This is a genomic window from Pseudonocardia sp. CA-107938 (assembly GCF_050936315.1).
GTDB lineage: Bacteria > Actinomycetota > Actinomycetes > Mycobacteriales > Pseudonocardiaceae > Pseudonocardia.
Genome location: NZ_JBNJNA010000001.1, coordinates 5,267,734 through 5,323,852 on the forward strand (window position 1 = coordinate 5,267,734; position 56,119 = coordinate 5,323,852).

General features: G+C 73.8%; 52 protein-coding genes, 1 pseudogene and 1 riboswitch (2 of these 54 running past the window's edge). Of the genes and pseudogenes, 27 read left to right on the forward strand and 26 right to left on the reverse strand.

Translation table 11 applies throughout. The annotated features are described in order from the left end of the window. From ACQEVB_RS25985 to ACQEVB_RS26000, 4 genes are all read right to left on the reverse strand, one after another. Positions 1-688, reverse strand: partial view of an ATP-binding protein gene (locus ACQEVB_RS25985; protein ID WP_432976215.1) — the 5' portion only. It extends 281 nt beyond the left edge of the window; 688 of the gene's 969 nt are visible here — the first part of the coding sequence; the start codon lies at positions 686-688; its stop codon lies off the left edge, out of view. After that, entirely contained in the window at positions 685-1,605 is a 921-nt protein-coding gene (locus ACQEVB_RS25990) for an MEDS domain-containing protein (RefSeq protein ID WP_432976218.1), read from the reverse strand. Before ACQEVB_RS25990 ends, ACQEVB_RS25985 begins: the two co-directional genes overlap by 4 nt. Before the next feature lie 301 nt (positions 1,606-1,906). Then, positions 1,907-3,469 (reverse strand): acetolactate synthase large subunit, encoded by a 1,563-nt coding sequence (locus ACQEVB_RS25995; protein ID WP_432976221.1) that lies wholly within the window; start codon positions 3,467-3,469, stop codon positions 1,907-1,909. 7 nt (positions 3,470-3,476) lie between these two features. After that, complete coding sequence (locus ACQEVB_RS26000) at positions 3,477-4,019, reverse strand: OsmC family protein (RefSeq protein ID WP_432976224.1); 543 nt, start codon at positions 4,017-4,019, stop codon at positions 3,477-3,479. Between the two features lie 56 nt (positions 4,020-4,075). On the opposite strand from ACQEVB_RS26000, the gene ACQEVB_RS26005 reads away from it, so the two are divergent. The 5 genes from ACQEVB_RS26005 to ACQEVB_RS26025 all read left to right on the forward strand — a co-directional run bounded on the left by ACQEVB_RS26005 (position 4,076) and on the right by ACQEVB_RS26025 (position 7,078). Beyond that, complete coding sequence (locus tag ACQEVB_RS26005; protein ID WP_432976227.1) at positions 4,076-4,750, forward strand: CDP-alcohol phosphatidyltransferase family protein; 675 nt, start codon at positions 4,076-4,078, stop codon at positions 4,748-4,750. A 10-nt stretch (positions 4,751-4,760) separates the two neighbouring features. Next, complete coding sequence (gene gcvH, locus ACQEVB_RS26010) at positions 4,761-5,147, forward strand: glycine cleavage system protein GcvH (RefSeq protein ID WP_432976230.1); 387 nt, start codon at positions 4,761-4,763, stop codon at positions 5,145-5,147. Between the two features lie 116 nt (positions 5,148-5,263). Next, positions 5,264-5,698, forward strand: a complete 435-nt coding sequence (gene garA, locus ACQEVB_RS26015) for a glycogen accumulation regulator GarA (RefSeq protein WP_432980576.1) — start codon at positions 5,264-5,266, stop codon at positions 5,696-5,698. A 127-nt stretch (positions 5,699-5,825) separates the two neighbouring features. Continuing rightward, complete coding sequence (locus tag ACQEVB_RS26020; RefSeq protein ID WP_432976233.1) at positions 5,826-6,305, forward strand: bifunctional nuclease family protein; 480 nt, start codon at positions 5,826-5,828, stop codon at positions 6,303-6,305. 194 nt (positions 6,306-6,499) lie between these two features. Next, a complete protein-coding gene (locus ACQEVB_RS26025) occupies positions 6,500-7,078 on the forward strand; it encodes a MerR family transcriptional regulator (protein WP_432976236.1) in 579 nt (192 codons plus the stop codon). Between the two features lie 9 nt (positions 7,079-7,087). Here the strand turns inward: ACQEVB_RS26025 and ACQEVB_RS26030 are convergent, their stop codons facing one another. The 3 genes from ACQEVB_RS26030 to ACQEVB_RS26040 are packed head-to-tail and all read right to left on the reverse strand — an operon-like array spanning position 7,088 to position 9,360. Then, positions 7,088-7,378, reverse strand: coding sequence for a YiaA/YiaB family inner membrane protein (locus ACQEVB_RS26030; RefSeq protein ID WP_432976239.1), 291 nt, complete (start codon positions 7,376-7,378; stop codon positions 7,088-7,090). Positions 7,379-7,423: 45 nt separating this feature from the next. Beyond that, on the reverse strand, positions 7,424-8,077 hold the full coding sequence (locus ACQEVB_RS26035) for a response regulator transcription factor (RefSeq protein WP_432976241.1): 654 nt from the start codon (positions 8,075-8,077) through the stop codon (positions 7,424-7,426). Then, positions 8,065-9,360, reverse strand: a complete 1,296-nt coding sequence (locus ACQEVB_RS26040; RefSeq protein ID WP_432976243.1) for a histidine kinase — start codon at positions 9,358-9,360, stop codon at positions 8,065-8,067. The genes ACQEVB_RS26035 and ACQEVB_RS26040 overlap by 13 nt, the downstream gene beginning before the upstream one ends. 539 nt (positions 9,361-9,899) lie before the next feature. After that, positions 9,900-9,993: riboswitch (glycine riboswitch) on the forward strand. A 153-nt stretch (positions 9,994-10,146) separates the two neighbouring features. On the opposite strand from ACQEVB_RS26040, the gene gcvP reads away from it, so the two are divergent. Next, positions 10,147-12,999 (forward strand): aminomethyl-transferring glycine dehydrogenase, encoded by a 2,853-nt coding sequence (gene gcvP, locus ACQEVB_RS26045; protein ID WP_432976246.1) that lies wholly within the window; start codon positions 10,147-10,149, stop codon positions 12,997-12,999. Positions 13,000-13,025: 26 nt separating this feature from the next. Here gcvP and ACQEVB_RS26050 read toward each other — a convergent pair whose 3' ends face one another. Genes ACQEVB_RS26050 through ACQEVB_RS26060 form a run of 3 tightly spaced genes read right to left on the reverse strand, consistent with a single transcriptional unit; the run spans position 13,026 to position 16,331 of the window. Continuing rightward, entirely contained in the window at positions 13,026-13,898 is an 873-nt protein-coding gene (locus ACQEVB_RS26050; RefSeq protein WP_432976249.1) for a 3-methyladenine DNA glycosylase, read from the reverse strand. A 2-nt stretch (positions 13,899-13,900) separates the two neighbouring features. After that, a complete protein-coding gene (locus tag ACQEVB_RS26055) occupies positions 13,901-15,007 on the reverse strand; it encodes a hemolysin family protein (RefSeq protein ID WP_432976252.1) in 1,107 nt (368 codons plus the stop codon). Beyond that, positions 14,997-16,331, reverse strand: coding sequence for a hemolysin family protein (locus tag ACQEVB_RS26060; protein WP_432976255.1), 1,335 nt, complete (start codon positions 16,329-16,331; stop codon positions 14,997-14,999). The genes ACQEVB_RS26055 and ACQEVB_RS26060 overlap by 11 nt, the downstream gene beginning before the upstream one ends. Before the next feature lie 226 nt (positions 16,332-16,557). Between ACQEVB_RS26060 and coaA the strand changes: the two genes are divergently transcribed. The 4 genes from coaA (at position 16,558) to ACQEVB_RS26080 (ending at position 20,527) form a co-directional block, all read left to right on the forward strand. After that, complete coding sequence (coaA, locus tag ACQEVB_RS26065) at positions 16,558-17,535, forward strand: type I pantothenate kinase (RefSeq protein WP_432976258.1); 978 nt, start codon at positions 16,558-16,560, stop codon at positions 17,533-17,535. A 52-nt stretch (positions 17,536-17,587) separates the two neighbouring features. After that, entirely contained in the window at positions 17,588-18,052 is a 465-nt protein-coding gene (locus ACQEVB_RS26070) for a MarR family winged helix-turn-helix transcriptional regulator (protein WP_432976261.1), read from the forward strand. 115 nt (positions 18,053-18,167) lie between these two features. Next, on the forward strand, positions 18,168-18,692 hold the full coding sequence (locus tag ACQEVB_RS26075; RefSeq protein WP_432976264.1) for a TlpA family protein disulfide reductase: 525 nt from the start codon (positions 18,168-18,170) through the stop codon (positions 18,690-18,692). Next, positions 18,689-20,527, forward strand: coding sequence for an ABC transporter ATP-binding protein (locus tag ACQEVB_RS26080; protein WP_432976267.1), 1,839 nt, complete (start codon positions 18,689-18,691; stop codon positions 20,525-20,527). Before ACQEVB_RS26075 ends, ACQEVB_RS26080 begins: the two co-directional genes overlap by 4 nt. Before the next feature lie 58 nt (positions 20,528-20,585). On the opposite strand, the gene ACQEVB_RS26085 is transcribed toward ACQEVB_RS26080, so the two are convergent. After that, entirely contained in the window at positions 20,586-20,792 is a 207-nt protein-coding gene (locus ACQEVB_RS26085; protein ID WP_432976270.1) for a hypothetical protein, read from the reverse strand. A gap of 181 nt (positions 20,793-20,973) precedes the next feature. Here ACQEVB_RS26085 and lepB point away from each other — a divergent pair, with 181 nt between their 5' ends. The 3 genes from lepB (at position 20,974) to ACQEVB_RS26100 (ending at position 24,446) form a co-directional block, all read left to right on the forward strand. Beyond that, on the forward strand, positions 20,974-21,411 hold the full coding sequence (lepB, locus tag ACQEVB_RS26090; protein WP_432976273.1) for a signal peptidase I: 438 nt from the start codon (positions 20,974-20,976) through the stop codon (positions 21,409-21,411). A gap of 96 nt (positions 21,412-21,507) precedes the next feature. Then, the gene (locus tag ACQEVB_RS26095; RefSeq protein ID WP_432976276.1) at positions 21,508-22,680 is read left to right on the forward strand and encodes an alpha-hydroxy-acid oxidizing protein; all 1,173 of its coding nucleotides are present in this window, start codon (positions 21,508-21,510) and stop codon (positions 22,678-22,680) included. A gap of 65 nt (positions 22,681-22,745) precedes the next feature. Further along, positions 22,746-24,446: a serine/threonine-protein kinase gene (locus ACQEVB_RS26100; protein ID WP_432976279.1), complete on the forward strand. Its 1,701-nt coding sequence runs from the start codon at positions 22,746-22,748 to the stop codon at positions 24,444-24,446. Positions 24,447-24,454: 8 nt separating this feature from the next. Here the strand turns inward: ACQEVB_RS26100 and ACQEVB_RS26105 are convergent, their stop codons facing one another. Next, complete coding sequence (locus ACQEVB_RS26105) at positions 24,455-24,922, reverse strand: hypothetical protein (protein WP_432976282.1); 468 nt, start codon at positions 24,920-24,922, stop codon at positions 24,455-24,457. Between the two features lie 87 nt (positions 24,923-25,009). Here ACQEVB_RS26105 and ACQEVB_RS26110 point away from each other — a divergent pair, with 87 nt between their 5' ends. Next, on the forward strand, positions 25,010-26,119 hold the full coding sequence (locus tag ACQEVB_RS26110; protein WP_432976285.1) for a heparan-alpha-glucosaminide N-acetyltransferase domain-containing protein: 1,110 nt from the start codon (positions 25,010-25,012) through the stop codon (positions 26,117-26,119). Positions 26,120-26,197: 78 nt separating this feature from the next. On the opposite strand, the gene ACQEVB_RS26115 is transcribed toward ACQEVB_RS26110, so the two are convergent. The 9 genes from ACQEVB_RS26115 to ACQEVB_RS26155 form a co-directional block, all read right to left on the reverse strand. Further along, a complete protein-coding gene (locus ACQEVB_RS26115) occupies positions 26,198-26,950 on the reverse strand; it encodes a sulfite exporter TauE/SafE family protein (RefSeq protein ID WP_432976288.1) in 753 nt (250 codons plus the stop codon). A 99-nt stretch (positions 26,951-27,049) separates the two neighbouring features. Further along, positions 27,050-27,784: an SWIM zinc finger family protein gene (locus tag ACQEVB_RS26120; protein ID WP_432976291.1), complete on the reverse strand. Its 735-nt coding sequence runs from the start codon at positions 27,782-27,784 to the stop codon at positions 27,050-27,052. Then, complete coding sequence (locus tag ACQEVB_RS26125) at positions 27,781-30,276, reverse strand: DEAD/DEAH box helicase (protein WP_432980579.1); 2,496 nt, start codon at positions 30,274-30,276, stop codon at positions 27,781-27,783. Before ACQEVB_RS26125 ends, ACQEVB_RS26120 begins: the two co-directional genes overlap by 4 nt. A gap of 112 nt (positions 30,277-30,388) precedes the next feature. Further along, the gene (locus tag ACQEVB_RS26130) at positions 30,389-32,647 is read right to left on the reverse strand and encodes an ATP-binding cassette domain-containing protein (RefSeq protein WP_432976294.1); all 2,259 of its coding nucleotides are present in this window, start codon (positions 32,645-32,647) and stop codon (positions 30,389-30,391) included. Then, positions 32,644-33,084 (reverse strand): nitroreductase family deazaflavin-dependent oxidoreductase, encoded by a 441-nt coding sequence (locus tag ACQEVB_RS26135; RefSeq protein WP_432976297.1) that lies wholly within the window; start codon positions 33,082-33,084, stop codon positions 32,644-32,646. The genes ACQEVB_RS26130 and ACQEVB_RS26135 overlap by 4 nt, the downstream gene beginning before the upstream one ends. Further along, positions 33,081-33,860 (reverse strand): ABC transporter permease, encoded by a 780-nt coding sequence (locus tag ACQEVB_RS26140; protein WP_432976300.1) that lies wholly within the window; start codon positions 33,858-33,860, stop codon positions 33,081-33,083. Before ACQEVB_RS26140 ends, ACQEVB_RS26135 begins: the two co-directional genes overlap by 4 nt. Beyond that, positions 33,857-34,822, reverse strand: coding sequence for an ATP-binding cassette domain-containing protein (locus ACQEVB_RS26145; RefSeq protein WP_432976303.1), 966 nt, complete (start codon positions 34,820-34,822; stop codon positions 33,857-33,859). The genes ACQEVB_RS26140 and ACQEVB_RS26145 overlap by 4 nt, the downstream gene beginning before the upstream one ends. 93 nt (positions 34,823-34,915) lie before the next feature. Then, complete coding sequence (locus ACQEVB_RS26150; RefSeq protein ID WP_432976306.1) at positions 34,916-35,509, reverse strand: PadR family transcriptional regulator; 594 nt, start codon at positions 35,507-35,509, stop codon at positions 34,916-34,918. A gap of 28 nt (positions 35,510-35,537) precedes the next feature. After that, positions 35,538-35,981, reverse strand: coding sequence for an SRPBCC family protein (locus tag ACQEVB_RS26155; protein ID WP_432976309.1), 444 nt, complete (start codon positions 35,979-35,981; stop codon positions 35,538-35,540). Between the two features lie 134 nt (positions 35,982-36,115). Between ACQEVB_RS26155 and ACQEVB_RS26160 the strand changes: the two genes are divergently transcribed. The 4 genes from ACQEVB_RS26160 (at position 36,116) to ACQEVB_RS26175 (ending at position 40,688) form a co-directional block, all read left to right on the forward strand. Then, positions 36,116-36,676, forward strand: a complete 561-nt coding sequence (locus tag ACQEVB_RS26160) for a DUF4232 domain-containing protein (protein ID WP_432976312.1) — start codon at positions 36,116-36,118, stop codon at positions 36,674-36,676. Positions 36,677-36,708: 32 nt separating this feature from the next. Further along, a complete protein-coding gene (gene mgrA, locus ACQEVB_RS26165; protein ID WP_432976315.1) occupies positions 36,709-37,737 on the forward strand; it encodes an L-glyceraldehyde 3-phosphate reductase in 1,029 nt (342 codons plus the stop codon). 462 nt (positions 37,738-38,199) lie between these two features. Then, positions 38,200-39,366, forward strand: coding sequence for an LLM class flavin-dependent oxidoreductase (locus ACQEVB_RS26170; protein WP_432976318.1), 1,167 nt, complete (start codon positions 38,200-38,202; stop codon positions 39,364-39,366). Then, a complete protein-coding gene (locus ACQEVB_RS26175) occupies positions 39,363-40,688 on the forward strand; it encodes an MFS transporter (RefSeq protein ID WP_432976321.1) in 1,326 nt (441 codons plus the stop codon). The genes ACQEVB_RS26170 and ACQEVB_RS26175 overlap by 4 nt, the downstream gene beginning before the upstream one ends. A gap of 19 nt (positions 40,689-40,707) precedes the next feature. Here the strand turns inward: ACQEVB_RS26175 and ACQEVB_RS26180 are convergent, their stop codons facing one another. The 3 genes from ACQEVB_RS26180 to ACQEVB_RS26190 form a co-directional block, all read right to left on the reverse strand. Continuing rightward, the gene (locus ACQEVB_RS26180; RefSeq protein ID WP_432976324.1) at positions 40,708-42,855 is read right to left on the reverse strand and encodes a UvrD-helicase domain-containing protein; all 2,148 of its coding nucleotides are present in this window, start codon (positions 42,853-42,855) and stop codon (positions 40,708-40,710) included. A 105-nt stretch (positions 42,856-42,960) separates the two neighbouring features. Then, complete coding sequence (locus tag ACQEVB_RS26185; RefSeq protein WP_432976327.1) at positions 42,961-44,145, reverse strand: CynX/NimT family MFS transporter; 1,185 nt, start codon at positions 44,143-44,145, stop codon at positions 42,961-42,963. A 66-nt stretch (positions 44,146-44,211) separates the two neighbouring features. Continuing rightward, the gene (locus ACQEVB_RS26190; protein WP_432976330.1) at positions 44,212-44,985 is read right to left on the reverse strand and encodes an SDR family oxidoreductase; all 774 of its coding nucleotides are present in this window, start codon (positions 44,983-44,985) and stop codon (positions 44,212-44,214) included. Between the two features lie 159 nt (positions 44,986-45,144). On the opposite strand from ACQEVB_RS26190, the pseudogene ACQEVB_RS26195 reads away from it, so the two are divergent. The 4 genes and pseudogenes from ACQEVB_RS26195 to ACQEVB_RS26210 all read left to right on the forward strand — a co-directional run. Continuing rightward, positions 45,145-45,696 (forward strand): annotated as a pseudogene (locus ACQEVB_RS26195) (ATP-binding cassette domain-containing protein); the annotation flags it as partial. Between the two features lie 123 nt (positions 45,697-45,819). After that, positions 45,820-46,746, forward strand: a complete 927-nt coding sequence (locus ACQEVB_RS26200; RefSeq protein ID WP_432980582.1) for an ABC-F family ATP-binding cassette domain-containing protein — start codon at positions 45,820-45,822, stop codon at positions 46,744-46,746. 353 nt (positions 46,747-47,099) lie between these two features. Continuing rightward, positions 47,100-47,309 (forward strand): helix-turn-helix domain-containing protein, encoded by a 210-nt coding sequence (locus tag ACQEVB_RS26205; protein WP_432976333.1) that lies wholly within the window; start codon positions 47,100-47,102, stop codon positions 47,307-47,309. A gap of 54 nt (positions 47,310-47,363) precedes the next feature. After that, positions 47,364-48,176 carry an enoyl-CoA hydratase/isomerase family protein gene (locus ACQEVB_RS26210; protein ID WP_432976336.1) on the forward strand — a complete coding sequence of 271 codons (813 nt, stop codon included), beginning with the start codon at positions 47,364-47,366 and terminating at the stop codon, positions 48,174-48,176. Position 48,177: 1 nt separating this feature from the next. Here ACQEVB_RS26210 and ppk2 read toward each other — a convergent pair whose 3' ends face one another. Then, positions 48,178-48,987 carry a polyphosphate kinase 2 gene (gene ppk2, locus ACQEVB_RS26215; protein ID WP_432976339.1) on the reverse strand — a complete coding sequence of 270 codons (810 nt, stop codon included), beginning with the start codon at positions 48,985-48,987 and terminating at the stop codon, positions 48,178-48,180. A 123-nt stretch (positions 48,988-49,110) separates the two neighbouring features. On the opposite strand from ppk2, the gene ACQEVB_RS26220 reads away from it, so the two are divergent. Continuing rightward, complete coding sequence (locus ACQEVB_RS26220) at positions 49,111-51,051, forward strand: ABC transporter ATP-binding protein (RefSeq protein ID WP_432980585.1); 1,941 nt, start codon at positions 49,111-49,113, stop codon at positions 51,049-51,051. A gap of 10 nt (positions 51,052-51,061) precedes the next feature. Here ACQEVB_RS26220 and ACQEVB_RS26225 read toward each other — a convergent pair whose 3' ends face one another. Further along, positions 51,062-51,637 carry a TetR/AcrR family transcriptional regulator gene (locus tag ACQEVB_RS26225; RefSeq protein ID WP_432976342.1) on the reverse strand — a complete coding sequence of 192 codons (576 nt, stop codon included), beginning with the start codon at positions 51,635-51,637 and terminating at the stop codon, positions 51,062-51,064. A 107-nt stretch (positions 51,638-51,744) separates the two neighbouring features. Here ACQEVB_RS26225 and ACQEVB_RS26230 point away from each other — a divergent pair, with 107 nt between their 5' ends. The 4 genes from ACQEVB_RS26230 to egtC form a co-directional block, all read left to right on the forward strand. Beyond that, positions 51,745-52,701: an LLM class flavin-dependent oxidoreductase gene (locus ACQEVB_RS26230; protein ID WP_432976345.1), complete on the forward strand. Its 957-nt coding sequence runs from the start codon at positions 51,745-51,747 to the stop codon at positions 52,699-52,701. Positions 52,702-52,792: 91 nt separating this feature from the next. After that, positions 52,793-54,070, forward strand: a complete 1,278-nt coding sequence (egtA, locus tag ACQEVB_RS26235; RefSeq protein WP_432976348.1) for an ergothioneine biosynthesis glutamate--cysteine ligase EgtA — start codon at positions 52,793-52,795, stop codon at positions 54,068-54,070. Continuing rightward, complete coding sequence (gene egtB / locus ACQEVB_RS26240) at positions 54,067-55,446, forward strand: ergothioneine biosynthesis protein EgtB (RefSeq protein ID WP_432976351.1); 1,380 nt, start codon at positions 54,067-54,069, stop codon at positions 55,444-55,446. Before egtA ends, egtB begins: the two co-directional genes overlap by 4 nt. A gap of 2 nt (positions 55,447-55,448) precedes the next feature. Further along, positions 55,449-56,119 carry the 5' portion of an ergothioneine biosynthesis protein EgtC gene (egtC, locus tag ACQEVB_RS26245; RefSeq protein ID WP_432976354.1) on the forward strand. It continues 91 nt past the right edge of the window, so only the first 671 of its 762 coding nucleotides appear in the window; its start codon is at positions 55,449-55,451; its stop codon lies off the right edge, out of view.

Genomic DNA, 56,119 nt, shown 5'->3' on the forward strand with positions numbered 1-56,119 from the left:
CGAGGTCCTCGGCGCGGTTGCGCCCGTACCCCGCGGTGAGCAGGGACTGCTCGAGGAGCTGGCGCATCTCGTTGAGCTGCCACGCGCCGAACTCGAGCTGGACGTCGGGGGCGCCGAGCAGGGTGGGGCTGGGGGCGGGGTGCTCGGCCAGCACGGTGCGCGGGCACAGGTGCTCGGCGTTGGCGACCGGGGTGCCGCCGACGAGCAGCGCGGGGTGGGTGCGCCGGGCGCCGTCGAGGATGGCCTGGTGCAGCGGCAGCTCGGGGTAGAAGCAGGTGAGCTCGACGGGCATGTCGGCCAGCGCGATGCCGTACGCCGCGTCGAGCTCGGTCCAGAACGACCCGTCGGCGCCGTCGAACTCGCTCCGGTGCTGCCCGACCATCGCGACGGGCCCGTGCTCGCCGATGAGCTCCCGCAGCTCCCTGGCCCGCTGCGCCGCCAGGGTCTGCCCGGACTGGATGCCGGACGGTGGCTCGGCCAGCGGGACCAGCTGCCGGGACGGGCCGAGCACGTCCTCGACGGCGGCCGCGGTGTCGGGCGCGAGGGCGAGCGCCACGGTGGTGCCGCGCGCCAGCGTGGCGGCCAGCATCGGCATCAGCTGGGTGGTGAGGTGCTTGGGGGAGGCGTAGAAGGCGCAGCGGTGCTGCAGCGCGACGGCGTGGGCGACGCGGGTGTTCTCGATCTTCACGCGTCGACCTCCACGCGCAGCGGCGGGACGACGTGGTCGGGCCGGGAGATCATGACCAGCTGCGCGGCGAAGGGTGCGCCGCAGCGGTCGAGCACCCGCGCCACCCGCGGCCGCACACCTTCGAGGACCAGCTTGTGGCTGGACGGGAACTCCTCCGCCGCGTGCACGACGGCGACGGCGCCGGCGACGTCGGTGAACCGCAGCGACGACACGTCGAGCCGGATCTCGTGCGGCGACGACGGCGAGCGCAGCGCCCGGTCCAGCTCGCCGAGGAGCAGCTTGCGCACCTGCGGCCGGTTGGAGTGGTCGACCTCGCCTGCGAGGCGCGCGGTGCCGGGACACGACGTGGTGATCCGCAGCAGGTTGTCGTCGTAGATCGTGGACGACTCGATCTCGACGCGGTGCACCGCGCGCATGTGCTCGATGACGTCGTCGGGGTAGTGGGCGCGGTCGTAGAGGCACAGCGCCCGTGCCGGCCGGCCCTCGATCACCTGGTCCAGGTGCTCGTCGAACTCGCGTACGGAGACGCCGTTGTTGCGGGCCAGCCCGTGGTTGAGCTGGCCGGTCATGCGGATGCCGGAGTACCCGCTCTCCAGCGCCGTGTCGATGGCCTGGTCGATGACGTCGGAGACCTGGTCGAGCGGGCTCGCCAGCGTCGCGCGCGTGGTGTCGGTGGGCACGACGACGAGCTGGCCGGTGCCGAGCAGCCGTTCCAGGTCGGCCCCGTCGTCGAGCAGCCGCTCCAGCACGTGGTGCGACGTGCCGTCGTCGAAGTAGTTGACCTGCTCCCCGGCGGCGAACCCGGCCATCATGAACGTGGACGACAGCTCCCACAGGTGCTCGTCGCTGACCGCGACCGCGCAGGCGTGCCGGACGGTCGCGCCGAAGGACGTCATGTCCTCGACCGATCTCGTCATCGCGCACCCCGCGTGGTCGGATTGTGGCCGTCGGGTCCTACGGCGTGAGGAGCCAGGATGCGCGCGTGCCGGCTCCGCTCGCAGCCGAGGACTCTGCGTCACCCTGGTGCCACTGTACGTCTGATGGACCACCCCGCATGGGGTGCATGGTCGGTCCAGCGCGCCGAACAGTCGCTGTTCGGCGACGAACGGTGACCGACGCGGACGGGCTGCTACCTCGGATAACGTCCTTATCACCCAGGTGGGTGGAGCGCAGGTCGGAGCGGGTCCTCGAGCCCCGTCGCGCCGCCGCCGGTCGGCCTCAGGGGACGAGCGGCGGCACCATGGCCTCCACCAGGTGGGGTCCGGGCTCGGCGGCGGCCTTGGCCAACGCGGCCGCCAGTTCCTCGGCCGTCTCGGCGCGGGTCGCGGGCACGCCCATGCCCGTCGCCACCGCCACGAAGTCGAGCCGTGGGCGGTCGAGGTCCAGCAGCGACCGGGCGGCCGAGCCCCCGCTGCCGTCGATCCCGACGGCGGCCAGCTCGAGCCGCAGGATCGCGTAGGCGGCGTTGTTGTAGACGACGGTGGTGACGTCGAGCCCCTCGCGCGCGTGCGTCCACAACGCCGAGATCGTGTACATGGCACTGCCGTCGGCCTGCAGGCACCACACCGGCCGGTCCGGGCAGGCGATGGCCGCGCCGGTGGCGGCCGGCAGGCCCCACCCGATCGCGCCGCCGGTCAGGCAGAGCCAGTCGTGGCGGGGCGCGCCCGCGGTGGCGGACGGCAGGGTCAGCCCGGACGTGTTGGCCTCGTCGACGACGATCGCGCCCTCGGGCAGCAGCGCGCCGACGACGTCGGCCGCCGTGTCGACGCGCAGCGGCCCGGTCGGCAGCGGTGGCCGCCGGAGCGCCGCGACGGGGGCGGTCGCGTCCGGCGCCACGTCGGCGGCCAGCTCGGCGAGCGCGGCCGCGGCGGCATCGGCGCGGCCGGCGACCTCGTGCACGTGGCAGCCCTCCGGCACCAGGTCGCCGCGCCGCCCCGGGTACCCGAAGAACGCGACGGGGGAGCGGGCCCCCACCAGCACCAGGTGCCGGGTGCCCGCGAGCTGCTGCGTGGCCGCGTCGGGCAGGTAGGCCAGCCGGTCGGCGGCGACGACGCCGGCGCCGCGCTCCAGGCGCGCCGGGAAGGTCTCCACCAGCACCCTGGCGCCGGTGGCCGCGGCGATCCGGCCGGCCGCGTCGAGCCCGTCGGTGCGGGTGGCGTCGCCGCCGAGCAGGAGCAGGCACGGCTCGCCCGACCGCAGCGCTGCCGCGGCAGCACTGCGCGCCTCGGGGTTGCCGCGGCCAGGTTCCGGCGCGGCGGGAACGGGCGCCGGCCGGTCGGCGGCGCCGTCGCCCCAGCTCGCATCGGCCGGCAGCACGAGGGTGGCGACCCGGCCCGAGCGGGCGGCAGCCACCGCCTCGGCGGCGTCCGCCGCGACATCGGCGGGGCCGGCCGTGTGCCGCACCCACCCCGACACGGGGCCGGCGAGGCTCGCGATGTCGGACTGCAGCGGGGCGTCGAACGCGGCGTGGCTGGTCGCGTGGTCGCCCACGACGTTGACGACGCCCGAGCCGGCGCGGCGGGCGTTGTGCAGGTTGGCGATGCCGTTGCCCAGGCCGGGGCCCAGGTGCAGCAGCGTGGCGGCAGGCCGCCCGGCCATCCGCGCGTACCCGTCGGCTGCGCCGGTGGCGACCCCCTCGAACAGGGTCAGCACCCCGCGCATCCCCGGCTCGGCGTCGAGCGCGGCGACGGCGTGCATCTCGGACGTGCCGGGGTTGGCGAAGCACACGTCCACGCCGCCGGCGAGGAGCGTGCGCAGCAGCGACTGCGCGCCGGTGGTCATCGCTCGCTCAGCCCGTGCTGACCGAGACGGACGTGGCCGGCGAGGTGGTGAGCGTCTGGAGCACCACGCAGTAGCGCTCGGTCAGCTTGACGAGGGTGGCGACCTGGTCGGCGTCGGCGTCCGTATCGAGCGCGAAGGACAGCCGGATGTCGCGGAACCCGACGGGGGCGTCCTTGCTGACGCCGAGGGTTCCCCGGAAGTCCAGGTCGCCCTCCGCGTGGACGGTGCCGCTGACGGCCATGCCCAGCGACGTCGCAACCGCCCGCAGCGTGACCCCGGCGCACGCCACGAGTGCCTCGAGGAGCATGTCGCCGGAGCAGAGCTGGGTGCCGTCGCCGCCGGTGGCCGGGTGCAGACCCGCCTCGACGAGCGCGGTGGACGTGCGGACCTTGCAGGCGATCCCGCTGCCGTCCAGCTCGCCGTCGGCGCTGAGCGTGACGACGGCCGACCCGGGCTCGCTGCGGTACCGCTCCTTGAGCGGGGCCTGCCGTGCCTTCAACTCCGCCTTCAACTCCGCCTTCGACGACGCTGCTGCCTCGGTGACGTCCATGCCGGCATGGTGCCTCGCCCGTGGGGTTCGTGCACGTGCCGGCCTATCCTTCGGCGGTGCCGTCGGAGACCGCCCCGGAGCTCGGGACCACCGCCCGGCCGGAGCGCGTGCTGACGATCCCCAACGCGTTGTCGGTGCTGCGGCTGGCCGGCGTGCCGCTGTTCCTGTGGCTGCTGCTCGGACCTGGGCAGGATCCGGCGGCGCACGCCGTGACCGACGTGTGGGCGATCGTCGTGCTCGCCGTGGGCGGGATCACCGACTGGCTCGACGGCAAGCTGGCGCGGCTGCTCGGCCAGTTCTCGCGGCTGGGCGCCCTGCTGGACCCGGCCGTCGACCGCCTCTACATCCTCGCCGCGCTCGTCGGCCTCGGGGTGCGCGAGGTCGTGCCGTGGTGGGCGGTGGTCGTGCTGGTCGCGCGCGACCTGGTGCTCGGCGTGTGCCTGTGGGTGCTGCGGCGGCGCGGCTACGGGCCGTTCGTCGTGACGTACCTGGGCAAGGCGGCCACGTTCCTGCTGCTCTACGCGTTCCCGCTGCTGCTGGCCGGACTGCAGGAGGGGTGGTTCGCCGATCTGGCCCGCCCGTTCGGCTACGCGTTCGCCGTGTGGGGCACGGCGTTCTACCTCTACACCGGCGTCCTCTACCTCGTGCAGTTCGTGCTCGCCCTGCGCCACCCGGTGGTGCCGGACGGCCCGGCAGCACCACCGGAGGAAGCCGCGGCAGGCACCCCGTAGGCTCGCCCGCGTGATCCCGGATGATCTCCGATACACCGAGGCCCACGAGTGGGTCCGCGACCAGGGCGACGGCACCGTGCGGATCGGCATCACCGACCACGCGCAGTCCCAGCTCGGCGACATCGTGTTCGTGTCGCTGCCGGCGGTGGGCGACACGGTCGCCGCCGGAGCCGCGGTCGGCGAGGTCGAGTCGACCAAGTCGGTATCGGACCTCTACGCGCCGGTCGCCGGCACCGTCACCGCGGTGAACGACGCCCTCGACGCGAACCCGGAACTGATCAACTCCGGCCCCTACGAGGACGGCTGGATGATCGACGTCCGGATCGACGGCGATCCCGCCGACGCCCTGTCCGGGCTGCTCGACGCGGCTGCGTACACCGATCTCGTCGGTGACTGACGGCTGCTCGCCCGCCTCGGCCCGCACGGTCCGGGCGTGGGCGAAGGAGTAGGTTGAGCGGACACGATGTCCGCAGCCTCAGCTTCCCCGGCACCATCCAGGAGGAGACCGAAAAGGTGACCACGAACGACGGGCCCGGAGTGCCCCCGGAGCGCGCCCCGGAGACCACCTCGGTCTTCCGTGCGGACTTCCTGTCCGAGGCCGAGCCGCCGAGCCAGCCGTCGAGCTTCGGAGCCGAGGCCCTGCCCGAGGGCGCTGCCCTGCTGGTCGTCAAGCGCGGCCCCAACGCCGGTTCGCGCTTCCTGCTCGACCGTTCCACCACGAGCGCCGGTCGGCACCCCGACAGCGACATCTTCCTCGACGACGTGACGGTGTCGCGCCGGCACGCGGAGTTCCGCGCCGACGCGGGCGAGTTCGTGGTCGTCGACGTCGGCAGCCTCAACGGCACGTACGTCAACCGTGAGCCGGTCGACACCGCTGTGCTGGTCAACGGCGACGAGGTGCAGATCGGCAAGTTCCGGCTGGTGTTCATCACCGGGCCGCGGGGCTGAACGGGTCCGAGCAGACCCGCGTCGGCGGTGCGCCGGACGGCGTTCGTGAGCCGTCCGGAGGCGCGCGCCGACCGGGATCGCCGTGTAGCGTCGGATGGCAGCAGGGTCGTGTGGAGGAGGAGAGCGCATGAGCGAGATGCGCGTCGTGGGCGTCCGCGTCGAACTGCCTGCGAACCAGCCGATCCTCCTGCTCCGGGAGACCGCGGGTGAGCGCTACCTGCCGATCTGGATCGGGTCGGTCGAGGCCACCGCGATCGCGCTGGAGCAGCAGGGTGTGAAGCCGCCCCGGCCGCTCACGCACGATCTCCTGAAGGACGTGGTCACCGCGCTGGGCCGGCGCCTCGAACAGGTGCGGATCACCGACCTGCAGGAAGGCACGTTCTACGCCGAGCTGATCTTCGACGGGGGCGTGAAGGTGTCCGCCCGGCCGAGCGACTCGGTGGCGCTGGCCCTGCGCATCGGGGTGCCGATCTTCGCGGAGGAGAACGTGCTCGCCGCCGCCGGTCTGGTCATCCCGGACGAGCAGGAGGACGAGGTCGAGAAGTTCCGCGAGTTCCTCGACTCCATCTCTCCTGAGGACTTCCGCGGAGCCAACCCCAACGGGTGAACCTCGGGACGCCCTGCACACCCGTGCCGCGGTGCGTCCCCCTGCAACCACGGCGCGAGCGCCGCAGGCGCGACCAACGAGCACGGCGCGTTGCGTTGACCCGCTGCGGTACCCCGCTTACCGTCAGCTCACGTACTCCGGAACCGTCCGGAGGGGTACGGAACGGGTGCTGGCACCCGGCGGGAAGGAGCTCGGTGGACGACCGGTCGTCCGGTTCGCCGGAGCAGGGTGAGCTGTTCCCCGACCCGCTGGTGGGCGAGGGGCTCGACGGGCTGCCCGATCAGCTCGTGGGTTTCCGTGGCCCGACCGCGTGCCAGGTCGTCGGCATCACCTACCGGCAGCTCGACTACTGGGCCCGCACAGGGCTCGTGGTCCCGTCGATCCGCGGTGCGGCCGGCTCGGGCTCGCAGCGGCTGTACTCGTTCAAGGACGTGCTCGTCCTCAAGGTCGTGAAGCGCCTGCTGGACGCCGGGGTGTCACTGCAGAACATCCGCGTCGCGGTGGAGCACCTGCGCCGGCGCGGCATCCGCGACCTCGCCGGGATCACGCTGTTCAGCGACGGCACCACCGTGTACGAGTGCGCGTCCGCGGAGGAGGTCGTCGACCTCCTGCGCGGCGGCCAGGGCGTCTTCGGGATCGCCGTGAGCGGGGCGATGCGCGAGATCAGCGGCTCGATCAAGGACTTCCCGGTGGAGCGCGCCGACGGCGGCACGGTGGACGAGTCGCCGGAGGACGAACTGTCGCGCCGCCGGGCGCGGCGCGCCATCTCCTGACCTCCGGGTTCAGGCCCCGCGGAAGGGGTCGTGCTCGGCCATCAGCTTGTCCAGGCGTGCCTGGTCGACGCGGTTGACGACGGCGTTGCTCTCCTGACGGTCCCGCACGCACTTGGCGAGCGTGAACGTGGACGACACGAGGAAGATCATCCCGAGGGCGAGGAACGCGCGCACCCAGGCGTCGCCGGGCATCTGCCACAGCGCGATGAGCATGGCGCCCAGCGCGACGCAGAAGGCGATCACCGACTGCACGAGGAACGCGGCGGTGGTGGGGGACTGCGGCGGGTTGGTCGAGGTCATGCCGACGATGATGACGGCGGGCCGCGATCGGTTGGGTCGGTGGAACTACGTGCCCGCGGCCCGCAGGTAGGCGAGTACGGCGAGGACGCGGCGGTGTGCGTCCTCGGTGGGCGGCAGGTCGAGCTTCGCGAAGATCGACCCGATGTGCTTGACGACGGTGGCCTCGGTGACGACCAGCTCGCGCACGATCGCGGCGTTGGACCGGCCCTCGGCGACGAGGGCCAGCACCTGCCGCTCGCGCGGGCTGAGCCGGGTGAGCGGATCGGCGCGGCGGCGCACGAGCCGGCGCACCACCTGCGGATCGACGACGGTCCCGCCGTCGAGCACGGTGCGCAGGGCGGCGACGAAGTCGGCGACGTCGGCGACCCGGTCCTTCAGCAGGTAGCCCACGCCGCTGCCGTCCCCCGAGTCGAGGAGCTCGGCCGCGTAGGAGAGTTCGACGTACTGGCTGAACGCGACGACGGCGAGGGTCGGGTCGGCCGCCCGCAGTGCGACCGCAGCGCGCAAGCCCTCGTCGCGGAAGCCGGGCGGCATGCGGACGTCGGTGAGCACCAGGTCGGGCCGGTGCCCCGCGACCGCGGCGACGAGCGCGTCCGCGTCGCCGACCGCGGCCACCACCTCCATGCCGAACCGCGTGAGCAACCCGGCGACGCCCTCCCGCAGCAGCACGCCGTCCTCGGCCAGCACTACGCGGGGCACGGCAGCTCCACCCGCAGCACGGTCGGCCCGCCGTCCGGGCTGGTCAGCAGCACCCGGCCGCCGGCGACGGCGACCCGGTCGGCGAGTCCGGTGAGCCCGGTGCCGGCACCGGGCCGGGCGCCGCCGCGCCCGTCATCGCGGATCTCGACGACCAGCGTCCGGCCGTGTTGCCGGAGGGTCACCTCGGCTCGGGTCGCGCCGGAGTGCTTGGCGACGTTCGTCAGTGCCTCGGCGACCACGAAGTAGGCGGCACTCTCGATGCCCGGTGGCAGCCGCCGTGGGAGGTCGGCCGTGACCTCGACCGGCACCGTGCTGCGGTCGGCCAGCTCGGCGACGGCCGCCGGCAACCCGTGGTCGGTGAGCACGGGCGGATGGATGCCCCGGATGAGCTCGCGGAGGTGGGTCATCAGGTCCTTGGCCTGGCGATGGGCGTCGGCCAGCGCGATCCCGGCCGGGGACCGCGGATCGGTGTCGAGCTGGGCGACGCCGAGCTGCATCGTCATGCCCAGCAGTCGCTGCTGGGTGCCGTCGTGCAGGTCGCGCTCGATCCGCCGGCGCTCCGCCTCGAACGCGTCGACGAGCCGGGCGCGGGAGCGGGTGACCTCGACGAGCTCCGCGGCCAGCACCTCGTCGTCGGGGACGAGCATGGCGCGGACGAGCGCGCCGTGGGCGGCAGCGGCGGCCGTCCAGGCGTACGGCAGCAGCGGCAGCAGGAGAGCGGCGACCAGCGTGAACGGCAGCGCGTCGGCAGGGGTGCGGATCTCCCACGCGAGGTACTGCGCCGTCGTGCCGTCGGCGAGCAACGGCAGGGCGAGCGTCGCCAGTTCGGCCGTCACCAACCCCACCAGCACCGCGCCGACGGCGGAACCCGCCACCGCGAGCACCACCGCGTACCCGCATTCCCGCCAGACCAACGGATCGGTCCAGCGCTGCGGCCACGTGCGCGGCCCGGGCATGGCGACCGGGCGCGGGTCCACCAGCTGCAGCCGCGCCCGTTCCAGCCACGCCACCGCCGGCGCCACGACGAGGACGAACCCGCCGAGCAGTACGGCCGCGGCGAGGACGCCCGCGACGACTGGCCCCATGGCTCCGCGCTCCAGCGGGGACCGCAGCGCCACGATCGGGATGAGCGCCAGCAGCAGCGGGACGGCGGCCAGCGCTACCACGAACGAGCTCGACAGCACGTGCAGCAGCGCGCGCCACGGCCACCGCGTGGCGAGGAACCGGCGGGAGGCCAGTGCCGCTGCGGCGGTGGTGGGCTCGGCGGACAGGACGTCGGGCATGTGATCGACCGTAGCGATCAGCGCGGGCCGCAGCGGCGGGGCGAAGTCGAGTCCCCGGGGTAGGGCTGGGTCGACCTCGCGGTGAGGGCCGCAGCGCCGCGGCCGCGGGGTCGGCGGTGTGGTGATCAAGGGCAGAACGTCGTCCAGATCGCCTGATCGACGACCTTTTGCCCTTGATCGACACCGGGTGGCGGGTTGGCTGCGGCCCGCGGCTCGGCGGTGCGGTGATCAAGGGCAGACGGTCGTCCGGGCGGCCTGGTCGTCGACCTTCTGCCCTTGATCACGGCCGGTAGGGCCGTGGCCCGTCCAATCGGCGCAGCTGGCCGGGCGGCGGCAGAGCCGCTGGCGAGTTGTCGTGATCAAGGGCAGAACGTCGTCGTGAGGGGCCGCCTGGCAACCTTTTGCCCTTGATCACCGACACCCGGACGACCGAACCCCGCCGGCGATCCCTCGCACCCCTGCAGGTGCGGCCGCTGTGGACACGCTCACGCGAGCCAGCCGCCGACCCCCTGTTGCCGTAGGATCGCGCGGGTAGTCGCCGACCCCGTGCGGGAGAGCCCGGAGCAGCTGGCCGGGCGCCGAAGGAGCAAGTCCTCCCCGGAATCTCTCAGGCCCCAGGACCGCGCGGGTGAGACGCCTCTGGAAAGCGACGACCGGCCGCCGGCCGCTCGTCCGCCGACGGGGAAAGCCCTGCTCGCGGGGTGAATCTCTCAGGCGCCCGGTCCGCCGGGCGGGGACAGAGGGGGAGGGCAGCTCGGCCCTGCCCGCGATCCCCCGGAGGCGCTCGTGAACCGCCCGTCCTTGCACGATCTCGAACGCGGTGTGCCGTTCGTCGATCGGCACGTCGGCCCGCGGCCGGCCGAGCTGGACCGCATGCTGGCCGTGATCGGCGCCGACTCGCTGGACGCGGTCGCGGCCACTGCCGTGCCGGACTCCATCCAGGACCGCGAGCCGGTCGCCTCCACGTTGCCGCCGGCCGCCACCGAGGCGGAGGCGCTGGCGGAGCTGCGCGCGCTCGCCGCCCGCAACACGGTGACCGTCCCGATGATCGGGCTGGGCTACTCCGGCACGATCACGCCGCCGGTCATCCTGCGCAACGTGCTGGAGAACCCGGCCTGGTACACGGCCTACACGCCGTACCAGCCGGAGATCAGCCAGGGCCGGCTGGAGGCGCTGCTCGCGTTCCAGACCGCCGTCGCCGACCTCACCGGGCTGCCCGTCGCGGGGGCGTCCCTGCTGGACGAGGCCACCGCCGCCGCCGAGGCCATGACGCTGCTGCGACGCGCAGGCCGGGCGAAGAGCCCGCGGTTCGTCGTCGACGCCGACACGCTGCCGCAGACGCTCGAGGTCCTGCACACGCGGGCCGCGCCGCTGGGCATCGAACTGGTCGTGACGGACCTGTCGGGCGGCCTGCCCGAAGGTGAGCTGTTCGGGCTGCTGCTGTCCTACCCGGGTGCGTCCGGCGAGGTCCGCGACCCGTCCGCGCTGATCGCGGAGGCGCACGAGCGCGGCGCGCTCGTCGCGGTGGCCGCCGACCTGCTGGCGCTGACCCTGCTTACCCCGCCCGGCGAGCTCGGCGCCGACGCCGTGCTGGGCACCACCCAGCGCTTCGGCGTCCCGCTCGGGTTCGGCGGCCCGCACGCCGCGTACCTGTCGGTGGCGCAGAAGTACGCCCGCCAGCTGCCGGGGCGGCTCGTGGGACTGTCCCGCGACGCCGACGGCAACCCTGCCCTGCGGCTCGCCCTGCAGACGCGTGAGCAGCACATCCGCCGCGAGAAGGCCACGTCCAACATCTGCACGGCGCAGGTGCTGCTGGCCGTCGTCGCCGCCTGCTACGCCGCCTACCACGGCCCGGACGGGCTGCGCCGGATCGCCGAGCGCACCCACCGCATGGCGGCGGTGCTCGCCGCCGGTCTGCGTGAGGGCGGGGTCGAGGTCGTGCACGGCGCGTTCTTCGACACCGTCCAGGTGCGGGTGCCCGGGCGCGCGGAGGCGATCGCCGACGCCGCGCACGACCGCGGGATCGCGCTGCGCCGGATCGATGCGGACACGCTCGGTATCTCCACCTCCGAACTCACCACTGTCGCGCACCTGGAGGCCGTCTGGGCCGCCTTCGGGGTGCCGGCCGACGCGGCTGCGCTCGACGCCGCCACCGACGACGCGCTCCCGGCGGACCTGCTGCGGACCAGTGAGTACCTGACGCACCCGACGTTCCACGAGCACCGCAGCGAGACGGCGATGATGCGCTGGCTGCGCCGCCTCGCCGACGCCGACCTGGCGCTGGACCGCACCATGATCCCGCTGGGCTCGTGCACGATGAAGCTCAACGCGGCCGCGGAGATGGAGCCCATCACGTGGCCGGCGTTCGCCGACCTGCACCCGTTCGCGCCGGCCGCGGACGCCACCGGCTCGCTGCAGATGATCGAGGACCTGGAGCGCTGGCTCGCCGAGCTCACCGGCTACGCCGCCGTGTCGGTGCAGCCGAACGCCGGCAGCCAGGGCGAGTTCGCCGGCCTGCTCGCCATCGCCGCCTACCACCGCAGCCGCGGCGAGTCGCACCGCGACGTCTGCCTGATCCCGGCCTCCGCGCACGGCACCAACGCCGCGTCCGCCGTGATGGCGGGGCTGCGGGTGGTGGTCGTCGCGACCGCTCCCACCGGCGACGTCGACCTCGACGACCTGCACGCCAAGATCGCCGAGCACGGGCCGTCGCTGGCCGCGTTGATGATCACCTACCCGTCGACGCACGGGGTGTTCGAGACGCAGGTACGGGAGGTCTGCGACGCGGTGCACGCCGCGGGCGGCCAGGTCTACGTCGACGGCGCCAACCTGAACGCGCTGGTCGGGCTGGCCCGGCCGGGCGCGTTCGGCGGCGACGTGAGCCACCTCAACCTGCACAAGACGTTCTGCATCCCGCACGGCGGCGGTGGCCCGGGCGTCGGCCCGGTCGCGGTGGCCGAGCACCTCGTGCCGTTCCTGCCGGGGCGCGGCGAGGTCGGCGCGGTGTCCGCGGCGCCGCACGGCAGCCCCGGCGTGCTGCCGATCCCGTGGATGTTCCTGCGCATGATGGGCACCGATGGGCTGCGCCGCGCCACGCTCACCGCGCTGGTCGCCGCCAACTACGTCGCGGCGCGGCTGCGCGAGCACTACCCGGTGCTCTACACGGGCGCCGGCGGGCTCGTCGCCCACGAATGCATCCTCGACCTGCGCGGGATCACCAAGGACACGGGCGTCACCGTCGACGACGTGGCGAAGCGGCTGGCCGACTACGGGATCCACGCCCCGACGATGTCGTTCCCCGTCGCGGGCACGCTCATGGTGGAGCCCACCGAGAGCGAGGACCTCGCCGAGATCGACCGGTTCGTCGACGCCATGATCGGCATCAAGGCCGAGATCGACCGCGTGGCGGCGGGGGAGTGGCCGGTGGAGGACAACCCGCTGCGCAACGCCCCGCACACCGCGGCCTGCCTGGTCGACAAGTGGGACCACCCGTACCCGCGCGACCTCGCCGCCTACCCGCTCGGCGGCACCCCCGGCGTGCACGACCGCAAGGTGTGGCCGCCCGTCCGCCGCATCGACGGTGCGCACGGCGATCGCAACCTCGTGTGCAGCTGCCCGCCGGTGGAGGCCTTCGCCTAGCCGACCTCACACATGGTCGTGCCCGTTCACACACGTCCGGACGTGTGTGAACGGGCCCAGCGCTGTGTGACGTCGAGGAGGCGGGTGCGCAGCGGGGCCGCCCGCTCCGCGAACGCCGCCTGCGCCTTCGCGTACTCCGCCCGACCGGTCGGAGTCTCGATCCGCACCGGGGTGTAGCCCCAGGCACTCAGGTCGTACGGGCTCGCGCGCATGTCCAGCTCGCGGACGTCGGCGGCGAGCTCGAAGCAGTCCGCCACCAGGTCGGACGGGGTGGCCGGGGCCAGCTTGTACGCCCACTTGTAGAGGTCCATCGTCGCGTGCAGGCAGCCCGGCTGCTCCATCGCCACCTGGTCGGCCCGCGCCGGCGCGACCGCGTTGCGGGGCCGGGCGGCCGCGGTGAAGAACCGGAACGCGTCGTGGTGGGTGCAGTGGATGGGCAGCGACTCGACGACGGCGTCGGTGCCGGCCGTGCCCAGCCGCAGCGGCACCGACCCGTGCCGTGGCGCGTCGGTGCGGTACACCATCGCCCACTCGTGCAGGCCGAAGCACGACAGCCGGGGCGGCCGGGACGCCGTGGCCGCGAGCAGTGCGCCGACGAACGCGGCGGTGCCGGCCACGCGGTCCGGCAGCGCGGCCAGGTCCAGCCGCACGCCGGCACCGTCGCGCACGTAGCCGGGGCCGTCGAGGTACTCCTGCCCGCCCTGCAGCACGACGTCCGGGCCGGGATGCCACTGCTCCAGCCGCTGCGGGCGGAACGAGTAGTAGGTGAAGAGGAAGTCCAGGACGGGATGGGGCTCGCGCCGCCGCCGGCGCTCGCGGTGCGGCAGCGTCCACCGCTCCACCCGGGCCCGGTGGGCGGCCGCGCGGGCGCGCCACACCGGTTCGTCGAGCACCTCCACGGCTACCCCGGGTCCGTGCGGGGTGCGGTGACCGGCACGCCGCTGCGCTCCGGACGCGCGTGGGTTCCGTCGCGCACCGTGCCGACGACGTGCTCGATCAGGTCCTCCAGCGCCACCAGTCCGACGGTGTGCCCGCCGCGGTCCACGGCCCGGCCCAGGTGCGCGCCCGGCCGGCGCAGCACGGCGAGGGCCTCGTCGAGCCGGGCGTCGACCGCGACCTCGGGCAGGGCCCGGATCCGCTGCGGCGGCACCGCGGCGGACGCGTCGTCGATCAGGTCGAGGATGTCCTTGACGTGCAGGTAGCCGGTGAACCGCCGGTCGGGCCCGCGCAGCGGGAACCGGGAGAACCCGGTGCGCGCCACCACCTCGGCGACGTCGCCCACGGTCGGGCGCGCCGGCAGCGTGACGAGGTCGGTCAGCGGCACCACCACGTCGGCGACGGTGGCCTCCACCGAGTGCAGGGTGCGGGTGAGCCGGGATGACTCCTCGTCGTCCAGCAGGCCCTCGCGACCGGACTCGGCGATCAGGTCGGCCAGCTCGCCCGAGGTGAACGCCGTCTCCAGCTCGTCGCGCGGCTCGACCCCGACCAGCCGCAGCACCCCGTTCGCGAGGAAGTTGAAGAGGCTGATCAGCGGCCGCATCACGGTCGTGAAGACCAGGAACGGCGGAACCAGCCAGATCGCCGTGCGCTCCGGGCCGGCGATCGCGATGTTCTTCGGCACCATCTCGCCGAGCAGGATGTGCGCGATCACGACGAGCCCCAGCGAGATCGCGAACGCGACGGGCTCCAGCACCGCATCGGGCAGACCGGCCCACAGGAACGGCCGCTCGATCAGGTGCGCGACCGCCGGCTCGCCCAGCCGGCCGAGCAGCAGCGAGCAGATGGTGATGCCCAGCTGCGACGCGGCGAGCATGCGGGACAGGTCGCCGGTGGCGCGCAGCACCGTGCGCGCGCCGGAGATGTTCGCCTGCGCCATCGCCTCGAGCCGGTCCCGCCGGGCGGACACCAGCGAGAACTCGGCGCCGACGAAGAACGCGTTGCCGGCCAGCAGCGCCACCGCTGCGAGCAGGGCGAGCAGGTCGGTTCCCACTGCGACGTCAGCGGCCACGGCGCACCTCCGCCACCGCGTCGGGGTCGGCCAGCCGCAGCTCCGCGATGCGGTTGCGGTCGCGCCGCATCACCGTCAACCGCCAGCCGTCGACGTCGACCGTGGCGCCGACGTCGGGGATCCGGCCGAGCCGGGCGACCACCATCCCGGCCAGCGTCTCGTGGTCACCTGGCGGCACGACGAACCCGGTGGCCTCGGCGACCTCGTCGTCGCGCAGCAGGCCCGACACCAGCCAGGTGCCGCGTCCCATCGGGCGCACCTGGGCGAGCTCGGCACCGTCGTGCTCGTCGCGCACGTCGCCGACGATCTCCTCGATGAGGTCCTCCAGCGTGACGATGCCGGCCGTGCCGCCGTACTCGTCCACCACGACCGCCATCTGCAGGCCGGATCCGCGCAGCTCCGTGAGCAGGGCGTCGCCGTCGAGCGACTCCGGCACCGTCGGCACCGGCTGCACGAGCCCGCGCAGCGGGACCCGGCCCCGCTCGGCCGCCGGCACCCCGAACGCCTGCTTGACGTGCACGACGCCCAGCACGACGTCCGGGTCGCGGTCCTGGACGGGGAACCGGGAGAACCCGCTGTGCCGCGCCCGCGCGACGAGGTCGTCGACCGTGTCCTCGGCCTCCAGGGTCTCCACCCGCACCCGCGGGGTCATGAGGTCCTCCGCGACCCGGTCCGTGAACCGCAGCGAGCGGTCCAGCAGCGCTGCCGTGCCTTCGTCCAAGGTGCCGTGCTCGGCGCTGGACCGGACGAGCGAGCTCAGCTCCCGCGGCGACCGCGCTGAGCGCAGCTCCTCGGCGGGTTCCACGCCCAGCCGCCGGACGACCGCGTTGGCGGCCGTGTTGAGCGCGTTGATGAGCCAGCGGAAGGCGTGCGCGAAGCCGCTCTGCAGCCAGACCACCGCCCGACCGGTGCGGATCGGGTCGGCGATCGCGAGGTTCTTCGGCACCAGCTCGCCGAACACCATCGACAACGTGGTGGCGAGCAGCAGCGCGATCACGATCGCCACGCCGTCGGCGAGGCCCGCGGAGAGGCCGGCCCCGGCCAGCCCCGGTGCGATCAGAGCGGCGATCGCCGGCTCGGCGACGTACCCGGTGACGAGCGTCGTCGCGGTGATGCCGAGCTGGCTCCCCGACAGCTGGAACGACAGGCTCCGGTGCGCTCGCTGCAGGCTGCGCGCCCGCATGTCGTCCACGTCGGCCGCGTGCGCGTCGACCTGGCTGCGCTCCAGGGCCGTCAGCGCGAACTCCGACGCCACCGACACCGCGGTGCCGGCGGTGAGGGCGGCCACAGCGACCAGTCCGAGGACCGACCAGAGAACGGTCACCCGGACCTGCCCACGCAACGCCGGGTCGGACCCGGCTTCCTACTGCAACCCGGCTCGGCGCCTCGGGCACGTGCGGTGGGCACGGTGGATCTCCCCTGGATGTGGAAGCCGCCAGTCTAGGACGGCGGGGCGGGCGTGCAGCACGGAACCTGCGCCACCCCCCGGTGGAGCGATGCGCGTCACCTCCAGGGGCGATCCGGCCATCCGCGGCCTAGGTTCTCGGGTCATGGCAGGCAGTCGCATCGGTGCGCGGGACCAGAGCCCCTCCCGGTCGTCCTCGCCGTTCGTCGACTTCGACCGCGCCTCCTGGGCGAAGCTGGGGGAGGCCACGCCGCTGCCGCTGACCGCCGACGAGGTGGAGCGGGTGCGCAGCCTCGGCGACGCCGTCGACCTCGACGAGGTGCGCGACGTGTACCTGCCGCTCTCCCGGCTGCTCACCCTGCACGTGCAGGAGGGTGCCCGGCTCTACCGCGCCTACCGCACGTTCCTCGGCTCGGCCGGTGCCCGCACCCCGTTCGTGATCGGCATCGCCGGTTCGGTCGCCGTCGGGAAGTCGACCACCGCCCGGCTCATGCGCCTGCTGCTGGCCCGCTGGCCGCAGCACCCGCGCGTCGAGCTGATCACCACCGACGGGTTCCTGCACCCCAACGCCGAGCTGGAGCGGCGCGGGCTGATGAGCCGCAAGGGCTTCCCCGAGTCGTTCGACCGGCGGGCGCTGCTGCGGTTCGTCACGGAGGTGAAGGCGGGTCGTACCCCGGTCAGCGCGCCGGTGTACTCCCACCTGACCTACGACATCGTCCCCGGGGCCCGCGCCGTCGTGCACCGGCCGGACATCCTGCTGCTCGAGGGGCTCAACGTGCTGCAGCCGGCCCAGCCCGCGCCGGGCGGGCGGGCGGCGCTCGCGGTGAGCGACTTCATCGACTTCTCGGTCTACGTCGACGCGGCCACCGACGACATCCGCAACTGGTACGTGCAGCGCTTCCTGCGGCTGCGGGAGACCGCGTTCCGCAACCCCGACTCGTTCTTCCGCCGCTACGCCGAGCTCGACGTCGCGGGTGCGATCGCGCGCGCGGAGAGCATCTGGGCGGAGATCAACGGGCCCAACCTGGAGCAGAACATCAAGCCGACCCGCGGCCGGGCGAGCCTGGTCCTGCGCAAGGGTCCCGACCACAGCGTCACCGGTATCCGGTTGCGCAAGGTATGACCGATTCGCGGCCATCGGTGACGTCGCACCGGCAGCCTGGCACCATGGCGCGATGACGTCGTACGCGCCCGACGTCGGGGCGACCAGCACCGACGCGCCCGAGCTGACCGAACTCGCCGCCCGTCTGCGGCTGGCCGTGGGGCGGCTCAACCGGCGCATCCGCATCGACGGTCACGAGTCGATCCCGCCGCTGCAGCTGTCCGCGCTCGTCACCGTCGAGCTGCACGGCCCGCTGCGCCTGTCCGAGCTGGCCCGGCGCGAGGCGGTCACCGCGCCGACGATGAGCAGGGTCCTCGCCGCGCTCGACGAGCAGGGCCTCGTGCACCGCGCACCCGACCCGCAGGACGCGCGCGGCGTGCTCATCACCCTCTCCGAGGTCGGCGCGGCGGCCGTGAACGAGGTGCGCACCACCCGTACGGCGCTCGTCGCCCGCCGGCTTGCCCGCCTGGACGACGCCCAGCGCGCCGCGATCGCCGCGGCCATGCCCGCATTGGAGGCGCTGCTCGTGGACGACTGAGCCGCGCGCTCGGCTCGTGTGTTCAAGATCGCTTGCAGGATCACCGAAGGGAGTCGGCCCGCGTCGGCGCGGGCTGCGACGATCGCCCCTCCTTGTCGCCTGTGAAAGGTTTCGGATGGCAATCCTGGGCGCGGCGGTCGTGGTGCTCGCGGTGGTGGTCCTGCTCAACCTGCTCATCACCTTCGCGGTGCTGCGCAGGCTGCGCAGCCACGAGTCGCTGCTGGCGGGCGGGTCCGGCGTGAGCGACTCCGATGCGGAGCTGCTCGGGCGGACGCTGCCGGAGTTCGACGCCGTCAGCACCGCCGGAGCGGCGGTGACGAACACGTCCGACACCGCGCGGATGGTCGGGTTCTTCTCGGCGACGTGCGCGCCGTGCCGTGACCAGGCAGCGGCGTTCGCCGTGCACGACGATCCGAACCGGGTCGCGTTCGTGCTGATGGAGGGCGCGCCGGAGGCTGATCGGGACGCGATCCTGGCTGCGCTCGCGGGATCACCGACCGTGGTGGTCGAGCCGGCCAGCACGCAGGTGACCGAGGCTATGGGCGTGCGGTCGTTCCCGCAGATCCTGCAGCTCGACGCGACCGGCGTGGTCGTGAGCGCGGGGCACTCGGTGCGCGCGCTGGCCGGCACCGGCAGGTGACGTCGGGCCGAGACGGGCGGATCTCGGCGGCGCAGCTGCGGGTCCGCCTGCGGACGGCGTGGGGTCTGGCGTGGTCGGCGGGCGCTCTGCTCACCCTCGCCCAGCTGGCGATCACGCTGCTCGGTGGCGTGCTGGTGTCGGCGGTGACCTGGTCCACCAAGATCATGATCGACGGGCTGGTCGACCGCGCACCGCTGTCGGTGCTGGTCGGAGCGGTTGCGGTGATCGCGATCGCCGGGCTCGTGCGGGCCTGCGCGCCGGAGGTGTCGACGTACCTGCGCGCCGAGCTCGACCGCCGGGTCGAGCTGCGCCTGAACGATCGGCTGTTCACCGCCGTCGGGTCGTTCCAGGGCCTCGCCCGGTTCGAGGACCCGCGGATCCTGGACCGCATCCGGCAGGCCCAGCAGGCCCGCCAGGCGGTCGGGGACGCGACGATCGGACCGGCGTCCGTGGCGGGTGACGTCATCGCCGTGGCCGGCCTGCTGGTGACGGTGTACCTGCTGGCACCACCGATGGCGGCCATCCTGCTCGTGGCGGCCGTTCCGGTGCTGTTCGCGGAGGTGGCCCAGTCCCGCCGGTTCGCCGCGGCGATGGAGACCATGTCGCAGACCGGCCGCCGGCAGTTCGAGCTGAGCGCGCTCAACAGCGACGTCCGCGCGGTGAAGGAGATACGGCTGCTGGGGCTGGTCCCGTTCTTCAAGGCGCGCATCCTGGCCGCGGTCGCGACGGCCGCGACGGTGCAGCGCGACCTCGACCGCCGGCAGATGCGGTCCCGGTCACTGCTGGCCCTGCTCAGCACGGTGATCAGCACCGGCGGGCTCGCCTGGGCGGTGGCCGAGGCCTACCAGGGCAGGCTGTCGATCGGTGACGTCTCGGCGTTCGCCGCCGCCGTCGCCGGGCTGCAGGGCGCGCTCGGCGGCCTCGTGAGCCGGATCAGCCGGGCGCACCGGGCGCTGGTGAACCTCGGCCCCTACGTCGACGTCGTGACCATGGATGCCGACCTCCCGCAGCCCGCCCGTGCCGTCGAGCTGCCGCCGCTGCGCTCCGGCATCGACCTGGTCGACGTGTGGTTCCGCTACGCGCCCGACCAGCCGTGGATCCTGCAGGGCCTGACCACCCGCATCACGGCCGGGGAGGCGATGGCGCTGGTCGGGCTCAACGGCGCCGGCAAGAGCACCCTGATCAAGCTGCTCTGCCGGTTCTACGACCCCGACCGCGGCGCGATCCTGTGGGACGGCGTCGACATCCGCGACGTCGCCGTGCCGGCGTTGCGACGCCGGATCGGCGTGCTGTTCCAGGACTTCATGGAGTACGACCTGACCGCCGCGCAGAACATCGGCGTCGGCGACGTCGACGCCATCGACGACGAGGGTCGCGTCGCGGCCGCGGCCCGTTCGGCCGGGATCGCCGCGAAGATCGAGTCGCTGCCGCGGCGGTACGGCACGATGCTGAGCCGGATCTTCTTCCGCGAAGGGGCCGACGAGGACCCCGAGCAGGGGGTGTCGCTGTCCGGCGGGCAGTGGCAGCGGGTCGCGCTGGCCAGGACGTTCATGCGCGAGAACCGCGACCTGCTGATCCTCGACGAACCCAGCTCCGGGCTGGACGCCGAGGCGGAGCACGAGATCCACCGCAGCCTGGGCGAGCACCGCGCGGGCCGCACCAGCGTGCTCGTCTCGCACCGGCTCAGCTCGGTGCGCGATGCGGACCGGATCGTCGTGCTGGCCGACGGGCGGATCGTCGAGGAGGGGGCGCACCGCTCCCTGATGGATCTCGACGGGCAGTACGCGCGGTTGTTCCGGCTGCAGGCCCGCGGATACACGGAGACGCCGGCCTGACGATCCGGACGGAAAGGGACCGGCCGGTCACGGAATCCGTGACCGGCCGGCCGGCTGATCAGGGGCAGCCCTGCCGGCAGCCGAGGCTGGCGCAGCGGTACCCGGTGCCCGGGCAGTAGCGGCACTCCTCGCAGCAGTAGCTCGGGCCCGTGTTGTCGCCGTCGCAGTAGCACTCGCGCTCGGGCGCCGTGCACGCCGAGGCGTCCAGCTGGGGCACGAGGTGGGCGAGCAGGCGGTCGCCGAGGTTCCGTACAGAAGCGAGCATTCGTCCTCCGAGATCGAGTAGGGAGCGCGTCGCACACTACCGACGATGATCCACTTCGCCTGCCCGGAATGACGGAATCCGGCTCATTTCGAGGAATTCGCAACCGTCGGCCGACCATCGTTTCGACGTCATCTGGAATGTCGGGTCTCGGCTATTGTCGCGTCGTTCGGAGGGGGTTGCATTGGGGTGGAAGGCGGGGGCGCTGGTGGTGGCCGGCGCGGTGGTGCTCGCGGCCCGGCGCACGCTGGTCGTCGTCAACGTGTCGGGCACGAGCATGGAACCGACGCTGCGCAACGGCGACCGGATCCTGGTGCGCCGGCGCCGGCCGGAGCAGGTCCGGCGCGGTGAGATCACGGTCCTGGCGGCGCCGGAGGCCGCGACCGCGCCCGAGTGGCAGTGCGCGACGTGGCACGTCAAGCGGGTCGTCGCGCTGCCCGGCGACCCGGTGCCGGCCGGCGTGCCCGTCCCGGCCGACCGGGTCCCGGCCGGGTCGGTTGTCGCCCTGGGCGACAACGACGTGGGCGGCGACTCGCGCACCTGGGGCCCCTACCGTGCGGACGGGGTAGTGGGGACGTACGTGCTGCGGCTGCGGACGGGCACCCCCTCGCGCACACGCTGATGTGCTCGCGCACACGTCCCAGCATGTGCGTGACCACCGGGAGGTGTGCGTGAGCGGGTCCGCCCTGCGCCGCGCCCCCTGTGGCACGCTGCCGTGATGACCTCGATCCCCCTGTCGGCGTACGGCGCCGAGATCTACTTCCGCGGGCTCGCGGGGGAGCGCCCGGCCCTGCCCACCGACCCGGCCGAGCTCGAGGCGCTGGCGCGGGAGCGGCTGGAGCCCGGCCCGTTCGGCTACGTCGCCGGCGGCGCGGGCGGCGGCGCCACCATGCGGGCCAACCGGGCCGCGTTCGACGAGGTCGCGCTCGTGCCGCGGATGCTGCGCGACACCACCGCCCGCGACTGGTCGACCACCGTCCTGGGCACCGCGATGCCCGCGCCGCTGCTGCTCGCGCCGGTCGGGGTGCTCTCGATCATGCATACGGACGGCGAGCTGGCGGTCGCCAGGGCCGCTGCAGAGCTGGGCGTGCCGATGGTGCTCTCCACGGCCGCGTCGCACACCCTCGAGGAGGTCGCCCAGGCCTCGGGGGACGGGCCGCGCTGGTACCAGCTGTACTGGCCCACCGACGACGCGGTGACGGCGAGCCTCCTGGCCAGGGCGCGCGCGGCCGGGTACTCCGTGCTCGTCGTCACCCTCGACACCTGGACGCTCGGCTGGCGGCCGCTCGACCTCGACCAGGCCTACCTGCCGTTCCTGCGCGGCGTCGGGACGGCCATCCCGTTCTCCGACCCCGCGTTCCGGGCCGGGCTCGCGGCCGCGCCCGAGGACGACCTCATGGCCGCGGTCGGGCGCTGGGTGCCGATGTTCACCGGCACCGCGCTGCGCTGGGACCGCCTCGACGTGCTGCGCCGCAACTGGGACGGCCCGATCGTGCTGAAGGGCATCCAGCACCCGGACGACGCCGTGGCCGCGATCGAGGCCGGGATGGACGGCATCATCGTGTCCAACCACGGCGGCCGGCAGGTCGACCGGGCCGTCGGCGCGCTCACGACGCTGCCGAGCATCGTCGCCGCCGTCGCGGGCCGGGTGCCCGTCCTGTTCGACTCCGGGGTGCGCACCGGCGCCGACGCCGCCGTCGCGCTGGCCTGCGGCGCCGACGCCGTGCTGCTCGGCCGCCCGTACGTCTACGGGTTGGGTCTGGCCGGCGCCGACGGCGTCCGGCACGTCGTGCGGTCGGTGCTGGCGGAGCTGGACCTCACGCTGGCCCTGTCCGGGTACGCCGACCTCGCCACTCTCCGCGAGACCACCGACGCCGTCCACCGGCGGTGATGGAATAGTGAACGCTGGCGCCTGCCGCAGGTGCCGCATGGTCGGGTGCGCAGGGGAGGAGACCGGTGGACGGGCTGGCCGCGCTCCTCGCCGGACTGCTGGCGACGCTGCGCCGCGTCGTGGACTCCCTCGACGGCCCCCGGGAGCTCTGCCCCGGTGACTGGCCGTGGTCGGTGTCGCTGTTCGGCATCGTCGTGGGCCTGTTCCCGACCGTCGGGCTGGTGACGGTGGCGCTGCTGCGCCGCAGCATCGGCTCGCGCTACGGGGCGCCCGAGTCCGCCGTGCTTGTCGGCGCCGGACTCGTCACGGCCGGGCTGCTGCCGCTGCTGGCGTCACTGGCGACGGGTCGGGTCTTCGAGATCGCCTACGCCGGTACCCCGGTGCCGGGCCTGTCCCGCGGCGAGCAGAACACCCTCGGCGTCGAGCAGGCCTGCACGGGACTCAACCAGGCGGCCTACCTGGGCAACGGCAGCGTCGTCCAGTCGTTCAGCTTCAGCGATCCGTCCCGGCTGCTGGTGTCGGGTCTGCTGCTGGTGGCCGTGCCGATCGCCGCCGGCCTGTTCGTGGCGCTGCAGGCGCGCATCGCCCTGCGCCGCGGGCCGCTCTGGCCGGGCAAGTTCTTCTGGGTTCCGGTCCTGCTGCTCGCCGTCCTCACCGCGGGCGTGCCGGCCGGCACGATGTGGCACCTGTGGCTGGGGTTCCTCGCCGGCACCGTCATCGGGATCCCGCTGGTGCTGATGTGCGGCGCGCCGCCCGCCGAGCCGGCCGCCCGCCCCCGCCCGCCCGAGACGGCCCGACCGCCCACGCGCCGACCCACCGCAGCACCGGTCCCGCCCCAGCGGTTCGCCGCGCCGCGCACCACCGGCGCCTCACCGGTGTCGACCTCGTCGGCCGCAGTGGCGAGGGGTGGTCCGGCCCGGTTCCAGGTGGTGCGCAAGCTCGGGTCCGGCGGGTTCGGCCGGGTCTGGCTCGCCCATGACGCCAAGCTCGGGCACCTCGTCGCGCTCAAGGCGGCGCACGCCCCCGACAGCGACACCGAGGAACGCATCCGCCGCGAGGCGAAGGCCCTCGCCGCGATCCGCCACCCGCACTGCGTGCGCATCTACGACATGCTCCCGGCGCGCAGCGACCCCGGGCTCGCCGAGCTCGACGGCATGGTCATCGTCATGGGCTACGTCGACGGCATCTCGCTGGGCGAGCTGGTGCGGGAGAAGGGCGTCCTCGACGACATCGCCGCCGCTCGGGTGTGGCTCTCGGTGGCCGGCGCGCTGGACGCCGCCCACCACCGCGGGGTGATGCACCGCGACATCAAGCCGGGCAACGTCATCGTCGACAACAGCGGGCTGGCCCACCTGATCGACTTCGGGATCGCCCGGCGCACCGGCGACGCGACGTTGACGCAGGCTGGGTTCGTGCTGGGCACCCCCGACTTCCTGGCGCCCGAGGTGGCGTGCGGCGACCGCGCCACGCCCGCCTCCGACGGCTGGCAGCTCGCTGCCACCGTCTCCTACGCGCTCACGGGGCACCCGCCGCGCGGCTCGCACCAGGACGCCATCTCGGGGCTCCGCGCCGCGGCTGCGGGAGCGGCGCTGTCGCACCTGCCGCAGCGCACCGCGCACCTGGCACTGCTGCGCGCCACCCTCGACACCGCACCCGAGCAGCGTCCGCCGCTGTCGGCCGTCCAGGCGGCGCTGGCGCAGTGGCTGCGCCGGGCCGGAGCGCCCATCGACGGGCCGGTGACCAGCACGGGCACGCGCGTGCGCTGACCGCCGCCTCAGCGGTGGTTCTGGTACCGCTCCCGGCGGAAGGCCCGGCGGTCGGCGAGCGGGTCCCAGGTGTCCGACACCGGCGGCTGCGGAGCGGTGACCGGACCCTCGTAGACCGGGCCGCCCACGACCGGCGCCGGCCGCGTCTCGGGGTGCTGGGTCTCCAGGTGCTGCGTTTCCAGGTGCCGTGTCTCGGGATTCTGGTCGTCGCCGTACCCGGGACGCGGGGCTGCCGGGCGCTGAGGGAGCGGCTGACGGGGGCGCATCGGCGCCGCGGGCGGCTCGGGCCGGCGCTGCTGTGCACCGGTCATGCCGCGGGCCTCGTCGGCGAGCAGCCGCATGGCGCACGGCCACGGGGCGGACGTGCCGTCGTCGGCCCGGCACTCGCGGCAGCGGCCGTGGTCGTCGGGGACGTGCTCGGCGAGCGCGCGCGCCAGCAGGTCCGGCATGGCGGCGAGAACCGCAGCGAAGGACATCAGGCGATCGCTCCCATGACACCAGAGGGTATCCCGGGCTCCGTCGCCGACTGCTGTCGCTCCGCCTTCGTCCCTAAACTGGCTGGTGTGCCGCCTCGGGACCGGATCAGGGGGATCGACGCGGCCCGCGCCGTCGCCCTGATCGGCATGGTGGCGACCCACATCCTCGAGACGGAGCGGAGCGACGGCAGCCCCACCCTGGTCGGGTTCCTGTTCGACGGGCGGGCGTCGGCGCTGTTCGCGGTGCTGGCCGGCACGGGGTTGGCGCTGGCCACTCGCGGCCTTCCCGATGGGCGGGCCCAGCTCGCCGCGGGTGCCGGGATCGCGGTGCGGGCCGCGCTGATCGCGGTGATCGGGCTGGTGCTGGCCGATCTGGATCCGCGCCCGCTGGTGATCCTCGCCTACTACGGAGTGCTCTTCCTGGTCGCGATCCCGCTGCTGCGGGTGCCCGCCGGGGCGCTGGCCGCGCTCGCGGTCGTGTGGTGCGGGCTCTCGCCGGTGCTCTCGCACCTGCTGCGGGACGAGGCGCGCTACCCGGCGCAGGTCGGGCTGGAGGCGCTCGCCGATCCGGCGGGCCTGCTCTGGACCCTCACGGTCGCCGGGGTCTACCCGGTGCTGACCTGGACGACCTACCTGCTCGCCGGCCTGGCGGTGGGTCGGACCGACCTGCGGAGCCCGCGGGTGGCGACCGTCCTGCTGGCGGGTGGGGCGGCGCTGTCGGCTGCGGCGAGCGGGGCGTCGGCGCTGCTGCTCGACGCCGGCGGCGCGGCAGTGCTGGGACGGGCGGCCACCACCGAGTTCTACGGCACCACCCCGACCGGGACGTGGTGGTGGCTCGCCGTGGACGCCCCGCACTCGGGCACCCCGTTCGACCTGGCCCGCACCACCGGGTCCGCGCTGGCCGTGCTGGGGTTCATGCTGCTGCTCGCCCGCGTTGCGGCGCCGCTGCTGTGGCTCCCGGCGGCGATCGGCGCCGCGCCGCTCACGCTGTACGTCCTGCACACGGTCCTCACCACCGTGGACGTCGGGGCCGACCCGGACCCGCTGCCGCTGTTCCTCGGCCACGTCGTGCTGCTGGCCGTCGCCGGCGCCGCGCTGAGCGTGATGGGCGCGCGGGGTCCGTTGGAGGCGGCGGTGAGTGCCGCCAGCCGGTCGGTGCGGACCCGGGTGCTCGCCGCGGAGCGGGCGCGCTCCTGAGCGACATCACACATCGCTGGGCCCGTTCACACAGGTTGGAACGTGTGTGAAGGGGCCCAGCCGTGTGTGAGGTCGTCGCTAACCCCAGGCCTCGACGGCGAGCGCCACGGCGAGGCCCAGCCCGGCGAGGCCGATCGCGGAGCGCAGGATCGGGGTGGGCACGCGGCGGGCGAGCGCCGGGCCGGTGAAGCTGCCGGCGAGCAGCCCGACGGCCAGCGGCACCACGGCCCACCACTGCACCGGCGCGAGCACCGCGAACCCGATGGCCGCGGCCGCGTTGGAGAGGCCGAGCAGCACGTTCTTGATCGCGTTGCCCTGCAGGAGCGACACCGGCAGGCCGACGAGCAGCAGGGCCAGCATGAGCACGCCGGCGGCCGCCCCGAAGTAGCCGCCGTAGATCGTGACGGCGAGGATCCCGGCGGTCACGGCCGGCCCGGACGCCTGCCTGGCCGGATCGGCGGACGGGCGGATCCACGGCTGCAGCAGGAGCACCAGCGCGGCGCCGCCGACGAGTACCGGGACGATCAGCTCGAACGTCCCGGGCGGTGTTACCAGCAGCAGGCCGGCGCCCAGCGCGCCGCCGATCAGGGCGAGGACCGCGTAGCGGCGCAGGACGGGGGACTGCCCGGTGAGCTCCGGTCGCGACCCGAGCGTGGAGCCGACCGACGAGATCGTCATCGCCACGGTGTTGGTGACGTTGGCCGCGGTGGCCGGCAGCCCGACGGCCAGCAGCGCGGGGTAGGAGAACAGCGACGCCAACCCGGCGATCGAACCCGTGATCCCGGCCGCGACACCCGCTGCGAGCAGCAGGAACACGGTCGCGACGTCCACAGGTCAAACCTAGTCCGAGGCCGGAAGATCGACCGGTGAGATCTCCCACGTCGAGGGCGGTCCGGCGAGGCGATCGAGCACGGCCGTGCCGCTGCCGGGCTATCCCAGCATCGCGCGGGCGCGGGCCGCCGCAGCGGTGACGAGCGCCGGCAGCAGGTCCACCGGCAGCCCGGGCGCGGGCGGCACGGTCGTCGCTGTGGTGCGGGCCGGCACGGGTCCGGGGAGGGGCAAGGGCTGCACCTCCCGGGCGAACGCGTCCGTCGCCGGCTCGCCCGCCGGTGGGACCGCCCGGGGGACCAGCTCGCCGACCAGCGCCGCCCGGTCGCGGCCGCGCAGCAGCGTCAGCACGAACGGGTCGTCGTCGAGCAGCCACGCCACCTGGTAGCAGAGGGCGGCGGCGTGCTGGCACGGGTCGCCGACGTCCGGGCAGCCGCACTCCGACTCCAGGTCGCCGACGGTCGGCAGCAGGTCCACGCCGGCCGCCGCGGCGGACTCGACGAGCGAGCGCGGCAGCTCGCCCTCCACCAGCGCAGCGAGGTGCCCGGCCTCGGCAGCGACCTGGTCGAGCAGCCGGTCCCACGCGGCGTCGTCGAGCACGCCCACGTGGACCTCCACGGCGAACGTGCCGTCCGGGTCGTCCACGACGGCGCCGATGCGGCCCGGCGACACCGTGATCGGCCCGATCCGCCCGCTGCCGGCGAAGCGGCGGCCGCGCTTCAGCAGCGTGAGGTGCAGCGCCGTCTCCTCCATGGCGGCCACGAACTCCCGCGCCCACCACGACCGGCCGCGCCGGCCAGGCCGGGGCGGGAACGCGGGGAAGCCGAGCGCGGTCATGGTCCCTCCCGCAGGGTGACGAGCTCGGCGAGCTCGGCGTCGGTGAGTTCGGTGAGGCCGGCTTCGCCGCCGGCGAGCACCGCGTCGGCGAGCTCGCGCTTGCCGGCCAGCATCGCCGCGATCCGGTCCTCGATGGTGCCCTCGGCGATCAACCGGTGCACCTGGACCGGGCGGGTCTGCCCGATCCGGTACGCGCGGTCGGTCGCCTGCTCCTCGACGGCCGGGTTCCACCACCGGTCGACGTGCACGACGTGGTCGGCGCGCGTGAGGTTGAGCCCGGTGCCGGCGGCCTTGAGCGACAGCAGGAACACCGGCACGGCGCCCTCCTGGAAGGCGGCGACGAGCCGGTCCCGCTCGGCGACGGGCGTGCCGCCGTGCAGCAGCTGCGCCGGCACGCCCCGCTCGGCGAGGTGCCGCTCCAGCAGCCGCGCCATCGCCACGTACTGGGTGAAGACGAGCACCGCGCTGTCGGCCGCGACGATCTCGTCGATCAGCTCGTCGAGCACGTCCAGCTTGCCCGACCGGCCCGTGAGCTGCGGGTTCTCCTCGCGCACGTACTGCGCGGGGTGGTTGCAGATCTGCTTGAGGGCCGTGAACAGGGCGAGCATGCGCCCGCGGCGGGCCATGCCGTCGCTGCCGGCGATCTCCGCGAGCGCCTCGTCGACGGCGGCCGTGTAGAGGGCGGCCTGCTCGCGGGTCAGCCGGACGGGGTGGTCGGTCTCGGTCTTGCGCGGCAGCTCAGGCGCGATGCCCGGGTCCGACTTGCGCCGACGCAGCAGGAACGGCGCGACCAGCCGGCTGAACGTGGCGGCCGCCGCACGGTCGCCGTCGGCGATCGGGTCGGCCCACCGGGCCCGGAACTCGGCCAACCCGCCCAGCAGCCCCGGGGTGGCCCAGTCGAGGATCGCCCACAGCTCGGTGAGGTCGTTCTCGACCGGCGTGCCGGTGAGCGCCACCCGCGCCGCGGACGGGACGGTCCGCAGCGCCCGCGCCGTCGCCGACGCCGGATTCTTGACGTGCTGGGCCTCGTCGGCGACGACCAGGTCCCACGGGTGCCCGGCCAGCGCGTCGGCGTCGCGGCGCAGGGTGGCGTACGTGGTGAGCACGACGTCGTGGGCCGGGTCGAGCGCCCGCCCCTCGCCGTGGAACCGGGCCACCCGCACGTCCGGGGCGAAGCGGGCGAACTCGCGCTCCCAGTTGCCCAGCAGCGACGCCGGGCACACGACCAGCGTCGGGCCGCCGCGGGTCAGGTGCAGGGAGATGAGGGTGATCGTCTTGCCGAGCCCCATGTCGTCGGCCAGGCAGGCACCCAGGCCGAGCCCGGTCATCCGCTGCAGCCAGCCGAGTCCGCGCAGCTGGTAGTCGCGCAGGGTGGCGGCGAGCCCGGCAGGTGCGGCGACCGGCTCGGGTGCGGCGACCAGCCGGTCCCGCAGCTCGGCGAGCCAGCCGCTGGTCGCGACGGCGGCCCGGCCGTCCTTGGTGTCGATCTCACCGGTCAGGGCTGCGCCGAGCACCGCGATCGCGCTCACCGGGCCCTCGGTCCGGGCTCGTGCCCGCCGCCGGGTGGTGGCGTCGACCAGCACCCAGCGGTCCCGCAGCCGCACCACCGGGCGCCGTCCGGCCGCCAGCTCGTCCCGCTCGGCGGCGGTGAGGGGGTCGCCGCCGAGCGCCAGCTCCCAGTCCAGGTGCAGGCCGGGCAGGCCAGGGGCGAACGAGTGCGGGGCCGCGCCGCCCACGACCGCGCGCGTGCCGACGACGGGGTGCAGCTCGCGCGGCCAGTGCACCGCGACACCGGCCTCGGTCAGCGCGTCGCCGCCGTCGCCGAGGAGGTCGGCGAGATCGGGATCGGCCAGCTCGACCGCGTCCGGCACGGCACTGCTCAGCAGCCGGGCCAGCGGGTCCCAGAACCGGGCGGCGCGGCGGACGGCCGTCAACCCGTCCAGCCGGGCGTCCGGCCCGAACCCGGCGGCGGTGCCGGCCCACACCTCAGCGAGGTCGGCGACGCGCGTCGGGTCGGCCAGTTCCTGCACCACGACGACCGCCCGGAACCGGCCCGTGCCGGGGTCGTCCGGCGCTTCGACGCGCAGCGCCAGCCGCAGGCCCGCGTCCACTCCCGCCGCGGCCTCCGCAGCCCATTCCCGCAGGTGCTCGACGGGTTGCGGGGCGAGCGCCGCGTAGGGCTGCGTCGCTTCCGGGGTGCGCGGCAGCGTGTCCGCGACGGCGTCGAGGAACGCCCGCAGCAGCGTCTCGGGGTCCGCGAGCCGCAGGCCCGGGCCGGGGAGCGGCACCGCGCGGGCGTCCGGCGGCATCGCCGCAGCCAGCGCCCGCACGGATGCCGCCTCGGCCTCGTCCAGCGGCCCGATCCGCCAGGCGTCGAACCCGCCCGGGGAGACGCCGGGCAGGATCCGGCCGCGCGCCACGAGCCGCAGGGCGAGCTGCGCGGCAGCGCCCCAGAACCCGTCCACAGCCGCGGTGACCGGCACCCGGGTCACGCCGATCTCCGCGGTGCGGTCCCCGGGCGCGACGACGACGGTCAGCCGGTCCGACCCACCGGCGACGGCGAGCACGCCGTCGCGCGGTGGATCGGCCGGGAGGAACTGGGCCTCAGGCACCGACGTACCGTGCCAGGTGCTCGCCGGTGAACGACCCCTCGGCCCGTACCAGCGCGTGCGGCGGGCCCTCGAACACGATCCGCCCGCCGGCGTCGCCACCGTCCGGGCCGAGGTCGACCACCCAGTCGGCGTGCGCGATGACGTCGAGGTTGTGCTCGACGACGATCACCGAGCTGCCGCCGTCGACGAGCCGGTCGAGCAGCCCGAGCAGGTGCCCGCAGTCGGACATGTGCAACCCGGTGGTGGGCTCGTCGAGCACGTACACGTTGCCTTCCTCGTGCAGCCGGCTGGCCAGCTTGAGCCGCTGGCACTCGCCGCCGGACAGCGTGGACAAGGGCTGGCCGAGCGTCAGGTACCCCAGCCCGACGTCGACCAGCGCCTGCAGCTTGGGCCGGATGTCGCGCCCCGTGAAGAAGTCGACGGCATCGGCGGCGGTGAGGTCGAGCGCGTCCGAGATCGACTTGCCGTCGACGGTGAGCGCGAGGACCTCGTCGGTGTAGCGGCGGCCGCCGCAGTCCCCGCAGGTGGAGCGGACGCCGTCGAGGAACGCCAGGTCGGCGTAGACCGCGCCCAACCCGTTGCAGGTCGGGCAGGCGCCGGCGGAGTTGAAGCTGAACAGCGCCGGCTTGGTGCCCGTCCGCTTGGCGTACAGCTTGCGGATCGGCTCCATCACGCCCGTCCAGGTGGCCGGCGTCGAGCGGATGTTCGTGGCGACCGCGCTCTGGTCGACGACGATCGTGTCGGGGTGCTGCGGCACCAGCACCTCGCGCACCATCGTGCTCTTGCCCGAGCCGGCCACCCCGGTGATCGCGACCAGCACCCCGAGCGGGATGTCCAGGTCGAAACCGGTGAGGTTGTGCGCCGTGGCGTTGCGGACGGGCAGCGTGCCGGTGGGTGTGCGCACCCGCTCCTTGACCCGCACCTCGCGGTGCAGGAACTCGCCGGTCAGCGTGCCCGAGGACGCGAGCCCGGCCACGTCGCCCTGGTAGACGATCTCGCCGCCGTGGCTGCCGGCGCGCGGACCGAGCTCGACGACGTGGTCGGCCGCGGTGATCACGTCCGAGTCGTGCTCGACGACCAGCACCGTGTTGCCCTTGTCGCGCAGGCGGTGCAGCAGTGCGTTCATGCGGCCGACGTCGCGCGGGTGCAGCCCGATCGTCGGCTCGTCGAACACGTACATGACGTCGATCAGCGACGAGCCGAGGTGGCGCACCATCTTGATGCGCTGGCTCTCCCCGCCGGACAGCGTGGACGTCTCGCGGTCGAGCGTGAGGTAGCCCAGGCCCATGTCGATCAGCGCGCCGACCCGCGCGGTCGCCTCGGCCACGAGCGGTGCCACGGGCGGGGTGGCCATCGTCGGCAGCAGGGCGTGCAACGACACCAGGTCCGTCGCGCACACCTCGGGCAGCGTGTGGCCGTCGACGCGGGCGCTGCGGGCGGCCTCGTTGAGGCGCTGCCCGCGACAGTCCGGGCACGTCTGCGCCGAGGTGAACCGCTCGATCGTCTCCTTCTTCCGCGCCGACGCCCCGTTCTCGTCGGCGGTGATGAACAGGCGGTTGAACTTGGTCTCCACGCCCTCGAACTCGAACGTGACGTCCTTCTTGCCGGGGATCGGCAGGGTGACCCGCTCGTCCGCGCCGAAGAGCAGCAGCTTCCACTCGGCCTCGGAGTAGTCCTTGAGCGGCTTGTCGTTGTCGAAGTGGCCGGATTTCGCGTAGATCGCCCAGTACCAGGTGTCGAGCGCGAAGTCGCGGTGGCGCATCGGCCCCTCGTTGAGCGACTTCGTCATGTCGAAGAACTTCGCGTGGTCCAGCGCCACCTTGCGGCCGATCCCGTTGCAGGTGGGGCACATGCCCTGCTCGTTGAACGAGAACTCGTAACCGGGCCCGACGTGCGGAACGCTCCGGCGCGACCACAGCAGCCGGAGCAGCGGGTTGATGTCGGTGACCGTGCCCAGGGTGGAGCGCGAGCCGCCGCCGAGCCGCTTCTGGTCGACGACGATCGCGGTGGAGAGGTTCTCGATCAGGTCGGCGTCGGGGTGGCCGAGCTTGGGCAGGAATCCGCGCACGAACGCCGAGAACGTCTCGTTGAGCTGGCGCTGCGCCTCGGCCGCGATCGTGTCGAAGACCAGCGAGGACTTGCCGGAACCCGAGACCCCGACGAACGCGGTGATCGCCCGCTTCGGCACCTCCACGGTGACGTTGCGCAGGTTGTTCTCGCGGGCCCCGGTCACGCGGATGTACTCGGTCATGCCGTCCCTTCTACGCGGAAAACCGGACAGATCCCGACCGCTTCAGCCATGGCGTCGGGAGTGGCGCCGGTCACGACCCCCGCGTCGACCATCATCGCGACGCCGTCGGGCGTGACCTCGGGCCATGCCCGCAGCACGGTCTCCGCCTCTGCGTCGTCGACCTCGACGAGGCGGACCTCCTCGGAGGTGCCGGTGTGGAGGGCGAGCGTGCCGGTCCCGGCTGCGCGCACGTTCTTGATCCAGTCGGCAGCCGGGAACCCGCCCAGCACGTAGCGGTGGCCGTCGAGCTCGGCGACGGTGAGCGGGGTGCTGCGCGGCCGGCCGCTCGTGCGTCCCGGCACGGTCAGGACGTCGAGGGGGACGCCGTCGCGGGCGAGCCCCTCGTTCATGCTCTTGATCCACGCGGGCGGTCGGATGGAGCGGCGGGGGTCGGTCATGCGGTTCCTCCCTGGCGGCGGTAGCGGCGGACGGCGAGCGGGGCGGCGACGGCGACGATCGCGAGCGGCCAGACGACGGCCATGAGCAGGGCGTGGTCGCTCACCCACGACCCGCCCGTCCAGCCGGGGTTGCCGCAGAGCTCGCGCACGGCCGCGGCGGTCGCCGAGAGCGGGTTCCACTCGGCGATCTCGCGGACCACCGGCGGCATCGTCGCGGGATCGACGAACAGCCCGGACAGGAAGCCGAGCGGGAACTCCAGCGTCTGCACGGCCGTGACGGCACCGGTGTCGCGGGAGAGCGTGCCGAACAGGATCCCCACCCAGATCAGGGCGAACCGCAGCAGGAGCAGCAGCCCGACGGCCGCGGCGGCAGCGCCGAGCCCGCGCTCGGAGCGCCAGCCCACGAGCAGCCCGACCGCGATCAGCACGGCCAGCCCGATCGCGGAGATCAGCAGGTCGGCCGTCGCGCGGCCGAGCAGCACGGCGGCCGACGACATGGGCAGCGAGCGGAAGCGGTCGGTGATGCCGCGCTGGGCGTCGGTGACGACCGCGACCATCGTCGCGGACATCCCGAACAGCATCGTCATCGTGAACATGCCGGGGACGAGCGCGACCCGGTAGTCGCCGGGCTCGCGCATCATCCCGCCCAGCAGGTAGGCGAAGATCAGCAGGATCATCACCGGGAACGCGACCGTCGCAGCCAGCTGCCCGGGCTTGTGGCGCAGGTGGGCGAGGTAGCGGCCGGTCAGGACCCGGGTGTCGGTGAGGGTGGTCAACGAACCTCCGTCGATGCAGCCGTCAGATGGAGGAACACCTCGTCCAGGGTGGGTCGGCGGACCTGCAGGTCCTCGGCCTCCACGTTCGCGTCGGAGAGGTCGGTGAGGGTCGCGGCGAGTGCCGCCAGCCGATCGGTCACCGGCACCGTCACGCGCCGCAGGTCGGCGTCGACCGCCGGCTCGCCGTCACCGATCCGGGCCAGCACCGCGACGGCCGTGGCGAGGTCGTCGGTGTGGCGCAGGGTCAGCACGATGCGGTCGCCGCCGATCAGGGTGCGCAGCTCGTCGGGCGTGCCCTCGGCGACGACCCGGCCGCCGCCGCCCGGGGGAGCCGCGAGCACCGAGATGCGTGACGCGAGTTGGTCGGCCTCCTCCAGGTACTGGGTGGTGAGCAGCACGGTGGTGCCCTCGGCGACCATGGCCCGCACCGCCGCCCAGACCTCGGCGCGACCGCGGGGATCGAGCCCGGTCGTGGGCTCGTCGAGGAACAGCACGGCCGGCGCGAGGATCATGCCGACGGCGAGGTCGAGGCGCCGGCGCATCCCACCGGAGTAGGTCGCCACCGGTCGGTCCGCGGCGGTGACCAGGTCGAACCGCTCCAGCAGCTCGTCGGCTCGGCTGCGCGCGGCGCCAGGCGGGAGCTGGAACAGCCGCCCGAACAGCACCAGGTTGGCCCGCCCGTCGAGGATCTCGTCGAGCGCGGCGTACTGCCCGACCAGACCGATCCGCCGCCGGACGGCCGCGGCGTCGGTCAGTGGGATGCCGGCGATCTCGGCGTGCCCGGAATCGGGTCGCAGCAGCGTGGCCAGGATGCGGACGGCGGTGGTCTTGCCGGCGCCGTTCGGGCCGAGCAGGCCGTGCACGGTGCCGGGCGGAACGGAGAGGTCGAGGGCGTCGAGGGCAGGGACGGCAGAGCCGGGGTAGGTGGAGCGCAGTGCTTCGGCATGCACGGCGGATGGCATGGGCCTCCGTACTCAAGTTTGAACTACGGGTCGTCGAGTGTGCCCGACGATCCGCGGGTATGCAAACTTGAATCGCCCGAAACCGGGCGAGTGTTACGGCCCGTCCAGCGTCTCTTCCTTGAGCCGTGGCCAGATCCCCGGCCAGCCCGGCGACAGCGGCTCACCCGCCATCGGATAGGCCCCGCCCGCCAGCCGCTCGATGATCCCGCGCGTCCAGGCGATCGCGGCCTCGGCGTCGTTGACCCACAGCCCGAACAGCTCGCCGACGTGCGGCGGGTACGTCCAGCCGGCCAGCTGGGCCGCCGCCTTGTCGCGCCGCTCCTCCAGGATCGCCAGCCGCTCGCGCAGCAGCCCGATCGCCTCCTCGCGCGACAGTGACGGCAGCATCGCCAGCGCGGCCCCGAGGAAGTCGGCGCGCGGCTGCGGGTCGCGCACCGCCGCCCGCAGCAGCTGCATGAACTCCTGCTCGCCCCGTTCGGTGAGCTCGTACTCCGTGCGCGTCTCGGTCTGGAAGTCCTGCAGGTAGCCGTCGCGGGTGAGCGCCTTCAACGCGTGGTAGATCGAGCCCCACTTGACGTTCGCCCACTCGTCGGCGCCCCACGACACCAGGTCGTTGCCGACGAGGTAGCCGTGCGCGCGGCCGTACCCGCGCACGATCCCCAGCACCAGCAGGCGCGTCGCCGACATGGGGGAGAGGGTAGCCAGCGTCGCGGGATCAGCGGGCCAACGCACTGTCCGCCGCGGCGAGGACGCGCCCGAACGCCCACGTGATCACCGGCGCCGCCACCCGGCGCGTCACGACGTCGGCGGCGAACGGCAGCGCGGCCACGGCGGTCGTCGTCCAGACCACCCGGGTACCGCCCGCCACCTCGGTGAACGTGAGCGAGCCGCCCTCGTGCCGGACCGGCGGGACGCTGCGCTCGACGAGGTAGTCGAACCGGCGCGGCCGCTCGTAGGCGGTGATCCGCTCCCGGAACCAGCCCATGAACCACAGCAGCACGCGGACCGCGCCCGTCCCGTGTGGGGTGCCCGCGCCGGTCGTCACCAGCCGCGCGCGGAGCACGACCCGGCTCGTCGGGTAGTTGCCCGGGTCGGCGAGCCAGTCGAACACCTCGTCGACGGGCGCGCGCACGACCCGCTCCACCGTCATCGTCACCATCTGCTGTCCCTCCTGGTGAGCTACCCGATCGGCTGGACGCGGGGCGCAACGCGCTGCGGGCCCGTCCCGTCCTCGTTGATACAGGCAACCAGCGATCGGGGGTCGGGATGTCGCACGCAGCTCGTGCAGGGTGGGTGCTCGCGGTCTTCGTGCTGGCCGGCTGCTCGTCCCCCGCCGTCCCGTCGCCGCCGGTGACGACGGCGGCGCCGGTCACCCAGCAGCCCACCAGCGCGCCCCTCCCGCCGAGTTCGACCTCGGCACCGGCCGGCGTGCCACGCTGCACGACCGCGGAGCTGCGCGGTTCCCTCGGGCAGGGCGACGCCGGAGCCGGGTCCGTCTTCCGACCCCTCCTGCTCACCAACACGGGCACCCGGACCTGCGAGCTCGTCGGCTTCCCCGGCGTCTCCTACGTGGCGGGGGACGACGGGCACCAGGTCGGGCCGGCCGCCGAGATGGACGGTCCGCGCCACCCGCAGGTGAACCTGGCGCCCGGCAAGGCGGCCAGTGCCCAGCTGCGGCTGGTCAACGTGCAGAACTTCGACGCGGCGGCCTGCAAGCCGGTGCCCGTGCGCGGCCTGCGCATCTACCCGCCGGGCGACACGGCATCGCTCTTCGTGCCGTTCGACGGCGGCCAGGGCTGCTCGATGAACCCGCCGCAGCCGCAGCTGTTCGTGCAGGCCGTGCGCCCGGCCTGAGACCGCGCGGCGGCTGAGTGCATGCTTCACCCATGACGTACGTCGCCGACCCGACCCGTTACGACTCCGCGCAGTTCCGCCGCACCGGCCGCAGCGGCCTCGACCTGCCCCCGATCTCGCTGGGCCTGTGGCACAACTTCGGTGACGACCGCACGCTCGACGACCAGCGGGCCATCCTGCGCCGCGCGTTCGACCGCGGCGTCACGCACTTCGACCTGGCCAACAACTACGGCCCGCCGGCCGGCAGCGCCGAGGTCAACTTCGGGCAGATCTTCGCCCAGGACTTCCGCCCGTACCGCGACGAGCTGATCATCTCGACGAAGGCCGGCTACGGCATGTGGGACGGCCCGTACGGCGACGGCGGTTCCCGCAAGTACCTGCTGTCGAGCCTCGACCAGTCGCTCGCCCGCATGGGCCTCGACCACGTCGACATCTTCTACAGCCACCGGTACGACCCCACCACGCCGCTCGAGGAGACGATGGGGGCGCTCGACACCGCCGTCCGCTCGGGGCGGGCGCTGTACGCGGGCATCTCGTCGTACAGCCCGGAGCGCACCCGCGAGGCGTACGAGATCCTCGGCCGGCTGGGCACGCCGCTGCTGATCCACCAGCCGTCGTACTCGATGCTGAACCGCTGGATCGAGGAGGCGCTGCTCGACACCCTCGGCGAACTGGGCGTCGGCTGCATCGCGTTCTCCCCGCTCGCCCAGGGCCTGCTGACCAGCAAGTACCTCGACGGCATCCCCGCGGGCTCGCGGGCCGCGCAGGACAAGTCGCTCTCGCCCGACCAGCTCACCGAGCAGACGCTCGCGCACGTCCGGGCGCTCAACGGGATGGCGGTCGACCGCGGACAGACGCTCGCCCAGATGGCCCTCGCTTGGGCGCTGCGCGACCGGCGCATGACGTCGCTGGTCATCGGCGCGAGCAGCGTCGACCAGCTCGACGACAGCCTCGGCGCCCTGGAGAACCTGGAGTTCTCCCCCGACGAGCTGGCCGCCATCGACAAGCACGCCGTCGAGGCAGGCATCAACCTCTGGTCGAAGTCCTCCACGGAGTCCTGAGGGCGTCCCGGACCCGCATCTCCACGTCGCGAGAACCACGACTCGCCGACGCGGTTTCCCCAACTCGCGGGGCGGCCGTGCCCCGACGCCCGCGAGTTGTGGGTTCGGCGCCGGCGAGTTGTGGATTCGGGCATGGCGAGATGTGGGTTTCGGGACGGGTGTGCACCGGTCTGGCCGTCGATGCGGTGTCGCCAGTCCACGGCCTGGACCCACACTGGCCGTTCCGTGTTTCGCCTGGTGGGACGGCCCGCGCGGGTGTCCGGACATCTCGCGGCTCAACGTCGTCGGGCTGATCACACTGCGGACCGACGAGTTGCGTCGATGGTCGGATCATGTTCAGGTCGGAGTGTGGGAGCGAGTGATCTGACCCGGCGTCGCTGGGTCGATCTCGGGCGGATGCGGTCGGGGCTCTGTCGGGGCTGAGTTCTCCCCGCTCGCCGTCCGCCTCCCGAAGGACCCCTCATGTCGCCCCTCACCCTGCACTGGTTCCTGCCCACCAACGGTGACGGTCGGCAGCTCGTCGGCGGCGGTCACGGCGTCGGGACGGGGTCGGCCGGCTCGATCCGTCCGGCGTCGATCGCGTACCTGGCACAGGTCGCCCGGGCGGCCGAGGAGGTCGGGTTCAGCGGTGCGCTCACCCCGACGGGGGCCTGGTGCGAGGACGCCTGGCTGACCACGGCGATGCTCGTCGCGCACACCGAGCGGCTGAAGTTCCTCGTCGCGTTCCGGCCCGGTTCGATCTCCCCGACCCTGGCCGCGCAGCAGGCCGCGACCTACCAGCGTCATTCCGGCGGGCGGCTCCTGCTCAACGTGGTGACGGGTGGCGAGTCCGTCGAGCAGCGGGCGTACGGCGACTTCCTGGACAAGGACGCCCGCTACGCGCGGACCGGGGAGTTCCTCCAGGTCGTCCGGGCCCTGTGGCGCGGGGAGACCGTCGATCTGGACGGCGAGCACGTCCGCGTCGAGGGCGCGTTCCTCGACCGGCTGCCCGATCCGGTGCCGCCGATCTACTTCGGCGGATCGTCGGCCGCCGCGGGCGAGGTCGCGGCCGAGCAGGCGGACGTCTACCTGACGTGGGGTGAGCCGCCGGCCGCGGTCGCCGAGAAGATCGCCTGGATCCGCAAGCTCGCCGCCGAGCGTGGCCGGACGCTCCGGTTCGGGCTCCGCGTGCACGTGATCACCCGCGACACCTCCGCGCAGGCGTGGGCACAGGCCGAGGCGCTGCTGGCGGCGCTCGATCCAGCCGTGATCGAGAAGGTGCAGGCCGGGCTCGCGGCGAGCGAGTCGGAGGGCCAGCGCCGCATGCGGGCGCTGCACGGCGGCTCGACCGGGGACCTGGAGATCGCGCCGAACCTCTGGGCCGGCGTCGGTCTGGTCCGCGGGGGTGCGGGGACGGCGCTGGTGGGCAGCCACGAGGAGGTCGCCGACCGGATCGCCGAGTACCACGACGTGGGGATCGACGAGTTCGTGCTCTCCGGCTACCCGCACCTGGAGGAGGCGTGGTGGATGGGTGAGGGCGTGCTGCCGATCCTGCGCCGCCGCGGGCTGTGGGAGCCGCCTCCTGGCGCGGGTGTCTCCGCAGAAGAGTCACGGTCGGTGCCCTTCGCGCAGATGCGGGGTGCCCGGTGAGCGTCGCGACCACGATCGAGAACCGCACGAGCCCGCGCACCGTCCTGCTCGCGAGCCTCGTCGGCACCACCGTCGAGTGGTACGACTTCTTCCTCTACGCGACGGCCGCGGGACTGGTCTTCCCGAAGCTGTTCTTCCCCGTGGGGAACGAGCTGGTGGGCTCGCTGCTCGCCTTCGGGACGTTCGCCGTCGGGTTCGTCGCGCGCCCGGTCGGCGGGGTGATCTTCGGACACGTCGGCGACCGGCTGGGCCGCAAGCGGACGCTCGTCGCGACCATGGTGCTGATGGGCGCGGCCACCGCGCTGATCGGGCTGTTGCCGTCGTACGCCTCGATCGGGCTGGCGGCCCCGGTGCTGCTGGTCGTGCTGCGCGTTCTGCAGGGCATCGCGGTGGGCGGGGAGTGGGGCGGTGCCGTGCTGCTCGCCGTGGAGAACGCGCCGCTCGGCAAGCGCGGGCGGTTCGGCAGCGTCCCGCAGATCGGGCTCGGGCTCGGGCTGGCGCTGGGCACCGGGGCGTTCACGCTGCTGGCACTGGCCCTCGACGAGCAGCACTTCCTGTCGGTCGGCTGGCGGGCCGCGTTCGTGCTGAGCGTCGTGCTCGTCGCGGTCGGGCTCGTGGTGCGGCTGCGCGTGTTGGAGACGCCGGAGTTCCGCCGGTTGCGGGAGAGCGGGGCGACGGCGCAGGTGCCCGTCGTCGAGGTGTTCCGTACCCAGCCGCATCGACGTGGGCTGGTCGCCGGGATGCTCGCCCGCTGGGCGGAGGGCGCAGCGTTCAACACGTGGGGCGTCTTCGTCATCACCTACGCGACGGTGACGGTGCACGTCGACAAGCTCGTCGTGCTGATCGGCGTCACGGCAGGGGCGCTGCTGATGGCGTTGCTGACACCGGTGGCCGGAGCGCTCGCCGACCGGTTCGGTCGCAGGCGGGTCTTCGCGACGGGTGCGGCCGGGTTCGGGCTCACCGTCGTGCCGTCGTTCCTCGCCGTGGGCACCGGGATCCCGTGGCTGGTCGTCGCGGTCCTCCTGCTGCAACTGGGGATCTGGTACGCGTTGATGACGGGAGCTGAGGCGACGCTGTTCGCCGAGCTGTTCGACACCGACGTGCGCTACACCGGGATGTCGCTCGTCTTCCAGGGCTCCGGGATCTGGGCGTCGGGCCTGACCCCGGTGTTCCTGACCGGCCTGCTCGCCTTCGGTGGCGGCAGCTCGTGGTGGGCAGCCGGCTACCTCGCCGTCACCGCGGCGATCAGCGTCACCGCGGTGCTGGCGATGCCCCGGTGGATCGGCTGGCGCCCGGAGTGGGCGCGGGCCGACCGTTGGTAGCCGCTGTCCTGATCTCGGTTCACCGGACGGCGAGGATGCCGAGGCGCTGCGTGGCTCGGGTGAGGGCCACGTAGAGGTCGGCGGGGCAGCCGGCGCGGATGCCGTCCGGGTCGACGACGATCACGACGTCGAACTCCTGCCCCTTCGACTCCGGCGGCGTGAGGACGGTGACGTCCGGGTCCAGGTCCGGCAGCGCCGCCGGCTCCGGCGCGATCACCGCCATCGTGCCCGCGTCCGGCCGGTCCGCGGCCACCGCTGCGACCAGCTCGACGCCGAGGTCGGCCCGATCGACCGTGCGCTCCCACGGCAGCTCGCCGCTGTGCCGCACGGACCGGGGCGCCTCGAGCCCCGGCCCGATCTCCGGCAGCACCTGCGCGGCCCGGTCCATGATCTCGGCCGGGGTCCGGTAGTTGATCGTGAGCGTGCGGTGGACGGCCCGCGGGCCGACGTCCCACGTCCGCGACCCGGCGGCCGCGCTGCGCTGGGCGAGGTCCCCGACGACGGTCATCGACCGCGTCGGGCAGCGCCGGACCAGCACCCGCCAGTCCATCGGCGACAGTTCCTGCGCCTCGTCGACGACGACGTGGCCGAACGTCCAGTCCCGGTCGGCGGCCGCTCGTTCCGCGACGGTGCGCAGGTCCCGCTCGGTGTGTCGTTCGGCCAGCGTGGCGGTGTTGAGGACGTCGGTGGCGCGCAGGGCGAACTCCTCGTCGGACTCCACCTCGTCGAGCGCCTCCAGCACCCGCCGCGCCGTGTCGTCAAGGCCGCGCGACTCGGGTTCCGGCCGCTCCACCTCGCCCAGCAGCTCGACCAGCTCGTCGAGCAGCGGGGCGTCCGACACCGTCCAGGCGTCGCCCTGCGCGCGGTGCAGGACGACGAGCGCGGGGTCGAGCGCCGCCAGCCGGTCCCGGTCGCCGAGCAGCTCGGCGAGCAGCCGCTCCGGCGTGCACAGCGGCCACAGCTCCTCGACGGCGGCGTGGAAACCGCGGTGCGTCGCGAGCTCTCGCCGCACGTCCCCGGCGAGCTCGCGGCCGAGCGTGCCGGTGAGTTCGCGCTGGTCGAGCCAGCCGTCGCCGATCCGCAGCACCGCGTCGCGGACGAGCGCGGTGCCGAGGGCGTCGCGGAACACCGCGCGGGCCGCGTTGTGCGGCAGCCCGCTCGCGCGGGCGGCGTCCCGGGCCTCGTGCACCAGCTCGGCGTCGACCTCGACGGTGACGTCGTCGAGCTCGATCCGCAGCGGCTCGGCGGGCAGTTCCTGGCGCTGCGCGACGGCGCGCCGCAGGACGTCGAGGATGCTCAGCTCGCCCTTGATGCGGGCGACCTCCGGCGCGTCGAGGGCCGCGGTGTCGATGCCGTGGCGCAGCCCGCCGGGCGTGGTGAACACGACGGCGGTCTCGCCGAGCGACGGCAGGACGTCGGCGACGTAGCGAAGGAACGCGGCCGACGGGCCGACGACGAGCACCCCACGCCGAGCGAGCTGCTCGCGGTGCGCGTAGAGCAGGTACGCCACGCGGTGCAGGGCGACGGCGGTCTTGCCGGTGCCCGGCCCGCCCTCGACGACGACCGTGCCGGTGAGCGGGAGCCGGATGATCGCGTCCTGCTCGCCCTGGATGGTGGAGACGATGTCGCGCATCGTTCCGCTGCGTGGCGCGGTCAGCGCCGCCAGCAGGGCGGGATCGGCCGCCGTGTCGGCGCTGATGTCGGCCGCGCCCACGTCGAGGATGTCGTCGTGCAGGGCGACGACGCGTTCCTGCGGGCCGAGCCCCGCCAGCCGCAGGTGCCGTCTGCGGGTCACGCCTTCCGGGGTGGCGACGGTGGCGCAGTAGAACGGCCGGGCCGCCGGTGCCCGCCAGTCGACCAGTGCCGTCTCGCCGTCGGCGTCGGCGAGGCCGGTGCGCCCGACGTAGGTCGGGGGACCGGCAGGGTGGTCGAGCCGGCCGAACGCGAGCCCGTTGCGGGCGGCGCGCAGCCGCGTGGCGCGGTCCGACCAGGTGCCGACGGCCAGGTCGCGCTGGAAGCGGGACGAGTCGGTCTCCTCGGTCATGACGGCGGCGGCGGTGCCGGCCCGTCCGGTGGCCTCGGCCAGCTCGGCGGCGAGCAGCCGGTGCAGGTGCCGGAGCCGGTCGTTCTCGACGGCCAGCTCACGCGTGGTCCCTGCGTCTTCCACGGTACCTCCGGAATGTGGTATGATTAAGGAGGAAATGCAGTTGTGCGCTATCTGCGCAGCATTTCAGCTTAACATTCCGGTCGGAATTCGGCGAATTCTTCTGCGTCACACCAGCTTGTCGCGGCCTGCCAGTGCACCGAGCACGGCCTGCGGCACCAGCAGCAACAACAAGGTCACCAGCGGCACCGTCCAGCCGGCCGTGAGGTCGTGCAGCAGGCCGACCGCGAACGGGCCGGTCGCTGCGAGCAGGTAGCCCAGGCACTGCGCCATGCCGGACAGCTGCGCGGCGTGGGCGCTGTCCGATGCGCGGACCGTCATCAGCGTCAGCGCGAGTCCCAGCGCGGCACCCTGCCCGATCCCGAGCACGATGCACGCCGCGAGCTCCCAGCCCGGCAGCAGGAGCACCCCGGCGAGCCCGAGCGCCGTCGTCGCCGTGATCGCGACGGCGAGCCCGCGCTGCCGCCGGGCACGGGCGGCGAGCACGGGCGCAGCCATGCCGCCGGCGATCCCGGTGAGGCTCATCGTCGCCACCAGCACCCCGGCCGTCGCCGGTGGGTAGCCGCGGTCGGTGAAGACCTCCGGCAGCCACGAGGTGGTGGCGTAGAAGCCCAGCGACTGCAGGCCCATGAACGCGGTCACCTGCCAGGCGATCGTGCTGCGGCGCAGCGCCGCCACCGGCGCCGCGGTCGCGGCCGGTCGCGCCACCCGGCGCAGCTGCGGCAACCAGCAGAGGGCCGCCGCCACCGCCCACAGCGCCCACGCGGCCAGCGCCGCCCGCCAGCCCAGCCCGAGCCCGTCCGCGACGGGCGCCGTGACCGCGGCGCCGAGCGCTCCGCCCACCGAGATCGCCGCCGAGTACGCGGCCGTCATCGCGCCCGTCCGGTGCGCGAAGTCGCGCTTCACCAGCGCCGGCATCAGGACGTTGCCCGTCGCGATGGCCGCCCCGATCAGGACGGTGCCGCCGAACAGCGCCGCCGCGCCCGGCAGCGCGCGCACCACGCAGCCCAGGATGAGCACGCCGAGCGCTGTGAGCAGGGCGCGCTCGATGCCGATCCGGCGGGCGAGCCGGGGTGCCACGGGCGCGAGCAGGCCGAAGCACAGCACCGGCAGCGCGGTCAGCACGCCGGCGGCGGTGGCGGTCAGCGCCTCGTCGGCCCGGATCTGCGCCAGCAGCGGCCCGACCCCGACGACCGACGGCCGCAGGTTCAGCGCCACGAGCACCACCGAGGCGGCCACCCACCACGGCAGGGCGCGGGTCGTGCGGTCCGGGATGCCGACGGTGGCGCTCACACCGGCCATGCTCGTTCGCGGACGCGCGTCGCGTCCACCGGAAGGACCGGCGTCACATCTCCGGTGCTAGCCGACGCCGCCGGTGGCGAGGATCCCGCCCTCGATGCGGACGGTCTCGCCGGTGATCCACGACGCGTCGTCGGACACCAGGAAACCGACGAGCTTCGCGACGTCCGGCGGCACACCGAGCCGCTTCATCGGGTAGGACTGGGCCACCTGCTCCTCGCCGTGCGCGTAGAGGGCGGTGGCGAACTTCGTCTTCACCACGCCGGGCGCCACCGCGTTGACGCGGATGCCGGGGCCGAGCTGGAACGCCAGCTCCTCGGTGAGCCGGATCAGCGCCGCCTTGGACGCGCCGTAGGCGGCGATCAGCCCGGTGGAGCGCAGCCCTGCCACCGACGCGACGTTGACGATCGCGCCCCCGTGCTCGCCCATCCACGCCTTGTGCGCGAGCTGGACGAAGCCCAGCGCGGCGACGACGTTGACGTCGAAGATCTTGCGCACGGCGTCGAGGTCGGCGTCGACGAGCGGCCCGTAGACCGGGTTGATGCCGGCGTTGTTGACGAGGATGTCGAGGGACCCGAACGTCTCGACCGTTCGGGTGACGGTCTCCTCGCGAGACTCCGCCGATCCGGCGTTCCCCGGCACGGCGAGGACGCGGCCGGTCGCGCCGCCGGCGTGCTCGGCGACCAGCCGGTCCGCCGCCTCCTGCAGCTGGTCGGGCTTGCGCCCGGTGATCGTCACCGACGCGCCACGGTCGAGCAGCTCGGCGGCGATCGCGAACCCGATGCCGAGGCTCGCGCCGGTCACGACGGCGGCCCGACCCGTGAGATCAGTCATGGGCGCGACCCTACTTCGGGAACTCGGGTGCACCGGACGGTAGCCTGTAGGGCGTGATCCGGACCCAATAGCCGTGCGGGCACCTCGTCGCTGCCCGCTGCACCTCCCCTTTGTGCTTGGAGTTCGTCCGTGATCACCGCCACCGACCTGGAACTGCGTGCCGGGTCCCGCATCCTCGTGTCCGGCGCCACCCTGCGCGTCCAGCCCGGCGACCGCATCGGGCTGGTCGGCCGCAACGGCGCCGGCAAGACCACGTCCATGCGCGTGCTCGCCGGTGAGGGCGAGCCCTACTCGGGCGCGGTCAGCGCCAACTCGCCGATCGGCTACCTGCCCCAGGACCCCCGCGAGGGCGACCTGACGATCTCGGCGAAGGACCGCGTGCTGTCCGCCCGCGGCCTCGACGAGATGCTGCGCAAGATGGAGAAGGCCCAGACGGCGATGGCCGAGCTGGTCGACGGCGCGCAGAACGAGAAGGCGGTGCGCGACTACGGCCGGATCGAGGAGCGCTTCTCCGCGCTCGGCGGGTACGCCGCGGAGAGCGACGCCGCGCGCATCTGCGCCCACCTGGGGCTGCCGGAGCGCGTGCTGGCCCAGCCGATGCAGACGCTGTCGGGTGGCCAGCGCCGCCGCGTCGAGCTCGCGCGCATCCTCTTCGCCGCGTCGGACGGCGGGGGAGGGGGCGCGCCGAGCGCCACCACGCTGCTGCTCGACGAGCCCACCAACCACCTCGACGCCGACTCGATCACGTGGCTGCGCTCGTTCCTGTCGGCGCACGACGGCGGGCTGGTCGTGATCAGCCACGACACCGACCTGCTGGCCGCGGTCGTCAACAAGGTGTGGTTCCTCGACGCCACGCGCGGCGAGGTCGACATCTACAACGTCGACTGGAAGCGCTACCTGGACGCGCGCGCCACCGACGAGAAGCGCCGCCGCCGGGAGCGCGCCAACGCCGAGAAGAAGGCGGCCGCGCTGCACACGCAGGCCGCGAAGATGGGCGCCAAGGCCACGAAGGCGGTGGCCGCGAAGAACATGGCGCGCCGGGCCGACCAGCTCCTGGCCGGGCTGGAGCCGGAACGGCAGAACGACAAGGTCGCGCGGATCCGCTTCCCGGCGCCCGCGCCGTGCGGGCGCACGCCGCTCACGGCCGAGGGCCTGTCGAAGGCGTACGGGTCGCTGGAGGTGTTCACCGGCGTCGACCTGGCCGTCGACCGCGGCGCGAAGGTCGTGGTCCTGGGGCTCAACGGCGCCGGCAAGACCACGTTGCTGCGGATCCTCGCCGGCACCGAGTCGTCCGACACGGGGCGGGTCGTCCCCGGGCACGGGCTGCGCACCGGCTACTTCGCGCAGGAGCACGACACGCTCGACATGACGGCCACCGTCTGGGAGAACGTGCGCCACGCCTCGCCGGACGCGCCGGAGCAGCAGCTGCGCACGTTGCTGGGCTCGTTCATGTTCTCGGGCGACCAGCTCTCGCAGCCGGCAGGCACGCTCTCCGGCGGCGAGCGGACGCGGTTGGCGCTGGCCGGGCTGGTGTCGAGCTCGGCCAACGTGCTGCTGCTCGACGAGCCGACCAACAACCTCGACCCGGCCAGCCGCGAGCAGGTGCTCGACGCGCTCCGCCGGTTCACCGGCGCGGTCGTGCTGGTCACGCACGACGCCGGCGCGGTGGAGGCGCTCAACCCCGACAAGGTGATCGTGCTGCCCGACGGCACCGAGGACCTCTGGTCGTCCGACTACCTCGAGCTCGTCCAGCTGGCCTGACGCGCCGGCTGACCGCGTCGGCACTGACCGGACGAACCGGGCGCCGCGGATCAACGGTGGTTACCACCCGTTCGGTGGTGGTCGCAGCCCGTGGTGGCACTGATCGATCACCGGAGTGGCGCCGTGCCACCGCGGGATCACCGCCGAGGGCGACGTCGAGATGGCGGGAGAGTGACGTGCAGGTGGCGAACCGTGAGGAATGATCACCCGTCCGCGTGATCCATTCGGCGGAACCGCTCACCGATCATGCTGCAGAACCGCTGGCAGCAGCCTTGCGCGTAGACGATCATTGCGCCACCGCGGAGCCGACCGGCCCCGCTCCCGGCTCGCCGTCCCGGCTGAAGGAGATCAGCATGGCCGACATCAAGAAGGGTGCCCGCATCACCGGCACCCAGCGCGACAAGCTCGCGAACGAACTGAAGAAGAAGTACGAGAAGGGCGCCAGCATCCGCGCGTTGGCGGAGTCGACCGGGCGTTCGTACGGGTTCGTCCACCGCGTGCTCAGCGAGTCGGGGGTCACGCTGCGCGGACGCGGCGGCGCGACGCGGACGAAGAAGAAGTAGCAGTCGGCAGGCGTTCCGGGCTCCACCGGGGCTACCGCGCGGTAACCTCCGCGTGTGACCACAGCACCGGTGGACCCGGAACTCCTGCAGCGCAGCGGTCTGCGCCTCGAACTCGCCGAGCTGGGGGACGGTCGGCGGGCGACGATCACGCTCGACCGCCCCGACAAGCTGAACGTGCAGAGCCCGGCCATGTGGCAGGCGCTCGCGGAGACCGGTGCGTCGCTGCCCGACGACGTGCGGGCGGTCGTGATCCGCGGATCCGGCCGGTCGTTCTCCGCCGGGCTGGACAAAAAGTTCTTCGCGACCGGTGAGGTGGACGGTGCCCCCGGCATCGCCGAGCTCGGGTCGATGCCCGAGACCGAGGCCGACGAGATCATCGCCTCCCTCCAGGAGGGCTTCGCGTGGCTGCGGGACCCGTCGCGGGTCACGATCGCCGCCGTCCAGGGCCACGCCATCGGCGGTGGGTTCCAGCTCGCGCTCGCCTGCGACATCCGGCTGGTGGCCGACGACGTGCAGTTCTGCATGGCCGAGCCGCGGCTGGGCATCGTGCCGGACCTCGGTGGCACGTTCCTGCTGGTCCGCGCCGTCGGGTACGCCCGCGCCGTCGACATCTGCCTGACCGGGCGGCGGGTGGGCGCCGAGGAGGCGGTCGCCTCCGGGCTCGCGCTGCGCGCGGTGCCGGCCGCCGAGCTGGACGCCGCCACCGACGAGCTGGTGACGGCGCTGACCGGCGGCCCCCGCCAGGCGGCCACGGAGACGCTGCGCCTGCTCTCGGCCTGCGCGGAGGGGCTGGACCCGGCCGGCGCGTTCGCCGCCGAGCGCGCCGCGCAGATCCGCATCCTGCGCACGCTCGCCGGCAACGGCTGACTCAGCCGTCGGCGGCCAGCTCCGCCGCCCGGTCCGGCACGTACGCCGACTCGTCGCGCGGCGGCCGTTGGTATCCGCTCGACGGCGGCCGCTTCGGCAGCTCCAGCTCCGGCGGCTCGACGCGCTGCCAGGCCACTGCGGAGAGCAGGTGGCTGATCATGTTGATCCGGGCGGCCCGCTTGTCGTCGCTCTCGACGATGTTCCACCGCGCCTCGGGGATGTCGGTGTGCACGAGCATCTGGTCCTTGGCGCGCGAGTAGTCCTCCCAGCGGGAGATCGACTCCAGGTCCATCGGGGAGAGCTTCCACCGCTTCATGGGGTCCGCGAGTCGTTCGGCGAAACGCTTCTCCTGCTCGCTGTCGGACACCGAGAACCAGTACTTGAGCAGCAGGATCCCGTCCTCGACGAGCAACCGTTCGAAGATCGGGCACTGGTGCAGGAACCGCTGGTACTCCTGCGCGGTGGCGAACCCCATGACGTGTTCGACGCCGGCGCGGTTGTACCAGGAGCGGTCGAAGAGCACGATCTCGCCGGCGGCGGGCAGGTGCTCGACGTACCGCTGGAAGTACCACTGGGTGCGTTGGCGCTCGGTGGGCGCGGGCAGCGCGACGATCCGCGCGATGCGGGGGTTGAGGTACTCGGTGACCCGCTTGATCGCGCCGCCCTTGCCGGCGGCGTCGCGTCCCTCGAAGACGATGACGAGCCGGGCGCCGGACGCCTTCACCCACTCCTGCATCTCGACCAGCTCGCCCTGCAGGCGCAGCAGCTCGCGTTCGTACAGTGCCTTCGGGACGCGCTGGGTCTTCGCCATGGGACGACGGTGGCGAATCGGACGGATTCCCACAACTCGACCCGCGGAAGCAGAACGCCGTGCCGCGTGTTGTGCTGCCTGCAACGGTGTAAGTGAGGGAGGCGGCCCGTGGACGGGTCATGGATGATGCTGCGCGGGCTGGCCGGCGCGCAGGGCACCCCGAAGGCGGTCGCGAAGGGCACGATCCCGCGGATCTGGCGGTTCGCCCGCGCGTACCGCGGCTGGCTGGGCGCGTTCCTGCTGCTGACGGTGGCCAGCGCGACGATCGGCGTGGTGACCCCGCTGCTCGCGGGTCAGGTCGTCAACGCGATCGTGGCGGGCGGCGCCGGGGCGATCGACGTCGTCGTCGGGCTGGCCGTGGGCATCGCGGCGCTCGCCGTGCTGGACGCGGTGGTCGGGCTGGGATCGCGCTGGTTCTCCGCGCGCATCGGCGAGGGTCTGATCGTGGACCTGCGCAGCGCGGTGTTCACCCACGTGCAGCGCATGCCGATCGCGTTCTTCACCCGCACCCGCACTGGTGCCCTGGTGAGCAGGCTGAACAACGACGTGATCGGCGCGCAGTCGGCGATCACGTCCACGCTCGCGTCGGTGCTGTCCAACGCGATCCAGCTGACGCTCGCGCTCGCCGTCATGATCGGGCTCGCGTGGCAGGTCACGCTGCTGGCGCTGGTGCTGCTGCCGATCTTCGTGATCCCGGCGCGCCGGATGGGCGTGCGGATCGCGGACCTGCGCCGCGAGTCGGCGAACCTGAACGCCACGATGTCGTCGACGATGACCGAGCGGTTCTCCGCCCCCGGCGCCACGCTCGTCAAGCTGTTCGGGCGGCCCGCCGAGGAGGCCGCCGACTTCACCGCCAAGGCCACCCGCGTGCGGGACATCGGGGTGCGCACCGCGATGGTCTCCCGCGTCTTCGTGACGGCGTTGTCGCTGGTCTCGGCGCTGGCCCAGGCGCTGGTCTACGGGCTCGGCGGCTACCTCGCCGTCACCGGGCAGATCGAGGCCGGCACCGTCGTCACGCTGGCGCTGCTGCTCACCCGCCTCTACACGCCGATGACGGCGCTCGCCAACGCCCGCGTCGACGTGATGTCGGCGCTGGTCAGCTTCGAGCGGGTCTTCGAGGTGCTCGACCTGCCGCCGATGATCACCGAGAAGCCGGACGCGCGGGAGCTGCCGGACGGTCCCGTCTCGGTGCGGCTCCGGGACGTGCGCTTCGGCTACCCCGACGCCGCGCAGGTGTCGCTCGCCTCGCTGGAGGAGGTGGCGGTGCTGGACGGCCGCGCCGGGGGCGAGGTGCTGCACGGCGTCGACGTCGAGGTGGCGGGCGGGCAGCTGCTGGCGCTCGTCGGGTCGTCGGGGGCGGGCAAGTCGACGATCGCCTCGCTCGTGCCGCGGCTGTACGACGTCGACTCCGGCGCGGTCGAACTGTCCGGGATCGACGTGCGAGACCTCAGCTTCGCGGCGCTGCGCAGCGGCGTCGGCGTCGTCACGCAGGACGGGCACCTGTTCCACGACACGATCCGCGCGAACCTGCGGTACGCCGCCCCCGAGGCCACCGACGGCGAGCTGCGGGACGCGCTGCGCCGGGCCCGGCTCGGCGAGCTGCTCGACTCGCTGCCCGACGGCCTCGACACCGTCGTGGGGGAGCGCGGCTACCGGCTCTCCGGCGGGGAGCGCCAGCGGCTCACCATCGCGCGGCTGCTGCTGGCCCGCCCGCGCGTGGTGATCCTCGACGAGGCCACCGCCCACCTCGACTCCGAGTCCGAGGCCGCGGTGCAGGCGGCGCTCGCCGAGGCCCTGGACGGGCGCACCGCGATCGTCATCGCGCACCGCCTCTCCACCATCCGCGCCGCCGACCAGATCGCCGTCGTCGAGCACGGCGAGATCGTCGAGCGCGGGACGCACGACGAGCTCCTCGCCGCGGACGGCCGCTACGCGACGCTCTACCGGACGCAGTACGCCGGGCCCGCCGCGGACGAAGGCGCGGACGACGGCGCGGACGACGGCGTGGAGTGCGGCATCCCGGGGTGCACGGCGGTGCACCGGGAGGAGCACCTCGTCGGCTGAGGTACGCGCGTCAGGGGCGGCGGGCTCGGACGCCCGCCTCCACGAGGTCGAGCACCGGGCCGAGGTCGCCGGCGGGCAGGCCCATGGCCAGGTGCGCGACGAGCCCCTCCAGCACCAGCTCGAGGTACTGGGCCAGCACCGGCACCGGCACGTCGTCGCGGAGGAGGCCGGCCCGGGCCTGGCGGTCGAGCCGGTCGCGGGTGGCCCGGGCCAGTGCGGCCGAGTGCCCGCGCCAGAGCTCCCGGAACTCCGGGTCGGTGCGCAGCCGCCGCGACACCTCCAGCCGGGTACCGAGCCACGACAGCTCCTCGCTCGCCGGGGCGGCCACGAGGTCGCGCATCACCTGCACCAGGCCCTGGTCGGCGACGACATCGGCCATGCGGGTGGCGTCCTGCTCCGCCAACGCGAGGAACAGTGCGTCCTTGTCGCGGTAGTGGTGGAAGATGGCTCCCCGGGAGAGCCCCGTGACCTCCTCCAGCCGCCGCACCGTGGCACCCTCGTAGCCGTACCGGGCGAAGCAGCGGCGGGCCCCGTCGAGGATCTCCTGGCGGCGCGCGGCCAGCCGGTCGGTGCTGACGCGGGGCATGCGGTGATCGTATCGCCGTCCGACCGTACGTACGGCTTGGGAAGGCGCTCCGGCGCGATACCCGACGGGGAATTGAGCGCATTCCCGGCGACGAGCACGCTCGCGGCATGACGAAGTACGGCCTGGTCGTCCCGACCTACCAGCCCATCCTCGACGCCGGGCTCACCGCGCCCGAGCTGGTCGCCCGCGCCGTCGAGGCCGAGCGGATCGGCCTCGACTCGGTGTGGGTGGGCGACACCCTCGCCCGCGCCCCGATCGACGCACTGACCATCCTCGGCGCGTTCGCCGCGCGCACCTCCCGCATCACCCTCGGGACGGCCGCGCTGCTCCCGGCGCTGCGCAACCCGGTCCTCACCGCCAACCAGCTGCTCAGCATCGACCTGCTCAGCTCCGGTCGGCTCACGGTGGCCGTCGGCGCCGGGTTCGCCGGCCGCAGCGAACCGGAGTTCGCGATCGCCGGGGTCCCGTGGGCGCGGCGGCGGGCGCGGCTGGACGACATCGTGGCGCTGTGGCGGCACGTCTGGAGCGGCGGCGACGGCTCGTTCCACGGCGAGGTGCTGCACTACGACGCGTTGCCCACCTTCCCGGCGCCGGCGCGCCCGGGCGGCCCGCCGGTGTGGCTGGCGGCGTTCACACCGGGTGCGCTGGAGCGGGTCGGCCGGCTGTACGACGGCTGGTTGCCCTACCCGCCGAACCCGGCGGACTACGCGTCCGGCCTGGCGACGATCCGGGCGACCGCGTCGCGCCCGGTGACCCCGGCGCTGTTCGCGACGGTCCTGGTCGAGGACGACACCGCACGCGGGACGGCGCTCCTGGAGGAGTACTGCCAGCGCAACTACGGCGCGCCTGCGAGCTACGTGCAGGGCATCCAGATGCAGGTGACGGGCAGCGCGGCCGAGGTGGCGGAGCAGCTGCGCGCCTACGGCGACGCGGAGCACGTCCTGGTGCGGATCGCGAGCACGGATCCCGCGACGTTCGACGAACAGCTGCCCCGGCTGGCCGAGGTCGCCTCGCTGCTCCGGGAGCCGCAGCCGTCGAAGACCCGTCAGTTCGCGACGCCCTGACGTCCTCAGAACCGCCACAACGCGGCCGTCAGAGATCCGTCATCTCGCGGAGCCCTGAAATTGTCGGGGGCCGCGGGTAGCGTCGGGCAGCGTGTCAGAGGAAGTGCTCGCGCCGGAGCAGGCGGCGCCGCGACCCGATCCGGGGCCGTCGGTGCTGCGCGACTGCGCCGACGCCGAGGCCTACGTGGCCTCCGTCTGCTTCAAGCACGGCCCACCGCGGCTGTTCGGTGTCGAGCTGGAATGGCTGCTGCACCGCCACGGCTGGCCCGATACCGGGCCCGACGCGTCGACCCTGCGGTCGGCGCTCGGAGCCCACACGCCCACGTCCCTCGATCCCTCCGCTCCTGCACTGCCCCTCCCGGCCGGCTCCACGGTCACGGTGGAGCCCGGTGGCCAGATCGAGCTGGCCAGCTCCCCGGCGCGCACGCTCGCCGAGCTCGTCGAGTCGACGGCGAGCGACTCGGCCCACCTGCACCGGCTGCTCGCCGGTCGCGGGCTCGTCCCGCGCACCCGCGCCGCCGAGCCGGAGCGCCCGCCCACGCGGGTGCTGGACCTGCCGCGGTACGCCGCGATGGAGCAGTCGTTCGACCGGCACGGTCCTGACGGCCGCGCTGCCATGTGCTCCACCGCCGCGGTGCAGGTGTGCCTCGACACCGGTGAGACGGCCGATATCGCCGTCCGCTGGGCGGCGCTGCACGCACTCGGCCCCGTGCTGCTGGGCGCGTTCGCCAACTCGCCCCGCCTGGCCGGGCGGGCCACCGGGTGGAAGTCCGCCCGCTGGCGGAGCTGGCAGCGCTCCGATCCGCGGCGCACCGCACCCCCACCGATCGGGGAGGGCGATCCGGTGCGCGCGTGGACCACGCGCGTGCTCGCCTCGCCCGTGCTGTGCATCCGGGATGACGGGCCGTGGATCGTGCCCGAGCACCTCACCTTCGCCGAGTGGCTCGACGGTGGCGGCCCCCGCCCGCCCACGGTCGACGACCTGCGCTACCACGTGTCGACGCTGTTCCCTCCGGTGCGCCCGCACGGCCACCTCGAGGTGCGCTACGTCGACATGCAGCCCGGGCGGCGCTGGGCGCTGCCCGTCGCGGTGCTGGTGGCGCTCACCGCCGGTCCCGCCGTCACCGAGCAGGCGCTCACCGTCGCCGAGCCTGCCGCCGGCCTCTGGACCGAGGCTGCGCAGAGCGGCCTCGACCATCCCGTCCTCGCCCGGGCCGCCACCGCGGTCTTCGAGCTCGCCCGCAGCCGCGTGGCCGAGCTGGGCGCCCCCCGCTGGCTCGTCGACGACCTCGACGAGATGACCGAACGACAGGTCCGTCGCGGGCTCTGTCCAGCAGATCTCCCGGACACCCCGGAGGAAGAGCGATGACGTCCACCGATCTCCACCACTCGCCGGAGCTGCTGCGCACCCGCGTCGCCGAGCTGCTGGCCGACGCCCGCCTGCGCAGCACCCGCCTCACCGAGCTGGACGACGCGGAGCTGGTCGCCCAGCACTCGCCGCTGATGTCGCCGCTGGTGTGGGACCTCGCCCACATCGGCAGCCAGGAGGAGCTGTGGCTCGTCCGCGACGTCGGCGGTCGGGAGCCGCTGCGCCCCGAGATCGACGGGCTGTACGACGCGTTCCAGCACAGCCGGGCCAGCCGCGTGGAGCTGCCGTTGCTCACACCCGCCGAGGCGCGCGCGTACGTCGCCGAGGTGCGCGAGAAGGCCCTCGACGTGCTCGACGGGCACGCGCTGTCCGGCCGGCGGCTGGTGGAGCACGCGTTCGCGTTCGGGATGATCGTGCAGCACGAGCAGCAGCACGACGAGACGATGCTCGCCACCCATCAGTTGCGCGCCGGTGCTCCCGTGCTCGACGCGCCGGCCCCGCCGCCCGGGCGGGCCTTGCCGCGCAGCCCGGGGGACGGAAGGCCCGACGGAGGAGGGCCGGGGTGGGTGAGTGAGGTCCTGGTGCCGGGCGGCCCGTTCACGATGGGTACGTCCACGGAGCCGTGGGCGCTCGACAACGAGCGGCCCGCCCACGTCGTCGACGTGCCGGCGTTCGTGATCGACACGCACCCGGTCACCAACGGCCAGTACGCGGAGTTCATCGCCGCCGGCGGGTACGACGATCCGCGCTGGTGGAGCGCTGCCGGGTGGCGGCACCGCGTCGAGGAGGGCCTGGTCGCGCCCCGGTTCTGGCAGCAGGACGGCTCCGGGTCGTGGTTCCGGCGCCGGTTCGGGCGCGTGGAGCCGGTCCCGGCCGACGAGCCGGTGGTGCACGTGAACTGCCACGAGGCGGATGCCTACGCGGCGTGGGCGGGCCGGCGGCTGCCCACGGAGGCGGAGTGGGAGAAGGCCGCGCGGCACGACCCGGAGAGCGGCCGTTCCCGGCGGTTCCCGTGGGGCGACGCCGACCCCACGCCGGCGCACGCCAACCTCGGGCAGCGGCACCTGCAGCCGGCGCCGGTGGGTGCCTACCCTGCGGGTGCGTCGCCGCTGGGGGTGCACCAGCTGGTGGGCGACGTGTGGGAATGGTGCGCGTCGGGCTGGCACCCGTACCCGGGGTTCGAGGCGTTCCCGTACCGGGAGTACTCGGAGGTGTTCTTCGGCGGCGACTACCGGGTGCTGCGCGGCGGGTCGTTCGCGACCGACGCGTCGGTGGGCCGGGCGACGTTCCGCAACTGGGACCACCCGATCCGCCGGCAGATCTTCAGCGGCTTCCGCACCGCCCGCGACGCCCGCCCGTCGGACCTGCGCGGCTGAGCATGTGCCGGCACCTGGCCTACCTGGGCCCACCCGTGACCGTCGCCTCGCTGGTGCTGGAGCCCGTGCACGGGCTGCTGCACCAGTCCTACGCGCCGGCCGACATGCGCGGCGGCGGCACCGTCAACGCCGACGGGTTCGGCGCCGGCTGGTACGCCGAGCCGGGCGGGGAGGCGACGCGCTTCCGCAGCGCGGTGCCGATCTGGTCGGAGCAGTCGTTCCCCGACGTGGCGCGGGCGGCGTGCTCGCCGGCCGTGCTGGCGGCGGTGCGCTCGGCCACCACGGGCATGCCGGTCACGGTCACGGCGGCGGCGCCGTTCGCGGAGGGCCGCTGGCTGTTCAGCCACAACGGGGTGGTGCGCGGCTGGCCGCACTCGGTGGCGAAGCTCGCCGCCGGTCTGCCGGTCACCGACCTGCTCACCCTCGACGCGCCCACCGATGCCGCGCTCGTCTGGGCGCTGGTGCGGCACGATCTGCGCGCCGGGATCGACCCGGCGGAGGTCCTGGCGGACGTCGTGGGCGAGGTGGACCGCGCCGCGCCCGGTTCCCGGCTCAACCTGCTGCTCACCGACGGCGCCACGATCTGGGCCACCACCTGGGACCACGCGCTGTCCGTGCGCGGGACCGCCGACACCGCGCTCGTCGCCTCCGAGCCGATCGACCACGACCAGGG

What these genes read in the sequence shown, in the direction of transcription:
- ACQEVB_RS25990 (WP_432976218.1), bottom strand. Translation starts at nt 1,605, where the DNA reads ATGACGAGATCGGTCGAGGACATGACGTCCTTCGGCGCGACCGTCCGG.
- ACQEVB_RS25995 (WP_432976221.1), bottom strand. Translation starts at nt 3,469, where the DNA reads ATGACCACCGGCGCGCAGTCGCTGCTGCGCACGCTCCTCGCCGGCGGC.
- ACQEVB_RS26000 (WP_432976224.1), bottom strand. Translation starts at nt 4,019, where the DNA reads ATGGACGTCACCGAGGCAGCAGCGTCGTCGAAGGCGGAGTTGAAGGCG.
- ACQEVB_RS26020 (WP_432976233.1), top strand. Translation starts at nt 5,826, where the DNA reads ATGAGCGAGATGCGCGTCGTGGGCGTCCGCGTCGAACTGCCTGCGAAC.
- ACQEVB_RS26030 (WP_432976239.1), bottom strand. Translation starts at nt 7,378, where the DNA reads ATGACCTCGACCAACCCGCCGCAGTCCCCCACCACCGCCGCGTTCCTC.
- ACQEVB_RS26040 (WP_432976243.1), bottom strand. Translation starts at nt 9,360, where the DNA reads ATGCCCGACGTCCTGTCCGCCGAGCCCACCACCGCCGCAGCGGCACTG.
- coaA (WP_432976258.1), top strand. Translation starts at nt 16,558, where the DNA reads ATGGCAGGCAGTCGCATCGGTGCGCGGGACCAGAGCCCCTCCCGGTCG.
- ACQEVB_RS26070 (WP_432976261.1), top strand. Translation starts at nt 17,588, where the DNA reads ATGACGTCGTACGCGCCCGACGTCGGGGCGACCAGCACCGACGCGCCC.
- ACQEVB_RS26075 (WP_432976264.1), top strand. Translation starts at nt 18,168, where the DNA reads ATGGCAATCCTGGGCGCGGCGGTCGTGGTGCTCGCGGTGGTGGTCCTG.
- ACQEVB_RS26085 (WP_432976270.1), bottom strand. Translation starts at nt 20,792, where the DNA reads ATGCTCGCTTCTGTACGGAACCTCGGCGACCGCCTGCTCGCCCACCTC.
- ACQEVB_RS26095 (WP_432976276.1), top strand. Translation starts at nt 21,508, where the DNA reads ATGACCTCGATCCCCCTGTCGGCGTACGGCGCCGAGATCTACTTCCGC.
- ACQEVB_RS26105 (WP_432976282.1), bottom strand. Translation starts at nt 24,922, where the DNA reads ATGTCCTTCGCTGCGGTTCTCGCCGCCATGCCGGACCTGCTGGCGCGC.
- ACQEVB_RS26120 (WP_432976291.1), bottom strand. Translation starts at nt 27,784, where the DNA reads ATGACCGCGCTCGGCTTCCCCGCGTTCCCGCCCCGGCCTGGCCGGCGC.
- ACQEVB_RS26130 (WP_432976294.1), bottom strand. Translation starts at nt 32,647, where the DNA reads ATGACCGAGTACATCCGCGTGACCGGGGCCCGCGAGAACAACCTGCGC.
- ACQEVB_RS26135 (WP_432976297.1), bottom strand. Translation starts at nt 33,084, where the DNA reads ATGACCGACCCCCGCCGCTCCATCCGACCGCCCGCGTGGATCAAGAGC.
- ACQEVB_RS26145 (WP_432976303.1), bottom strand. Translation starts at nt 34,822, where the DNA reads ATGCCATCCGCCGTGCATGCCGAAGCACTGCGCTCCACCTACCCCGGC.
- ACQEVB_RS26150 (WP_432976306.1), bottom strand. Translation starts at nt 35,509, where the DNA reads ATGTCGGCGACGCGCCTGCTGGTGCTGGGGATCGTGCGCGGGTACGGC.
- ACQEVB_RS26155 (WP_432976309.1), bottom strand. Translation starts at nt 35,981, where the DNA reads ATGGTGACGATGACGGTGGAGCGGGTCGTGCGCGCGCCCGTCGACGAG.
- mgrA (WP_432976315.1), top strand. Translation starts at nt 36,709, where the DNA reads ATGACGTACGTCGCCGACCCGACCCGTTACGACTCCGCGCAGTTCCGC.
- ACQEVB_RS26170 (WP_432976318.1), top strand. Translation starts at nt 38,200, where the DNA reads ATGTCGCCCCTCACCCTGCACTGGTTCCTGCCCACCAACGGTGACGGT.
- ACQEVB_RS26190 (WP_432976330.1), bottom strand. Translation starts at nt 44,985, where the DNA reads ATGACTGATCTCACGGGTCGGGCCGCCGTCGTGACCGGCGCGAGCCTC.
- ACQEVB_RS26205 (WP_432976333.1), top strand. Translation starts at nt 47,100, where the DNA reads ATGGCCGACATCAAGAAGGGTGCCCGCATCACCGGCACCCAGCGCGAC.
- ppk2 (WP_432976339.1), bottom strand. Translation starts at nt 48,987, where the DNA reads ATGGCGAAGACCCAGCGCGTCCCGAAGGCACTGTACGAACGCGAGCTG.
- ACQEVB_RS26220 (WP_432980585.1), top strand. Translation starts at nt 49,111, where the DNA reads ATGATGCTGCGCGGGCTGGCCGGCGCGCAGGGCACCCCGAAGGCGGTC.
- ACQEVB_RS26225 (WP_432976342.1), bottom strand. Translation starts at nt 51,637, where the DNA reads ATGCCCCGCGTCAGCACCGACCGGCTGGCCGCGCGCCGCCAGGAGATC.
- ACQEVB_RS26230 (WP_432976345.1), top strand. Translation starts at nt 51,745, where the DNA reads ATGACGAAGTACGGCCTGGTCGTCCCGACCTACCAGCCCATCCTCGAC.
- egtB (WP_432976351.1), top strand. Translation starts at nt 54,067, where the DNA reads ATGACGTCCACCGATCTCCACCACTCGCCGGAGCTGCTGCGCACCCGC.